This is a genomic window from Vibrio agarivorans, from assembly GCF_030409635.1.
In the GTDB taxonomy this organism is placed as follows: Bacteria; Pseudomonadota; Gammaproteobacteria; order Enterobacterales; family Vibrionaceae; genus Vibrio; species Vibrio agarivorans.
In genome coordinates this window covers 2,301,264-2,358,934 of record NZ_JAUFQF010000004.1, presented here as the reverse complement: position 1 = coordinate 2,358,934, position 57,671 = coordinate 2,301,264, and the positions used below count along the sequence as shown (strand labels likewise).

The following is a 57,671-nucleotide window of genomic DNA, read 5'->3' as shown; positions in this document are numbered from 1 at the left end:
CGCGATAAGGGTAGGAACATAGATTAACGTCAAAATTATCGGCATATACAACACCTCTACGAGCAGCGAAAAGACCGCACTCGAAGCTACAAACGTATGCAGGTACTCTGAAAGAAAGTAGCCCAGAGCGATACTCATAGAGGTCGCGACTGGATTAAGTGTAGCCTGCGCTAACGGTCTTTCGCCAAAGCACAGCATGATAAGCAATACCGTGCCTGAAAGTGCTGTTACCTGTAATAAAGAAGTGGCATACCACGTCCATGCAAATACGGCCGCCAACAACGTAAGCATTAACCATGCGGCCTTTGTCTGAGTTATCTTAGCCAGTTGTGTTTCTTGGGATACCGCCAATTTAAAGAAATGACGAGCGACAAAATAACCTAATACAACACCAAAGAGGATATCTGTTACAAACACCTGATACTGTAAGAACATGCCTAAACACGCTAAGAGTAACAGCACAAAACCACTGAGTAGTATCACTAATGGAATGTAGACTAGGCGAATGACAAACGTACAAGTGGCTGCTAACAGTGCTGCCCTGACGGATGGAAAGCTCAGCGCTATATTCTGCTCGGAAAGCAAACCTAGAAACTGCCCTGGGGCTGGCAGTGCAAAGCCAAACTTGGCAACAACCGCCATCAATACGGTAAGAAGTTGAATAAATAGAAGCTTTTGTGCGACTACAACACCACCTTTCCAAGCGGCGACAACAAGACTTAAACCTAAAAACACTGGCGAAAGTATCAGGTTACTAACCAATACACATAGCTCAATAAGCGACTTAAAGAGAGTTTGCCCCTCCGCCAGTTGATAGAGATTGCTCAATAGCCTCAGCTCAAACCTTTGCCACGCATTGCCGTTACTGACTAAATCTTCCACATACTGGATTGGATAGGAGGTCACTTCACTTACCCATTGGGTGATTGCTGGCCACTGCTCTGGATAACGATAGTCGCTTGCATCGACAAGGAGTGGCTCAATCGCCAGAACATCTTTCACTTCAATACCAAAATGGGGTGCAAACCACGCGGGTAACGCTTTACCTTTTAATCCCTGTCGATGTGAGAAGGCGACCACTTTTGACTGCGGAACACACTCGTAAACCACAGCGGTGTCGGTATATCCCAACTTTCGCACTGGGTTGACTACCAGCCCAGCCTCTTCCCATGTCTCTCGCTGCGCGGTGAGCTTAGGATCTTCCCCTTTTGAGATTGTACCGCCCGGTAGTGACAATTTACGGCTAAAGGTCTCTTTTACCATCACGACTTTATGATCGGCATGGACAATACACAAAGAGCCTCTCACACCATTGGGGACAGAAAAATCCTCGGCTTGCAGTAGTGAGCTAAACAAAAAAAGCAGTAATGCTATCCATAGCGGCTGTTTCAAAATGGACCTCGAAATTTAGATTAAAGGTTTTAGGTTAATGGTTTAGCTAAACAGTGTATGTGATTCACAAAACCAAGACGGCGATAAAACTCAACACCGGCAGTGTTGCTATCCCACACCTCTACGAACAAGTATTTCGCACCATAATGGGTAAAATCGCGCTGCATACGTTCCAATAATTGCGCTCCAACACCAAACCTTCTATAAGCGCTCAACACATACAGCTCATCGATGCTCCCCATCAACACAGGTTGACTGACGGGGGATTGATACTGACCAAAATACCCTGATACAAAAGCAATCACTTGTTGTTGATGCTCGGCAACCAATACAAGGCACTCTGGGTGATCAATATAGTGGGCGATAGATTTTTCTATCTGGTCCGCTGGTTTAAATAGCTCTGCATACATCTGATGGTGCTCGTCGTGCAGACAATACATCATCTCATTCAGCGCCTCTAAGTCCGTCGTGGTTGCAGCTCGAATCACCAGATCTACCTGGGATAAACTATTTTTATTCATTGGCATAACTCGTTACTTGTATGGATTTTTGCCACTGCTTTGGAATCGCTCGCCACTTACGCCTCATCACCGCGATCGTCTTAGCGGGTACATCGTGAACAGACTCATACTCGCCGTTCACCTCGATTATTTCTACACGTTTATCCAATGACCTTGCCATCTTTAAATAAGGTTCTATTTCCCAAAGCTGCACAAACGTATTTGAAACCACTACGTTGAGTCCACAGTTGAGCGCTTGTAAGCTCGCAGTTTGGCACCAATCATGTGCTTGGGAAAGCTGCATAGGGTCAAACACATAATCGCCTTGTTCATTGACGAAATACATATCGGCTTCAAAATGTTCAGCCGCATAATCCGCGGCCAGCTGTTTAGCCAGTGTTGATTTCCCTGAACCCGGTAGACCACGAATAAGTGTGAGAGCTGCGCTTGTTGCTGGAGCCATGTTCTGCCTGTAAATGCACAATAAGATATTGATTCAATAATATGTGATTTAGCTATCGACATAAATCACCGTTTACGTTAAGTTTGGATGTATAGACGTCCAGAAAGCTTAGGGAGTAAAGCTGTGCCAATCAAGATACCTGATCAATTACCTGCCTCCGATGTCCTTCGTAACGAAAATATCTTCGTTATGCCAGAGACTCGCGCTTCTACGCAGGAAATTCGTCCTCTCAAAGTTCTGATCTTAAACTTGATGCCAAAAAAGATTGAAACGGAAACGCAATTTTTACGACTGTTATCAAATAGCCCGCTTCAAGTCGATGTAGAGCTACTGCGCATTGATAATCGACCGAGTAAGAACACTCCTGTCGAACACCTCGACACTTTTTATCGCCAGTTTGAGATGGTGAAAGACAGAAACTTTGACGGATTGATTATTACAGGCGCGCCACTTGGTCTTGTTCAGTTTGAAGATGTGATCTATTGGGATCACCTTAAAACCATTATGAACTGGGCCAAAGAACATGTCACATCAACCTTGTATGTCTGCTGGGCTGCACAAGCTGGCTTGAAGCTACTGTATGACTTGCCCAAGCGCACACGCAAAGAAAAACTGTCGGGCGTATACCACCATGAAATCCATCATCCCTACCACCCTATCCTACGTGGCTTTGATGATACCTTCTTAGCACCTCATTCGCGGTTTGCTGATTTCTCATCGCAGTTTCTCGAAGAGCATACTGACCTCGACATTCTCGCAACTTCCGATATGGCTGGTGTGTATTTGGCGGCAACCAAAGATAAGCGTAACGTGTTTGTCACAGGCCATCCTGAGTACGATGCCCTAACACTGCACAATGAATACACACGTGATCTTGGCGAAGGGATGGAGCCGGCGATCCCTGTGAATTACTATCCTAACAACTGCCCAGACAACAAGCCCAATGCCAGTTGGCGCAGTCACGGTCACTTGTTGTTCGCAAACTGGCTAAATTACTGTGTTTACCAACAAACGCCTTACGATCTTGATCACTTCAGTGAAGCTAACTTTACTAAGGATGATTAGTCGAAGTTCATAGGTGTTCAACACCGACATACAGAGACAAAAAAGGCATGCTTGAGAGCATGCCTTTCATTTTTACATTATCGAGAGAAGATTCTATCGGTACTCTTTCTCTGTGTTCATACCCATCAACAGGCTGACACACATCGCCAATAGCACGAAAGTGAATGGCAGTGCAGTAGAGATAGCGCCCGCTTGCAGTGCTTCTACCGCTTGCGTGCCACCAACCCATAGTAGAGCGGCTGCGATAGCACCTTCCATAAATGCCCAGAAACAACGTTGCAGAACAGGTGCGTCTACTTTACCGCCAGCGGTGATGCTATCAATAACCAGTGAGCCTGAATCTGAAGAGGTGATGAAGAACACCATAACCAGAATTACAGCAATAATCGAAAGCAGAGTGCTCATTGGCATCACGTCGAACATTTCAAACATCGCTAGTGATACATCGGTAAGGCCTTTCGCACCAAGCTGACCAACATTGTTGACTACCTGATCAATCGCTAGACCGCCGAACACTGACATCCAAATAAGCGTCACAGTGGTTGGAACGATAAGAACCGCTGTCATGAACTCACGTACAGTACGACCGCGAGAGACTCGTGCGATAAACATACCAACGAATGGCGACCATGAAATCCACCAAGCCCAGTAGAATACTGTCCAGCCATGCATCCAAAGCTCATCTTCACGGCCATGTGGATTACTAAGAGGAATAAAGCTTTCAACATATCCCATCAAAGTCGTTGGTAGTGAGCCCATTGCTACCGCAAAGCCAAGCGCTGCCACCAAGAACAATAGAAGGAAAGCCACAATCATGTTGATGTTACTGATGACTTTTACACCGCCATCAATACCACGTAATACAGAAGCGACAGCTAGAAGCGTTACCACTGCAATCACGATGATTTGAAGTGTTAAACCTGCTTCAAAACCAAACACATGTTGAATACCGCTTGCCGCTTGCTTAGCACCAAGGCCAAGCGATGTCGCCAGACCAAATAGCGTCGCTAGCACGGCGAGAATATCCACGACGTGACCAGGCCAACCCCACGCTCTATCACCTAAAATCGGGTAAAAAATAGAGCGAATAGAGAGTGGTAAGCCTTTATTGTAGGTAAAGAACGCTAAAGACAATGCCACTACACCGTAGATAGCCCAAGGATGAAGGCCCCAGTGGTACATAGTAGCGCCAAGCGCCGCTTTCGCCGCTTCTGGTGTGTTTGGCTCTACCGCAAGTGGTGTCTCATACCAGCCTGTGAAGTAAGCAACGGGTTCTGCCACACTCCAGAACATTAAGCCGATACCCATACCGGCTGCGAAAAGCATCGCTAACCACGAGAAAAATGAGTAATCTGCCGTGGCATCTTGACCACCTAAACGGATTTTGCCGTAAGGCGTTACAATTAGAGCTAAACAGAAGACAACGAAGATGTTACCTGACCAAATAAACAGCCAGTCAAACGAGCCAATAATCTGCCATTTGATACCATCTAACGCCGCTTTTGCATCACCTGCGTCCATCACCATTGCGGCAATGAGAAACAGTATGATGAAACCTGCACTTACGCCAAACACAGGGTTATGGACATCAAACCCCCACTTCTGAACGTTATCTTGACCGACAGTATAATCTGTACTGTCGATACTGTATTTATCTATACCTTTAGTCATTTGACCCTCTACTAATTCCGTGTGAGACGTGAGTCCTTGAGTTGCATTGTTGCTCCCCACTTTCTCAAATCACTTTGAGTACAAATCATCAGAAAATAAATTTGTACGCAAAGTCACTTATCTCGTTTTGGATGTCCTCTTTCATCAACTGATTGATAAAAATAGAAATCCGCGCCTATTGTACAAAAGTAGCAGTTCCTTGCCAGTAAATGGTGAAAATGGCACCACTTTTTCAATAAATCGACTTTCAAGCGCTGTTTTATCCGTCAAGCAAACACAAAAAAGCCGGGCTATTTAGCCCGGCTATATCAACTAAAAATAGTGATTACTCTTCGCTATCTGCTGCAGGAGCATCATCATTTGTTGCTTCTGGTTGTGTTGCTTCAACACCACCTTCCGCTTCAGTACCTTCTTCTAGCAGTTCAACATCTTCAATCTCTTCGATGCGTTGAAGGCCTACAACAGATTCATCTTCTGCTGTTCTGATCAGTGTAACACCTTGTGTGTTACGACCTACTTGGCTGACTTCTGCTACACGTGTACGTACCAATGTGCCTGCATCGGTGATCATCATCATCTCGTCGCCTTCCTCAACTTGGATAGCACCGACAACAGGACCATTACGATCAGAGACTTTGATAGAAACGACACCTTGAGTTGCACGACCTTTGGTTGGGTACTCTGCAAGCTCAGTACGCTTACCGTAACCATTTTGTGTCACTGTCAGAATGTCGCCCTCGTTTGAAGGAACAATCAGTGATACAACTTGGTCATCATCAGCCAATTTCATACCACGAACACCTGCCGCTGTACGACCCATCGCACGAACTTTATCTTCGTTGAAACGAACCACTTTACCCGCTTTCGAGAACAGCATGATATCGCTAGAACCTGTGGTGATATCAACACCAATCAGCGAGTCATCATCACGTAAGTTAACCGCAATTAGGCCGTTAGCACGAACATTAGCGAATTGGTCAAGAGAGGTCTTCTTAACGGTACCGTCACCCGTTGCCATAAAGATATACTTATCAGCATCGAACTCGGAAACAGGCAGAATTGCTGTGATACGCTCGTTCTCTTCAAGAGGCAGAATGTTCACAATTGGCTTACCACGTGCTGTGCGGCTTGCTTGTGGCAATTGATACACTTTCAGACGGTAAGTCTTACCACGCGTAGAGAAACATAGAATGTTGTCATGCGTGTTCGCAACAAGTAGACGTTCGATGTAATCTTCATCTTTCATCTTGGTTGCACTCTTACCTTTACCGCCACGACGCTGTGCTTCGTAGTCGCTAAGGATTTGGTACTTCACATAGCCTTCATGTGACAGTGTCACAACAACATCTTCACGAGCAATCAGCTCTTCCATGTCGATATCGTGGCTTGCTGCTGTGATTTCAGTACGACGAACATCACCGTAACCTTCACGAACGGCTTCAAGCTCCTCACGGATAACTTCCATCAGACGCTCAGTGCTTGCAAGGATGTGCATCAGCTCTGCAATTTCTTCTAGCAGTGCTTTGTACTCGTCCAGAATCTTCTCGTGCTCTAGACCGGTTAGGCGGTGTAGACGAAGCTCTAGAATCGCTTGTGCTTGCGTTTCAGTTAGGTAGTACTGACCGTCACGGATACCGAACTCTGGCTCTAGCCACTCTGGGCGTGCAGCGTCAGTACCAGCACGCTCTAGCATTGAAGCTACGTTGCCTAAATCCCAACCACGTGAGACTAAGCCAACTTTCGCTTCTGCCGGTGTTGGCGCACTCTTGATAAGCTCAATCACTTCATCAATGTTTGCCAACGCAAGAGACAGTGCTTCTAGGATGTGAGCACGTTCACGCGCTTTGCGCAGTTCAAAGATGGTACGACGTGTCACTACTTCACGACGGTGATCAACGAAACACTTCAGCATCTCTTTAAGGTTAAACAACTTAGGCTGACCATTGTCTAGCGCAACCATGTTGATACCAAAGGTCGTTTGAAGCTGAGTTTGTGCGTAAAGGTTGTTAAGAACCACTTCACCGACAGCATCACGCTTACACTCAATAACAATACGCATGCCGTCTTTATCAGACTCGTCGCGTAGTGCACTGATACCTTCTACCTTCTTATCTTTAACCAACTCAGCAATCTTCTCGATCAGGCGAGCTTTGTTAACTTGATAAGGGATTTCAGTAACGATGATGGTTTCTTTGCCGTTCTTATCCGCTTCTATATCCGCTTTAGAGCGCATGTAGATTTTACCGCGACCCGTTTTGTACGCGTCGACGATGCCTTTACGGCCACTGATCAATGCCGCAGTCGGAAAATCTGGGCCTGGAATGTAATCCATCAGCTCATCAATCGTGATTGCTTCATTGTTAATGTATGCAAGACAGCCATCAATCACTTCACTTAGGTTGTGAGGTGGAATGTTGGTTGCCATACCTACTGCGATACCGGACGAACCGTTAACCAGTAGGTTAGGAATCTTAGTTGGAAGAACAGCTGGAATTTGTTCAGTACCGTCATAGTTAGGTACGTAGTCCACTGTCTCTTTATCTAGGTCTGCTAATAGTTCGTGGGCAATTTTCGCCATACGAACTTCGGTATAACGCATTGCCGCAGCGGAGTCACCATCGATTGAGCCAAAGTTACCTTGACCATCGACAAGCATGTAACGCAGTGAGAACGGCTGCGCCATACGTACGATAGTATCGTACACCGCGCTATCACCATGTGGGTGATATTTACCGATTACGTCGCCGACAACACGGGCAGATTTTTTATATGGTTTATTCCAATCGTTGCCTAGTACATTCATCGCGAATAAAACACGACGGTGTACTGGTTTTAGGCCATCACGCACATCTGGAAGAGCACGACCCACGATAACTGACATCGCGTAGTCTAGGTATGAACCTCTAAGCTCATCTTCAATGTTTACGGGCGTGATCTCTTTTGCTAGATCGCTCATAGAGCCATTGTCCCTCTATAGTTTGATCGTATTTACAATACGTATAAGGAGAAAAAATATAACACATAATAGTTGGTAACGGCATTACTTTCCCTGTCGTTTTCTTTGGTTGTGACCTGTATTACGCTCTAAGTGGTGAGTTTCCATACAATCGCGCTATAGATGACTGATAAGTGTCTATTTTTTATTCACTTACACTTAAATTGTTTGTCTCAATCATTTTGTGGTTTTCTCCAATAATCCTTAAAAAGTCACTAGACGCATCAAATTCATTCGCTAAGATGAGCCCATTCTCTTTTTTAATGAGCATGTAGCATGACAAACGGACAAAACGTCGACCCAAAGGAAATTCAAAAGTTTGCAGAGATGGCTTCTCGCTGGTGGGATTTGGAGGGAGAGTTCAAACCTCTTCATCAGATTAACCCCCTTCGTTTGAACTACGTGTTGGATAAAGCGCAAGGCCTGTTTGACAAGAAAACCCTCGATGTCGGCTGCGGTGGCGGAATCCTTGCAGAAAGCATGGCGAAACAAGGGGCGATCGTCACAGGTTTAGACATGGGCAAAGAGCCTCTAGAGGTGGCAAGACTACATAGCCTTGAGAGCGGAGTGAAAGTGGCTTACACGCAAAGTACGGTTGAGCAGCATGCAAGCGAACACCCAGAACAGTACGATGTTGTTACCTGCATGGAGATGCTAGAACACGTCCCTGATCCGCAATCAGTAATTCGTGCAGTCAGTCACCTGGTTAAACCGGGTGGCCATGTATTCTTCTCTACGTTGAACCGCAACATAAAGTCTTACCTGTTTGCTATTGTCGGCGCCGAGAAGTTACTGAAAATTGTGCCTGATGGTACTCACGATCACGACAAGTTCATTAAACCCTCAGAGATGATCAAAATGATTGATCATACCGTGCTGCAAGAACGTGGAATTACTGGTCTTCACTATAATCCACTAACAGATAGCTACCGCCTAGGGTCAAATGTCGATGTGAATTATATTGTTCACTGCGTCAAGCCCCTCTAAAGACAGAAATAATCACACGAGGAGCGTGATACCGATTCCGCTTCTCATCGTAAACCCAAACACTTCTCCAACAAACCTCTCCCCAACCCCTAACAATTTGTATCTGTACTAGATACAAAACAGACCAAAAGTTTGAGCTAGCTTGAAATAAAAAGATCAAGCAAAATATTTTTTTCTGCGACTAGGAAATAATCGTTTATCTAAGCTCTACTTTTTGCCGCTAAACCTGCCCTTTCTTCATCGGTAAGTAGCTACTAACAATTATTTTTGATTTTGACTCTTTCTTTGACGATCTTGTGGTCTGAGTTCTTGATAAATACAAGATATAGCTCTATCTTGTACACCACTAAGGGTGAAGACCCTATATGTAGTGTTTTCAACCACCGCCAAAGCGGATAATGATCACAAAGTTGAACCACATACATGCAAAAGTTACACAGAATCTCAGCTTTGATCAGTTTTCTTAGGGAAATAAAGAAGAATGAACCAACAACTTACCGTTACTAAGCGTAACGGTCGCAAAGAAAATATCGATTTAGAAAAAATCCACCGAGTGATTACTTGGGCAGCAGAAGGGCTCAACAACGTTTCTGTTTCTCAGGTTGAACTGAAAGCTCACATCCAGTTCTACGATGGCATTACTACATCTGATATTCACGAGACAATAATCAAGTCAGCGGCTGATCTCATTTCAGAAGAGACGCCAGACTACCAATATCTTGCTGCTCGCCTTGCCATCTTCCATTTGCGTAAAAAAGCTTACGGCCAATATGAGCCACCAAAGCTATACGAGCACGTTGCACGCCTTGTTGAAATGGGTAAGTACGATCAACACTTGCTACAAGACTACACCAAAGAAGAACTTGAGCTGTTAGACTGCTATATTGATCACAAGCGTGATTTAGATTTCTCGTACGCGGCGGTTAAACAGCTAGAAGGTAAATACTTCGTACAAAACCGCGTTTCAGGTGAAATCTACGAAAGTGCCCAGTTCCTTTACATGCTGGTTTCTGCGTGTCTGTTTGCAAACTACCCTAAGGACACTCGTCTAAGCTATATCAAGCGCTTTTACGATGCGACATCGACGTTTAAGATTTCACTACCGACACCGATTATGTCGGGTGTTCGTACTCCAACGCGTCAGTTTAGTTCATGTGTACTAATTGAGTGTGGCGATAGTCTCGACTCAATTAACGCAACAGCAAGCTCTATCGTACGTTACGTTTCTCAGCGTGCTGGCATTGGTATCAATGCGGGTCGCATTCGCGCACTAGGCTCAGAAATCCGCGGTGGGGAAGCTTTCCATACGGGCTGTATCCCGTTCTACAAATATTTCCAAACAGCGGTCAAATGCTGTTCTCAAGGTGGTGTTCGTGGCGGCGCGGCAACCGTGTTCTACCCATTATGGCACCGCGAATCACCGTCATTGATGGTATTGAAAAACAACCGTGGTGTTGAAGAGAACCGTGTTCGTCATATGGATTACGGCGTACAGCTCAATAAGCTAATGTATCAACGCCTGGTTGAAGGTGGCAACATTACGCTGTTCTCACCATCGGACGTACCGGGCCTTTACGACGCATTCTTCCAAGACCAAGCGGAGTTTGAGCGTCTCTACGTTCAGTATGAGAACGACCCTTCAATTAAGAAGGAAACGGTGAAGGCACTGGAGATGTTCTCGATCTTAATGCAAGAGCGTGCTTCAACAGGTCGTATCTACGTACAAAACGTAGACCACTGTAATACTCACAGCCCATTTGACGCTAAAGTCGCTCCGGTTCGTCAATCGAACCTATGTCTAGAGATTGCTCTGCCGACTAAGCCGCTATCAAACGTAGAAGACGAAGAAGGCGAAATTGCACTTTGTACGCTATCGGCGTTTAACCTTGGTGCGATTGAGTCTCTTGATGACTTTGAAGAGCTATCTGAGCTGGTGGTTCGTGCACTTGACGCGCTGCTAGATTACCAAGACTACCCTCTTCCTGCAGCTTACCGTTCAACAATGAACCGTCGTACACTTGGCGTGGGTGTGATTAACTTTGCATACTATCTAGCGAAGAACGGAACGAAATACTCTGATGGCAGCGCAAATGGCCTGACTCACCGTACCTTTGAAGCGATGCAATACTACTTGCTTAAAGCATCGGTAGAGCTAGCGAAAGAGCAAGGTGCTTGTCCTCTGTTTAATGAGACAAACTACGCAAAAGGCCTACTGCCAATCGATACCTACAAGAAAGACATCGACCTCGTTTGTGATGAGCCACTGCACTACGATTGGGATGCACTTCGTCAAGAGATCATGGAGCACGGCCTGCGTAACTCAACACTTACCGCACTGATGCCTTCAGAAACCTCTTCACAGATTTCAAATGCGACTAACGGTATTGAACCTCCTCGTGGCTATGTTTCTGTTAAGGCGTCTAAAGACGGTATCTTAAAGCAGGTTGTGCCTGAGTTTACGAAATACAAAGATAACTATGAGCTGCTGTGGGACATCGGTAGCAACGATGGTTACTTGCATATTGTTGGTATCATCCAGAAGTTTGTGGACCAAGCAATTTCTGCAAACACAAACTATGATCCAAGCCGCTACGAGACGGGTAAAGTACCGATGAAGAAGCTGCTACAAGATTTGTTGACAGCGTATAAGTTTGGTGTAAAAACCCTGTATTACCATAACACCCGTGATGGCGCGAAAGACGACCAAAAAGACGCGGTGCAAGCACAAGATGATGATTGTGCTGGCGGTGGCTGTAAGATTTAATCGTCTACATACAGCATTCAATAAGAAAGTAATCTCGTTGCCAGCACTTCGGTGCTGGTTACTAAAGGAAGAAAACTACCATGGCTTACAGTACTTTTAACCGCACTAAGAATGACCAACTAAAAGAGCCGATGTTCCTTGGTCAGTCGGTAAACGTTGCACGTTACGATCAACAAAAATTTGAAATCTTCGAGAAGCTAATCGAGAAGCAACTCTCGTTCTTCTGGCGCCCAGAAGAAGTCGACGTATCAAGCGACCGTATTGACTTCAACAAATTGCCAGAGCATGAGAAACACATTTTCATCTCAAACTTGAAGTATCAAACACTGCTCGATTCAATCCAAGGCCGTTCTCCAAACGTTGCCCTACTTCCATTGGTGTCACTACCAGAAGTGGAAACATGGATTGAAACATGGTCGTTCTCAGAGACTATCCACTCACGTTCTTACACGCACATTATCCGTAACATCGTTAACGACCCAGCAGTGGTGTTCGATGATATCGTTGAGAATGAGCACATCCTAAAGCGTGCTGAAGATATCTCTCACTACTACGACAAACTAATCGAGATGAGCAATGATTACCATCGCTATGGCGAAGGTGAACACCAGATCAACGGCGAAACTGTCAAGGTCTCGCTTTATGAACTGAAAAAGCAATTGTACATCTGTCTGATGTCGGTAAATGCTCTTGAAGCGATCCGTTTTTACGTCAGTTTTGCTTGCTCTTTTGCATTCGCCGAGCGTGAATTGATGGAAGGTAACGCAAAAATCATCAAGCTGATCGCCCGCGATGAAGCCCTTCACCTAACGGGTACGCAACACATGATCAATCTGCTTCGTAATGGTCAAGACGACTTTACCTTCATGCAGATCGCAGAAGAAGCGAAACAAGAGTGTTTCGACCTGTTCAAAGCGGCTGCAGAACAAGAGAAAGAGTGGGCTGAATACCTATTCAAAGATGGCTCAATGATCGGCTTGAACAAGGATATCTTGTGTCAATATGTTGAGTATATTACCAACACCCGTATGCAAGCGGTTGGTTTAGGCTCTGCTTACCCAGAAGCAACGAGCAACCCGATCCCTTGGATCAATGCGTGGTTGTCTTCGGATAATGTTCAGGTGGCACCGCAAGAAGCTGAAATCAGCTCATACCTTGTTGGCCAGATTGACAATGAAGTCGCAACCGATGACTTTGAGGGCTTTGAGCTTTAATGGCTACGATCAAAATTAACCGACTCACATCCATTGAAGCTTCAGCTCAAGACACCTTGTTAGAAGCGATGGAAAAAGCAGGCCTTGAACCCGAGTATCACTGTCGTGATGGTCATTGTGGTGCCTGTCGCTGTACGCTGTCTGAAGGGCAAGTAGAGTCGGTTGGTTTTGCTATGGCGTACACGAATCCCGGGGAAGTCCTCGCTTGTATCAGTAAAGCGAAGGGAGACATTGTGCTCGATAACGTACGTTATCAACACAAAAAAGTACCCGCCTAAAGCGTGTCGCCATTGAACACAGCCGAGCATCTATGCATATCACGTAATGCAGAGATGCTCGGCTTTTTTATTGATTGATTTCCCCGACAACTTGCCAACGATGCATGTTCATCAATGTTTTGAGTTGTGCGACTTCATTATCTGTTTCCGCTTTTAGCCAGTCACTTAGCTCCTTGAGTATCGGGCTAAAATGCTTTACGTGACAATAATATCGCCAGTCACTATGCGTCATTTTCATTCCTACTGGCGCTGTCAGATACCCTTGCTCCAACTCCGGTAAAATTAACATTAAATCAGTGACCGTCACTCCCTGCCCCGCCAAACATGCACTCAGAGCTAGCTCAAGCGTAAAAAACGTTGTATGGCGCACTCGCTGAATATCAGGATATTGAGTCACTTTTATCCAATGATGCCAATCAAAGTGATCTTGAGTTGCATGGATGCGAGGCTGACTGAAAACATAATCTAATTCAACGTCCTGTGAAGTGCTAGGTATTGCACAGACCGGTGCCATGTATTCATCACGAAGATAAAACACGTTATCACCCTCTGGACGCAATCGAGTGCAGGAGATCAATAAGTCACAATCATTGGTTGAGAAGTCATTGCTGTCTTCAAGTATTGGCACGACAACCACTTCATGATCGGGGAATTTTTCATTAAGGTATTGGATCTTAGGGATGAGGAATCGTGTTGCAAAGCTTAACGAGGCTTTGATAATGATACGATTATTCATCTCAGATTTCCAAGACGCAATCAGTTGATCGAGGTTAGTGTATTGAGTGGCTAAGAGCTTAGAAAGCGATTTGCCTCTCTCTGTTAACTCAATGCTTCGATGCTTGCGCCCTACCAACTCTGTGCCCAAAAACTCTTCTAGCTGCTTAACCTGACGACTCACAGCGCTTTGTGTCACATAAAGTTCTTGTGCAGCGTGTGTGAAACTCATGTGTCTTGCCACGCATTCGAACACTCTAAATGCTTTATGCGAATGAGGAAGGAAACGATACATATCACTTTCTCGCATGATTTGAACTCATACCAGAGTGCCATAAAAGTCGATTGAACGCGAACGCTCATCAGCGTATCTTGTCGCACGTCTACACAGAGGTATTTATGCGACTCATTCTCTCTTTAGCTTTTCCATTGATTATTTCCCAATTAATTGCTCTGACATTGGTGCTGACAGATATTTGGTTTATGTCGCGTATGTCAGTAAGTGCACTTGCGGCTGGCGGCTTGGGCGCGTCAGTCTATAATTTCGTCTTTATTATGGTCTCCAGTGTCGTTGGCTGTGTTGCTAATCTCATTGCTATTTCTTTTGGTCGCCTTGTCGTACAACGCGAGGCTGCCGAATCGCAAATCAATCACACCGTAAAAGGAGGAATCATTGTCTCGGTGCTTGTCAGTTTTGGTTGTCTATTTCTCTTTAATTTGGCGCCGAACTTTCTTGTCAAGGCAGGACAACCTTACGAAGTGATCGATGATGCGATGCTTTATCTCGATGCTGTTAAATGGGCGATGTTACCTTCACTTTTTATTCTTGTGCTTCGTGGGCTAGCCAGTGCAACTGGTAACGTTCGTTCCGTCATGTACATGTCGATTGCTACCGTATTGATCAATATCCCTTTAAGCTATCTATTAGCTTTTCCAATGAACTTAGGGCTGGCGGGTTTAGGCTACGGTACTGCATTGTCAGCATTTATCGTTATGGCAGGATATGGTTATTGGCTGTTTCGCCATCCAAGCTATACAAACTATGTGCCTTGGAAAAACCTCAGCCAATATCGAATCAATGCCACCTTGCCAATTATTGGTTTAGGCTTGCCTATTATGCTCGCTGCCTTGATGGAAAATGGTTTGATATATGGTGGAACATTACTCGCTGGCACTATCAGTGTGACAGCACTTGCCATCCATCAAGTACTTTTGCAGTGTTTAAGCTTCACATGGAATGTTAATTTTGGCTTTTCCCAAGCCGCTGCCATTTTAGTGGGAAGACAATTTGGATCTAACGATTTCGATGCGATTAAAGCCACTTCGCTAAAAAGCTTTATCTTGATGACCGTATTGAGCGTTGTATTCTGTGCACTATTTATCGCGTTTCCAGAGGTGATCATTAACATGTTCAATCTTAATGACTCTGGGGAAGGCGCTGCTCTACTCTTCAAAACTGTATTGTGGGTTGTGGCGATCTCGTTTGTGGTCGATGCATGGCAGTTACTCGCTATCAACCTGTTACGTGGTATGAAAATCGTTAAAGGTCCAACAGTCGTGACAGCAATTGGCTATTGGGGCTTTGGCATTCCAAGTGCTTGGTATCTGACACAGCATTATGGGCTGACAGGTATTTGGGGAGGCATCGGGATTGGCCTTGCGGTCACAGGAGTCATTTTGGTAATCATGCTGCAACAAAGACTGTCTAAAGCCACGTTATAACGGCAAAAAGCCCTTTCCATCAGCGGTAATTACTCCTGATGGAAAGGGCTAAGTCAACAAATCAAGGTTGTATTTGAATTATTCGGTCAGCATTGAAGCCGGAATAAATAGCTCTTTAGAGCGTGTCACGGCAGCATAATTGGCGAACACATTGGTTGCAGATAACACGCGTCGTAGCATGTCCATCGCGATCGTTGCAATCACGACTCGTGCATCTTCATCACTGTATTGGCGGTTAAAGCTCAACACTTGCCCCCACTCACCTTGTTCCGTGGCAATCGCAATACTGAACGTTTTACCATCCAGTTCACCTGTCACTACTGAAATATCACTTTGACATCGCTCTTTACTCGCGGCGGCGAGCGCTAAAGCAGCTGCCATTGGGTCATTGTCTTTGATTAAGCAAGGGCTGTCGCTGCCCAATACCCATGCTGAGCCAATTTTGCTTTGAGCCTGCTTGTCAGAGTTTGCCCAGTAGCTTAAATAGCCGTAGGTTGACTCCTCTGCTAGTGATACCGTCAGGCCCTTTTCTACCAGCAAATGACCAATATGTGCCATCATTTTTTCATCGATACTGACGACAAAATCAGCGATTAATTGATAGAGCATTTGAACCAGTTTTACACGTACTTCGACATTGTCCGTTGGCCCCATCAACTTCACTTCGATAAATGGCAACGCAGAACGGTAGCCAATGCTGTAGCCCGGGGGTAAATCAAACTTGGCTAAAATATCGGATAATTGAGATTCTGTGCTACCGAAGGTATAGAAACGACTGAATCGTAATGGTTCAAGCTTTTGCACGCTGGCTTTCATGCGCGGGCAAACTTCATTTTGAATCATCTGCTTGAATTCGCGCGGTACACCCGGTGTAAAGTAGAGATCGCAGTCGTTAAGCTTGACCTTAAAACCACAAGCGGTACCAATCGGGTTATCGATAAGCTCAGAGCCTACAGGGAGCATGGCTTGTTTAATATTACTCTCTGGCATCACTTTGCCACGAGACGCAAAAAACGTCTCCATATGAGTGACCCAAGGTTCGTGTAGTTCTAACTCGACTTCTGCCGCCGCGGCAATCGCTTCAGCACTCATATCATCGCTCGTTGGACCAAGGCCACCATTGATGATGACAATATCGTTGTTAAAGCTCAACATCACGAGCTCTTCAATCAATGTAGAAAGTTGATCCCCTACAGTAGAGCGTTTGGTAAGGGCTAAACCCTGTTCGAAAAGATATTCAGAAAGCCAAGCAGCATTGGTATCAACAATATCACCATGAAGTACTTCTTCCCCAGTACTGAGCATTGCTATTTTTGTCATGAAGACCGTAAATCCTTGTATATTTTTATAAGTATAGTGTTGTGTAGACCGTTAGATTGCAGCTCATAAAAGATTGAGCCCCACCGCAAACGTATCTCACAGGTTGTTCTTGCCAACAATAACAGTTTACCTAAATGAAACACTCAACCAATAATTTTCACTAATGTTTACCGCACTTTATATGCAATTGGTGACGTGAGTCTTACATTGGACAGTAAATAACAAGTAAAACAGATTGAACCACTCATTCGCCTACTATGATAGTCATGCGCTAAGGGTTTACCCAATCTTGACATTGATATGAAAGTAACTGACAGGTTTCTCGTTATGTGATTGAAATCAAAAATTGATTCCAATCTTTACTACTTTCATAGATAATCTCGTTTCTAAAGAATAACGAATCAATAACCTGGAGTTTTCGTGTTAAGGACTAGCCTATCTGCTGTGCTGCTTGCTGCTTCTTCTACTGCTGTTGCAAGCTCATTCAATGAGCATCAACATATCGAATTCTCTTACACGGTAGATTGTCAGGGTTCTTGCTGGAACCAAACCGAACCATACCGTTACCAACCAACGCTCGACCCATATTCAATGAGCCTTTCTGAGCCAGAGTTGAAAAAAGAGGAAGCGCCCCTTCCTAAGTACCTCATGGTTCAAGACGAAAAAGACTGGGACTACTTAATGGGCCAAACCTACACCATTCTTGGTTTAAGTGTGGCCACAGCTGGTTTAATGACCTTATTACCAGAGTCCATTACTAAGTGGGACGATGATCAACGAAGCATGAGTGATCTCGGTAAAAAGTGGAAAGACAATGTTAAAGAAGGCCCTGTTTGGGATCGCGATGAGCACTTCCTCAACTATGTAATGCATCCCTACTTTGGTGGTGTGTACTACACGACTGCACGTCATGCTGGCTTTAATGAGTTTGAGTCCTTCTTGTATTCAGCCTCTATGTCGACGTTCTTCTGGGAATTCGGTGTGGAAGCATTTGCAGAAGTTCCCTCTTGGCAAGACCTTTTCATCACACCGTTCTTTGGTGCAGTTGTTGGTGAAATGATGTTTGAAGCGGAACAAGATATTGTCGCTTCAGGTGGTGAAGTCATGGGCTCAAAAGGTATGGGCGATTTCACTCTGTTCTTCTTAAACCCTGTGGGCCACATTCACGGTTGGGTTTCAAATGCATGGGGTGGAAGTGCTGATTTTCAATTCAATCACTCACCATGGTTTGGTAATGAGCAAGCCGCAAAATTCGCTATGGATTCAGGAGCGTCTTACGACTCTCAGTTTTACGGCGTAGAGCTAAAGGTTTACTTCAAGTAAGTTAATCTTCTTAGATTCAATTAATTATCTTATCAAAGCGGCTTGTTAAGCCGCTTTTTTGTGTCTCAAATTGTGCACATGTTAATATTTTTTTACATCTATTTTTGTCTGACTTTAAATTCTTGACCTTTATCATACATTTATCTGTTCAGCTCTCTACACTAGAAACATACCCGTACGAGTCCTTGTAACGCGATTTTCAAACGTTTGGTTTTCGCTTAAGGCACGAAGTATCTATGTCCAGGAGGCCAATATGAACAGTACATTTATTGTTAACTTTGTCGGCACTGCAAAACCTTCTACTATCAAACAACTTGCAGCAGTCACTCATGAAAACGATGGCAAATGGTTGATCAGTAAAGTGAACTTTATTGAAGATAACGTCGCTGCAGTTATCAAAGTTGAAGTACCCAAAGCCAATGAATCAACAGTGAAAGAGGCATTCCAAGGTCACCCTGGCCTGTTAGTGCAAATACAAGATACTGATGCACATATTGGTAAAGCAGACACTATCCATCAAGTGCGACTCGACTCGAACGACCGCGCTGGTATCGTCAATGAAATTACTCACGTGCTTGATGCAAAGGGTATTTCGATACTCGACATGGATTGTCATCGCGTATTTGTTGCCGGGGGCGGAGGTGTCAGTTCAAGTCTGTTTAGTGCCAATATGGCATTGAAACTCTCCCCTGAACTTGATATTGAAGATGTAACTAAAGACTTAGAGATGTTGAGTGACGATACTCGTGTGATTTTAGAGTCATAGTCACAATTTAATTGAGTTGAAAATAAAACGGCATGCTTGAAGGCATGCCGTTTTCGATTATTTTATTTCACAGACCACTGTGATAACGAACGCTTGAAGTCGTTATAATCAAACTCGTTCAGTTTTTGAATATCACCATTACTACGTTCGCAGTATACCGACGGCATACGCAAGCCATTGAACCAGTTCAGTTTCACCATGGTATAGCCCGCACTATCCATGATGTGTAGACGCTGACCGATCTCTAGTGGTTTATCAAAGCCCGCTTCACAGAACTGATCGCCTGCTAGACATGAGCATGAACCGATAACGTATTCATGTTCACCACCCTCTACCGACTCAAGAATCGAAGCTGGCTCATCGTAAATCAGTGTATCAAGACGGTGAGCTTCCGTTGCAGAATCTACAATCGCTGTTTTCTTCACGTTTTCTACAATATCAACCACGGTCACGACTAAGTCAGTTGTCTTAGTAATGATGGCTTCACCCGGTTCTAGGTAAAGTTGAACACCATGCTTGTCAGAAAACGCTTTTAGAGCAGCGCCTAACTTCTCTATATCGTACCCCGGCCATGTAAAGAATACGCCGCCACCAAGACTAACCCAATCTAGTTTATCGAGGTGATCACCAAACTGCTCTGAGATTGAATCCAAAAGGCCAATAAACGCATCAACATCTTTGTTCTCACAGTTCATGTGGAACATCACACCATTGATAGAGTCGAAAACCTCGGGTTGGATGTGGTTCGCTTGAACGCCAAGGCGTGAAAACTGGCGTGCAGGATTGGCTAGATCTTGACCTGCATAGCTCACACCCGGGTTTAAACGCAAACCAAGTGACGCTTTACCCTCAACAATATGGCGATATGCAGCAAGTTGAGACTGCGAGTTAAAGATCATTTTGTCGCAAATATCTGCCACTTCACGCACGTCATCTTCACTGTAGCCAACACTGTAGGCGTGAGTTTCACCACCAAAGGTTTCATGGCCCAGCTTTACTTCAAATGGACCAGAGCTTGTGGTGCCATCAAGATAGGGTTTGATGATGTCAAAGACACCCCAAGTAGAGAAACATTTCAATGCAAGAACAAGCTTTACGCCTGAAATCTCTTTCAGGTGTTTAGCTTTCTCGAGGTTCGCAATCAACTTATCTTCGTTGATCATGAAATACGGCGTTTTAAGGTTTTGTTTGTTCATAATTAACCATCAACTGTAGCTCTTATAGCTGCTAACCCCCTCTAGCTCCCCCTTGAAAAGGTGGAGGACAATTCTTTCGCTCTTTGCCCCTCCCCTTTTCAAGGGGAGGCTGGGAGGGGTTAAATGGTCTTCCTCGAATGAAAACCATTCATCTGTATATCAGCCCAAAATACAACAAAAGCAGCCACGGGAAACCATGACTGCTCAATCTATTGATCCAAGTTTAGACTAAAAAATTACTTGTTTAACTCGTGAATCAATGGAAGACCTTGGCCTGCTTCAAGCTCTTGTACATGCCAATCTAGACCAATTTCCGGCATAGTTTCTAAGAACGGATCTGGGTCAAGCTGTTCCATGTTGAACACGCCTTTATCAGCCCACTTGCCACGGAAGAATTGTAGAGCTGCAGTTATCGCTGGTACACCTGTAGTGTAAGAGATTGCTTGGTGCTCAACATCTTCATATGCCACTTCATGGTCAGCGTTGTTGTAAATGAATACGCTACGCTCTTTACCATCCTTCTTACCTTGTACCCAAGTACCGATACACGTTAGGCCTGTGTAGCCCGGCGCCAGTGACGTTGGATCTGGTAGCAACGCTTTAAGCACGTGTAGAGGCTGAACGACTGTGCCATCGTGCAGTGTTAGCGGATCTGGGCTCAATAGACCAATATCACGCATACAGTTGAAGTAGTTTAGGTACTTATCACCAAAACCCATCCAGAATTCGATACGTTTTGCTGGAATGAACTCCTGCATTGAACGAACTTCATCGTGCGCCATTGAGTAAACTTTATGAGTACCACAGTTAGGGAAATCAAACTCAAGCATACGCGAGTGACAAGGCACTTGCTTCCACTCTTGGTTTTCCCAGTAGAAAGAGTCACCTTGGATCTCTAACATGTTTGTTTCTGGGTCAAAGTTAGTCGCAAACTTCTTGCCGTGGTCGCCAGCGTTCACATCCATAACATCGATAGTATCGATCTCATCGAACAAGTGTTTCACGGCATAAGCCGCAAATACTGAAACCACACCTGGATCGAAGCCAGCACCAAGAATACCAGTGATGCCCGCTTCTGCGAACTTCTCACGGTAACCCCACTGCCAATCGTAAGCTTGTGGCACCTGTTGACCTTCAGAACATAGGTCAACCGCAACTGAAGTATCTAGGTAGTTTACCTTCGCTTGGTAACACGCTTCCATGATGGTCATGTTTACCCAAGGAGGACCCGCATTGATCACAAGATCAGGCTGGACTTCTTTAATTAGCGCGACGAGTGCATCCACGTCATCAGCATTTACAGCGCGTGCTTCTAGTTTCTTAGTGGTGTCTTTCAGGTTGTTTTTCTTCTGAATAGACTCGATGATCTTCTCACACTTACCGATAGTGCGTGAAGCAATTGTGATATCACCAAGTACGTCGTTGTTTTGAGCTGCCTTATGCGCGACTACCCAGCCAACGCCACCTGCACCAATCTGTAGAATTGCCATAGTTTCGTCTACCTTATTTTTCAGTCTGGTTGCTAAGAAGTTCAACCGCGAGTTGGTTGATTTCTTGGAGTAATTTTTCAAAGTCTGATAGAGACAATGTTGGGTTTAGAATCGTAAATTTCAGTGCTGATTTACCACCAATCACTGTTTCACCTAATACTGCAATGCCGCGTACCAGTGCCTCGATTCTCACTTTTTGGTTGAGCTTGTCCATGCCAGCGTCTGTGCCCAGTGTTGTACGGAACAACACGGTTGACAGTGACGGACGAGCCAATAATTCAAAGCTGCTGTGTGCGTCTACCATATCGGCGACTTGCTGTGTTTGCTCTAGCAAGTGATCGTACATCTCACCTAGAGCTTGAGGCCCCACACTTTGCATCGTCATAAACACTTTCAGCGCGTCAAATCGCTTAGTCGTTGCAATCGACTTATCCACCAAATTTGGCAGTTCATCGTGCTCGCGATTTAAGTAGTCAGCATGGTGAAGCAGAAACTTAAAGTTCGCTTTGTCATTCACCAATAGCGCACCACAGCTGATGGTTTGGAAGAACAGTTTGTGGAAATCAACACTCACTGAACTTGCACGCTCAATACCCGCTAAACGAGCTTTAGAGCCACTTAGAATAAGTGCGCCACCGTATGCGCTATCAACATGCATCCACAGCTCATGTTGCGCTGCCACATCAGCAATAACATTTAGGTTATCAATCGCACCGTGGTCAGTTGTACCTGCAGTGCCTACAATCGCAAAAGGAATCAATCCTTGTGCTTTTGCGTCTGCAACGGTTTGCTCAATTAACTCTGCCTTCATCGTGCCGTCAATGTTTGCTGGTACGGACAGAACCGCTTTTTCACCCAGTCCCATCCACGATGCTGACTTCTGTACAGTGAAGTGAGCATTTTCAGAACACACAATACGTAGCTTGTCAGCGTAATCTGGTAGGCCCAGCTTTTGAATCGAATGACCACTTAATTTGTCAGCAATCCAGTCGCGCGCCAACATCAAGCCCATTTGGTTGCTTTGCGTGCCACCACTGGTCATGATGCCATCTGAGTGTGTACCTAGCTCGTACTTGTCACATAGCCAGTTCACCACTTTTTGTTCAACATAAGTAGCTGAAGACGCTTGATCCCAAGAGTCCATCGACTGGTTCAACGCACCGATCATCGCTTCTGCCGCGACAGATGGCATGAGTGGTGGTGTATGTAAGTGCGCAATGCAGTTCGGGTGCTGAGTAAAGATGGCATTTTTAGCGACCAGATCACTGGTACTATCAATCACGTCTTTAAGGCTTTTGTCCGAAACATCAAGGTTTACCGCATTGATTTGTGCTTCAAGCGCTTTAGGGTCCATACCTGAGTATGGCTTCTCAACTTGCTCGAAAATCTCTTTCATCGCGCTTGTGGTGTGATTCATTACAGAAGCAAACTCATCCGCGCCAGCAGCGCCAGTATGAATAAAGTGCTTCTTCCACTTAGCATTATCTGCCGGTTCTTCAACCAATTCAGCTCCAGAAGCAAGCATTGCTGTTTCTAGCGTGCGCAATGCAAAATCAATCTGCTCAAAAGAGATGATGAGTGGCGGTAAGAAGCGAATAACAGAGCCATCACGGCCACCCTTCTCTACCATCAAACCACGCTCAAGTGCCGCGCGTTGGATCTTCAGCGTCAAATCACCATCAGATGCAGGCTCACCAAATTTGTTCAGCTCACCATTTGGCTTTTTGATCTCTACACCTAGCATCAGGCCTTTACCACGAACTTCTGCAATGCAGTTTACGCGTTTCTGAATGTTCTCTAGACCTAAGCGCAGGTATTGACCTGCAATATTGGCATGCTCTACAAGGTTGTCACGCTCGATGATTTCAAGCGCTTTTGCACCCGAAACCATAGCAAGTTGGTTACCACGGAACGTACCCGTGTGCTCGCCTGGGCGCCAAGTATCGACTTTCTTATTGAAAACAAGAATCGACATTGGCATACCACCACCAATGGCCTTTGAAAGACACAAAATATCTGGGCTAATTCCCGCTTCTTCAAAAGCAAAACGGTAGCCAGTTTTACCCACACCACACTGGATTTCATCCAGAATAAGCAGGATTTCGTGCTCGTCACAGATACGACGTAGCTCACGTAACCATTGTGCCGGCGCTGGGATAACGCCACCTTCACCTTGTACAGGTTCAACAATGATGGCAGCAGGCTTCATGATGCCAGCTTCATCGTCGTTCAGTAGACGTTCAATATAGCGAATATTGGCTTTTGCACCTTCTTCACCACCGAGACCGAACGGACAACGTAGGCTGTATGGGAACGGCATAAAGTGTACATCTGACATCAGGCCAGTACGACGTGCTTTCGTGCCTAGGTTACCCATCATACCCATAGTACCGTTCGTCATGCCGTGGTAAGCACCACGGAAGGCAAACATAGTATTACGGCCTGTGGTTTGCTTAGCCAGTTTAATCGCAGCTTCAACAGCGTCGGCACCCGATGGGCCACAGAACTGGATAGCAGAATCTTTCGCAAAGTCTTCTGGAAGGAAAGCTTTAACACGGCGGATAAAATTAGCTTTGGCTTCGGTCGTAATATCGAGTGTTTGATATGGTAAACCTGAATCTAACTGATCTTTTAATGCTTGATTGATTTCTGGGTGGTTATAACCCATTGCTAGCGTACCTGCGCCAGCAAGACAATCTAGGAAGATCTGACCACGCGTATCTTCGACCAATGCACCGTACGCTTTTTTAATCGCGATTGGTAGTCGACGTGGGTAAGAACGAACTTCAGACTCGTGCTCTTGCTGCTCAAGCAACACTGAATCTAGAGTTAAATCATAAGTGCCTTCAACGACAGGCACTTGAGAAGAAAAATTGCTTGCGATACTGGTATCGACTTCAAAGGCTGTGCTCATTAATTTTACCTTGAATCGAGAAAATCCAACATAAGCCGGTCTTAATCCCTAGACGGCTAAAACTAGACAACGCCCTTGCTGTAAAAACAACAAAGCGCATGACCCACTAAAACGTGGCTGACTTAAATTGAGCTCAAGGTTCCGTGATATTGCCGGTTTGCAATACTGGACATTGAAAAGGAATGGAGCTGATTAATGTGTCGTTAGTTTGTGAATTCAATGTTGGGTTTCCCATTAACATGTTGCCTTCTAGCAACACTAGTATCCCGTCTATCGGTAACCGCTTTACCGATACCTACCCTACGCAGCGTCACAATCAGCTTGAATGGTCACTACGCGTATCCCCCAGAATTGACATTTGTCTCAACAGTCCGAGATTGGGCGCGAAAATACCATAAAAATGCGCCACTTGGCAACTAAAATTGCATGACAAAACTGCCTTTTTAAGTGGTACATGTCATGGTTTTCATATAAAAAACGGCAGACTCTATAGCCTGCCATTTTATCGTTGATACTTAACACCGATTATATGAACAACGATGTTTACTGTGGAGTTGATTGATCTTTAGTGCAATTCTTACTCGACAGCTGGTGTGTATCCATATCGTATTGCTCTTTAATCGCGTCTTTCACTGTGCCTTCCCAGACCTCTACACCAACAAAATAGCTGGTACGAGCCAGAACGTGCGCAGCGATAGGTGCCGTGACCATGATAAACACAACCACTGCGCCAGCACGCACGATGATCGAGGTATCCTCCCAGAACACAATCGCGAAGGCGATCACGAGCAAGCCAACACCCAAAGCACCTGCTTTAGTAGTTGCGTGCATGCGTGTCAATAAGTCAGGCATACGGTTCAGACCGATACTCGCAAGCAACATGAGAAAAGAGCCCGTCAACGCAAATACCGCTACAAAGAAATCAATCATCATCACGCATACCTCGTTTTTCTAGGAAAGCAGAGAAACCCACCGCCGCTAAGAATGATGTCAGTGCGAGCACAATCGCCACATCGATAAACTTAGGCTCGTCATAAGCCACACTGTACAGCACAACCAAACCAACCGTTAGTGATGCCATCAGCTCTAGCGCAACAACGCGGTCAGGCAAAGATGGCCCTTTCAATAGACGAATTGACGATAGCAAGAGCGCTAAAATCAACATCATAAAACAGACTGTATATACCGTTTCAATCATTACTCTTACTCCAAGATTTCCATAACCATTGCTTCAAGACGCTTCAATTCCGCGACATGAATCTGCTCGTCTTCGAAATACATCAAATGGACAAACAGTACTTTCTTGTCGGTTGATACATCTAGTGCAAGCGAGCCTGGCGTTACTGTGATCAAGTTAGAGAATACCGTAATGCCTGCGTCACTCTTTATATCAAGCGGGACGGCAATCACTGCTGGTTTCATCAAGTGCGTCGGGGTTAGCACGTCATAAGCGACACGAGCGTTTGATTTGATAAGGTCCCAGATGAAGAACAATACGAACTTCACCATTTTAGGGAACTTACCGAAATACAGTTCAAACGCTGGGCGGTCACGTAGCACATACGCCAATACACAGTAGCTAAGTAACATACCGCCAAACAGGTTCGAAAACGTATAGGAGCCTGATAGCACTACCCATGCGAGTGCTAGCATCATATTCCAGCCAAATGCTTTCATCTTATTGACCTCCTAACACAGCTTGGATGTACTGTTGCGGATCAAGGATTTGATCAGCCGTCATACTTGCTAGATTAACAAACCACTCTGCATTAATACCAATAGTCACGGTGATCGCCGCCATCAAAATGATTGGTAAATACAGGCAGAAACGCTCTGAATCAGATAGAGGTGCAAGCGTTTCTGCTTGTTCTGGCAATTTCTTCCAAAATGCTTCAGCCCAGATTTTGATCATTGAGTACATCGTTAGTAGACCAACCGCCAAAGAGGCGACAACGCCAATCCAAGCTTCAGCTTCGATACCTGCTTTAATCTTAGCGAAGAAGCCTGACAGTGGTGGAATACCGGCGAGAGACATCGCTGGCACCGCAAACAAGATCGCTAAGAATGGCTTTGACTTATACAAGCCACCAAGACGAGACAAATCATAGGTGCCATGCAGGCGGTGCATCACACCACCAATTAAGAACAGGTTAGTTTTCACTACAATATGGTGGAATAGATAGAACACACCGCCAAGAATCGCTAATGGAGTGAACAAAGCTAGACCTAAGATCATGTAACCGATCTGACTCACAATGTGGAACGATAAGATACGACGTACTTCAAACTGAGCTGCGGCACCTAAAACGCCTGTCACCATAGTGAAAATACCCATCCACATCAGCAAGTTGCTGTGCGTAAAGGCAATGTCACCAATGAAGATAACACTAAATACACGGTAAAGCGCGTAGACACCGACTTTCGTCAATAGACCCGCGAATACGGCAGAAATCGCCACTGGTGGTGTGTGGTAAGATGCTGGTAGCCAGAAGAACAACGGGAACGCTGCCGCTTTGATACCAAACGCAATCAAGAACAACAGTGAAATAACCGTAACCACTTCTGGGTTGTCTGACATCGCAAGCTTCTGGCCTAAATCAGCCATGTTCAGAGTGCCTGCGTAAGCATAGAGCAAACCGATCGCACTCAAGAACAGTGCTGATGACAGTAGGTTTAGAGTTACGTACTTCAATGCCCCTTCCATCTGGCTACGCTCACCACCAAGGATAAGCAAACCAAAAGAAGCGACCAACATGATTTCAAACCAAACATACAGGTTGAAAATATCACCTGTCAGAAACGAGCCGATAACACCAGCAAGCATAAGATGAAGCAGCGGATAGAAGCCGAACTTCTCATGCTCTTTAGTCATCGTCGCTAGCGCGTATATTGAGATACAAAACGCTACCACTGCTGACACAGTCACCATAATGACCGCCAACAAATCGGCAACGAGAGAAATACCGTATGGCGCTTCCCAATCACCCAATGTCACGACTTGAATACCATCGTTATAAACTGTCGTGAACAGAGTCACAGCAGCAATAAGCAACGCAAAGTTAGAGAACACACTGATCCAGCGTTGCAACGTTTGATGTTTCCACAGCGTCATAGATAACGCAGCGGCCAACATCGGGATCAGTACTGGCATTAATAACATCATAGTTGTGAATCTGTACTCTTCATTTCGTTCATATCGTCAGCGCCAATGACTTTGTAAGCGCGTTTAATCAGTACAACTGCAAACGCCAAAACACCAAAACTGATTACAATGGCAGTAAGAATCAATGCCTGCGGTAGTGGGTCAGCTATCTGACCAACCGGAGCATAGAGTCCCTCTGGAATCAGTGGTGGCGCTCCGCGTACAAGGCCACCGCCCGTGAAGATCAACAAGTTGGTCGCGTTGGACAGAATCATCAAACCGATCACGAGTTTTACCACACTGCGACGAAGCATCATGTATAACGCTGCTGCGTAAAGCGCACCAATAACAAAGGCAAATAGAGTGGTCATATTACTCTTCCTCCAACTGCGCAAGAGAGAATAGAAGTGTCGTTACCATGCCGACTACTACAAGGTAAACACCGATATCAAAAATCAGTGGTGTACTGAGTTTGAGCTCACCTAAACCGGGAACGTGCACATACCACCACACTGCACTTAAGAAGGTGCTGCCTGATTTGATAACGCCGACAAAACCACTCAAGGTCGCGATAATCAGACCGCCGCCCATTAGGTAAGAGCTATCGATACCAATCAGCTTACGTGTCTGAGTGGCATCAAAAGCAAACAAGTGCAGAGCAAATGCTGCTGAAGCCACAAGTCCGGCAATGAAACCACCACCCGGCTCGTCGTGTCCACGTAGAAGTAAGAACACAGAAAACAGCAGTAACATCGGTAGCAAGAAGCGCGCGATCACCTGCAGAATAAGAGAAGTACCTGTATTGTTCATGACTAATCCTTCTTCGTTCTTAGCATTGCGGTAACACCAATCGCAGCAAGCGATAGCACGAAGATTTCACCCAAGGTATCCAGTGCACGGTAATCCACAAGAATTACGTTCACAATGTTACGACCTTTGGCTATTGGGTAACTGTTTTCGATTAGGTATTCGCTAATACCACCTGGCATTGCGAAATGAACTACCGTCATCAATAGCGTTGCCATCATTGCACCAAATAGAATCGCGACTGCGCAATCTCGCCAGCGAACATCGGAACTGGATAGCTTTTGGAATTTAGGCAGCTTGAACAGTACTAATACCAGCATGATGACCGTTAGGGTTTCGATCAGAACCTGAGTAATCGCCAAATCTGGTGCACTAAAGAACACGTAGATCAGTGCCATAGCAAAGCCTAACGCGCCAATGGCCGCAACAGAGCTCAATCGTACTGATGTAGTACACGCAAATGTAATCACAGAGATAATAAGGATTGACACTCCGACTTCTTTCAATGTCACGTCAGAGAAGTCTAGATCCCAATGGAAACCGACTTTGGTGTACATGGTGTACCCCACAAGAGCGATTGTGGTTAAGAAAATAGTCAGAATGTAGTTCGACATATAGCCGTTTTGCAGCTTAGCCGTACTCCATTTAGCGAACTTAACCATGTTATCCATGAAGATGAAATAGCCACTTTCTGGACCGTACTTAAGCATTGGCTTCGCTTTTGATGCTTTAGGACCAAGTCTATCCCAGTTCTTGAACAGCAAGTAACCAAGACCAAGAGCCAATAGGCTCATCATCAATGGGATATTAAAACCATGCCACAACGCCAAGTCGATATCCGATACTTCGTAGCCAGATACCGCGTTAGCTGCAGAGGTTAGCAGTGGCGATACTAGACTTGGCAACAGACCAAAGATCAAACCAACAACGGATAGAATTGTGAAGCCTAAACGCATGCCCATTGGCGCTTCGTGAGCCGCTTTCGGCGTCGATTTTTTCTCACCCCAGAACGGCTTAATCACTAACAAACACGCACATGCGACAATGAAGATTGACGTGAGTAATGCCATGAATGCAAGAACAGCAGCCCAAGGACTTGATAATACGCCCTCTAGCATCATCTCTTTACCAATGAAGCCAAATAGAGGTGGGACACCAGCAAGAGCTAGCGCAGCTAATGACATGAATGCCGCAGTATAAGGCATAGCTTTACGTAAACCGCCAAGTTCGCGTACATCTTTTGTACCTGTCTCGTGGTCTATCGTACCGGCCGCCATGAACAGCGCACCTTTATACAAGGCGTGACCTAGTAAGAACACCATTGCCGCAACAAGAGCCGCTTCAGTGCCGATACCGATCAACATAGTCAACGTACCCAGTGCCATAATGGTGGAGTATGCAAGAATCTTTTTGAGATCGGTACTCGTCACCGCCATTGCAGCGCCTAGCAACATCGTAATGGCACCGATACCAGAGAGTAGCATGGTCCATGTGTCGTGGCCTGCCATCGTTGGCTGAAGACGCGCCATCAAATACACACCGGCTTTCACCATGGTTGCAGAGTGAAGGTATGAACTCACTGGCGTTGGTGCTGCCATTGCGTTCGGTAGCCAAAAATGGAATGGGAATTGTGCCGACTTGGTGAACGTGCCACCAAGGACTGCCAACATCATCACTGTAAACAGTGCATGCGACTGAAGGCTCGTACCTTGTGAGAGGATTTCACTGATCTCATACGTGCCAGCCATCATGCCTAGCATGATGATGCCCGCAAGTAACGCTAGACCTCCACCAACCGTAACGAAAAGGCCTTGAAGTGCAGACTTTCGCGACGACTCTTTTTCGTGATAGTAACCGATTAGCATGTAAGAAGTGATACTGGTGAGCTCCCAGAACACGAACATCGCAATCAGGTTGTTGGATAGCACAATCCCTAGCATAGCGCCCATGAAAGCCATCAGGTAAGTGAGTAGTTTACGCTGATCAGGTTTATTTGCGAGGTAACTACCCGCATAAATGATGACAAAAAAGCCAATACCTGAAATCAACAACGCGAACATCAGACTCAGACCATCTAGCCAAAAATCCAAACTGATACCGAGAGAAGGTACCCATTCGTAGCTGATGAGAAGTGGTCCCTGCCCTGTTACAACAGGAAGGTAATTTGCAAAATAGACAAAAAGTGTCGCTGGCAGTATTGCGAGCAACTTACTGGTTCGTTCTCCAAAATGCTTAAAAAGCCAAGGTACGAACCCCGCCAGAATAAATCCTGACAGAACTGCAAACAGCATTAATGAAAGCCTCCGTTTACCCTCTCGCCTTGCGAAAAGGGTGATTCCCAAAAATAGATAAGAAAACCAATCCTCGGTTTCCTGTTACCTTATTGATAATTGTTGCTGTAGTTAACACAACTTTATTGTTATTTGTCATACCTATAGCGATAGGTTGACGTAGGTCAAATTCTAGTGCTGAAGTGTCTAGAAAGATATTCGCTTGTTGTGAGCCCAAACATCGGAAAAACCTACATATAATCACTAAAACAACGCAATTAGTTTAAGCCAAGACATTTCCGTTACATTTCTCAGCCCAACTTAATAAGTAGTATAAATAAAAAAACAAAAGCCATAACAATAACGTTATGGCTTTGAGTGATATTGCCGCATTTTTTGCTAACTTGTTACTGGGAAATGACCTAATCTTGCAAAACAGTTTGCTGATTGGGACGCAACGCCCACCATAAAATGGTGAACCCTGTAATCGCTGAAAGGCTAGACCCCATCAAGATGCCAAGTCGTGCGTACGTTTCAAAAATCAAGGTTTCTCCGGTAAACGCTAACGAAGAGATGAAAATTGACATCGTAAATCCAATACCACACAGCATGGATACCGCCACTACCTGACCAAAATTAGTCCCAGCAGGCAGTTTCGCCAACCCTAACCGAATCGAAAGCCAGCAAAATAGCGTGATGCCTATCGGTTTACCAACCATCAAACCCATCGCGATGCCCATAGGCACCATCGACGTTAACCCTTCAACTGAGACATCGGTTAACGTGATACCTGCATTGGTCAGCGCGAATAGAGGTAAAATAATGAACACCACATAAGGGTTGAGCTTATGCTCCAGCACCTCAAGTGGCGCTAACGGCTTAGTGTAATCCTCTTTTTTCAGACGCAGAGGGATGGCAAAGCCAACTAATACACCTGCAATTGTGGCATGGATACCTGATGCCATGACTGCGCCCCATAAGATCAACCCAACCACTAGATACGCGACTATCGAGTGTACCTTCTTTATGTTCATATAAAACAATAAACACGTAGACGCCACACTCGCTAATAATGCAACCGTTGAAAGATCGCTGGTATAGAAAAGTGCGATGATCACAATGGCGCCAAGATCGTCAATGATAGCGAGCGCCAGCAAGAAAACCTTAAGGTTCACTGGCACCTTATCACCCAGCAATGCCATCACGCCAAGCGCGAATGCGATGTCTGTTGCTGCCGGAATTGCCCAACCAGCAAGTGCTTCGGGGTTTTGGTAGTTAAAAAGGACGTAAACAAGAGCGGGAACTACCATGCCACCTAATGCAGCAATAGCGGGAAACAGAGCCATTTCTCGGGTTTTAAGTGCCCCTTTTAATAGCTCACGCTTTACTTCCAAACCAATCAACAAGAAGAAAATGGCCATTAAGCCATCGTTAATCCAGTGACTGATCGGCATACCGAGAAAATAACTGTGGAGAAAGGCGTGATAAACATCACTAAAAGAACTGTTTGCCAACGTCATAGCAGCAATGGTCGCAATAATTAGCAACACACCACCGGATGACTCGGACTTCACAAAATTACGTAAGACTTTTACCATAATCTTTGCTTTCCTTATCAATAAAACGCCCTTTCACCGAAGTGAAATAAGCTAACGAAATACCCCTAAACTGGTGTAAAACACCAGCCTAAAGTGTAGCTCGCAATGAAAAGCAAAGTTACAAATGTTGCCGCACAGTTACAATTGATTACAATTTTATAGTGGTATCTGAAACTTAGAGTGACTCTCGCAGTGACTGCATCGGTGTTAGGCGTAGCAATCTCGCCACCGGTAGTATCCCTGCGATCACGAGAGCAACCAGCGCCAGTACAACGGTATTGAGGTAAATTGCAGGTTCAAAGTAGAGCTGCAGCGTCCAACCAAAAGACTGCCTAATGATGATATCAACAACAAGCTGTGCCAACGTTAAGCCTAGTGGTACCGCAATCAGTATCGAAATGAAACCAAACACCAACAGTTGTAAACCACCAACGAATACCAGTTCTTTGCCCGAGATACCGAAACAGCGAAGCAAAGAGAACTGTTTCTGGCGCGAGGACTCTCCCGCTAAGGTAGCAAAAAAGATCCCGACAATCGCGATGATTAGGGTGATGTTACCCAGCGTGTCTGCAATCACAAACGTTCTGTCAAATGCGGTCAAAGCTTGGGTATGAATCGTCTTGTTATTGACAATACGGTCTGCGCCTAAATCGAAGTTCTGCATCAATCGACGTTTTAACTCACGTTTATCGATATTATCCGCTAAATTCACGCCTAAAGTAATATTGCCCTGCCCTTCATAGGCTGCTAACCAGTTACGGTGCGACATCACCACTTGATTAAACGGGTTACCGTAATCGTAATAAACCCCGGTAACCAACCAACCATCACCAAAATCCGCGCCGAGATTGATATAATCGCCTGGTCGGATATCAAGTTTCAGTGACATAGATTCACTCACCATCACACCACGCGAATAATGCAGGTTTTGCCAATATTTTGGGATACCAAGCTTCACGGCTAGCGCATCATGTTCACCTTGCGATGTACCGCTACTGACCACCTGAGCCTGCCCTAAATCAGTCGCAACATCGCGTTCCCAGCGCCACCACACTTCTTCAACTTCTGGTTGAGCTTTTAGCCAACGGCTCAACGTCGGAGCGGTTTTAGCATAGGGGTAAACATATACATCAGATGCAAGCTTTTGCGTTAACCACTCATCGGTTGTATGACGGAAGCTTCCTACCAGAGTTTCAACCCCAATATTGGCAGCCATCGAAAGCATAAAGGCCATCGTTGCAACGCCGCGATAACTCATACTAGCCGCCGCATCAGCAAAGAACCAACGTACTTTGACCCAGCGTAAACTGAATGAAAAACTCTGGAAAAGATGCCACAGCAAAAAAGGCGTGAACATCGCCACACTAAGCAGCATTAAGGCAATAATCGCAAAACCCGATTCGTTAGACTCAGGAGCTTGAAATATAGCGATGGCCGCGACCGTAAACACGCAAGACAATGCCGCCTGTAAGGTAAATTCTCTACCTGCAAAACGCACCAATGACAGTTTTGATGTCAGGCGAATAGGCTGAGACCTTAACAGTCGAACCAGCGGCCATGCGCACGCAAGCCCAGCACCAATCGCAGTCAACATTAAGCTATACAAGCCAGTGTCCCATGACCAGCTGACATTAAGACTCATACTCGCGCCGTAAAGATAGCCAAGGCCGGAAGAGACAGAAGGCATTAGCTGATTGGCCAAAATAAGACCAAACGCATTACCCACCACCCAACATACTGTAACGAGCACAAGTAGCTCAATGAGCATTGACTGAATCAGCTGTAGATTAGACACGCCCAATTGACGTAATGAGCCCACAAGCGTCTGTCTTTGAATCATCGACAATGAAATTGCTTGATAGAAAATAAATAAGCCTACGAGGAATGAGAGCATTCCTAGCGCTTTTAAATTCATATGGAAGGCTTGAGTAATCGACTCTAGCTCTGCTCTAGAATTTCGTGTCAGCATTACGCCATCAGGCAGGCGAGTTTTTAAAATCGTCAACTTATCGACTGACATCTCACCACAGCCGATAAATGTAAGGTCGCTTTTGCGCTGCAGGCCACGCAGTAAGTTGCTATCGGCAACGATTTGTGAACTATTGAGGAAATCCTCATTGTCGATAATCACCGGCCCAATAAAAGAGCCATCATCAAGGCGAATGAGATTTCCGGCACCCCAGTTCATCAATTGGGCAAAATCATCGGTAACCAAAATTGGGAATGGATGGGTGGCTTTAGGAAGATGTGGTGCTTCGGCAATTTCAAATCGCTGATTAAAACGCGTCATAAACAGCGGATCAACGCCAACGATATTGATATCTTCACCTTCAGCGCTGCGAAGGCTGACAAAATCAAATGGGGTGCATTGTTCGAATGCTTCATCGCGAAGCTCAGAATAGAGAGACTTTGGTAGAACGCCGTTCGGTTCAGTAGTACGAATAAGGTAAGGAATTGGACTCGAAAACAGTTGGTCCCCATTTTCGTAGCTATCTCGTGCGTGGTTATTGATCGCCGTAACACCAACCAATAGAGAAACACCAAGAATCAGCCCTAACGCGACGAGAATAACTTGGAATGGGTGGCGATGATAGTGACCGAGTAGCGCTTTAACTACGGGCCATGACATGTAGCTGCCCTCCTTGCAAACGCACGCGCCCTGACAAGTGATTGGCGACTTTCTCACTGTGTGTGACCAGCAGCAATGTGCACTCTAAATCTCGCGTCAAATTCGTCAGCAGTCGCATCACCGCTTCAGCATTTCGCTCATCCAAACTCCCTGTCGGCTCATCGGCCAATAGCAGTTTGGGTTCTAGGTAGAGCGCTCGTGCTATCGCTGCTCTTTGCTGCTGACCACCTGAAATTTCTTCTGGGTAACGACCTAGCAAAGGCATGAGGTCCAAGACGGAAAGGATTTGTCGCCAAAGTGCTTGGTCTTCAGGCAGTCCCTTTAATTGACGACAAAAACGGATGTTATCGGCAATATTGAGTGTAGGAAGAAGATTAAACTGCTGGAAGATTAGACCGATATTATTTCGACGATAAGCGGTTCTTTGGTGCTCTTGCACATCGTGCATCGCAAATTTTGGAAACTGGATTTGACCGTCATCGACCGTATCAAGGCCTGCGATTAGGTTAAGCAGCGTACTCTTACCGGAGCCACTCTCACCCATCAATGCCATCTGCTCACCTTGAGCCAACGTCAATTCTGCACCTTGCAGTACAGGGTAAAACTCTCCCCCGTCGACATATCCTTTGCTTAAGTTGGTCAGTTGTAACATTAAACCGCTCGTGTGATGACTTTTCTCCGGGGTGAGAATCTACACTAAAATCCACCGACTAGGAAGCATTTTGCACACTAGATCACAAAATGCTCAACCTTAAATGTCAAAGCACGTAGTTAGCCGCAAATGATTGATTTGCTGTGTAGATTGTTCACCTCTCAATGATGTCAAAAAATCACTTTATGCTAGTTGATGTGACTCAAAGTATGTTCCTAATCCATTTTTTGCTTTTAATTCGGGGAATCGACCCTATCCACTTAACGACCTCTTCAAGTAAGAACAAGGCATAAACCCACTCAGGTGGCCAAACCAGCAATGCAGCCGCCAATGCTGCACAAGGAATACCGATTAGCCACTGCGCGACCAAATCTTGATACAAACAAAACTTCACGTCTCCGCCAGCCCGCAAGATGCCATTGATTGCCATCATCGGCACTGAGCGGACAAAAATACCAATACACAAGATCACCATGAACTTATCTGAGAGTGCTCTTGTCTCTGGAGTGAGCGCACTGAAGGCGTCAAGAATTGGGGCTCTTAGCAGATACACCACGAGTGCGACAAGAATCGAGGTCGCAATGTTAATCGCGGTAATACCGAGCGCTTGATAATAAACCTCATCATGCTTATTGGCGCCTAATTGATTTCCTACTAGCACTGCACCTGACGAAGAAAGCCCAATCATTAGCGCTAATGACATAGACTCGATTGGGGTCATCACTGCCAATGCAGCCAACCCTTGAACTCCGGTCTGACCCATAATGGCTTGATAAGCGAACAAGCCGCCTGACCAAGCTAAGAAATTGAACGTGGTTGGCATTGAGAGTGACAGGAATTTTCGCACCTTCTCTTTTTTGAGTACTGCAACAATGTCAACCTTGCCAAACGCCAGCAGATGCTTCTTGCCGTAGAGATAGCCATATAAGCAGGCAATCTCAATGAAGCCACTGATAACTGTAGCGATAGCGGCCCCGACTATGCCTAACTTTGGAAAGCCCAAATGACCAAAAATCAGCACCCAATTAAGGAAAATATTGGCGACGATCCCCACACCACTAAATAAGGTGCTTAAGCCCGGTTTGTGCACCGCGCGTAAGCCAACGGCCATACTTGCGCCGCAAGCCACCACAAACATAGTCACCGATGTAATAATCAGGTACTGAGCTCCCAACTCTATCACTTGTTGCGAATCAGTGGTTACACCCATGATTTGATGTGGGAACAGTAAAAATATTAATACCGTGATTGCAGCAAACGCCATTGAGACTAACCAAGTGAGTGCGGTACTTTGCCTCACTCCTTCTCTATTACCACTTCCCCAATACTGAGCAGTGAGCAGTGCGCCACCGGTTGTCACTCCCACCAGCATGATTGTCGAAACAAAAGTGGCTCGCGCTGCTATGCCGACCGCTGCAATTTCATATTCTCCGAGTTGCCCTAACATCATCACATCGACTAAGCTTCGACTAGAAAACATGATATTTTGCAATGTGATAGGTAACGCTATGGCGATTAACTTGCGCAGAAAATCTTTGTCTAAATGGCGTAACACTAATGCGTATGTCGACACACACTACCTCGTTTAAATTACATGTTGATGGGTAAATGGCTTTTAAGCCAGCTGAATCTTGGTACTAATATGAATTCGAGAGCTAACGAAGTAAGCAATTCAGGTTCTTTTGATTCATTAACGAAGTATACGCCTCAAATCGTGGTGCTGTGAGTAAATTTATTGCGATAACTGATTGATCGAATAACGTAATTTTACAATTGATAGGCTTCTCTAAATTTTGGTCTAAGGAGTGACCGTAAATGAAAAAAGTTTTAGTGCTTGGGGCATCTGGTTACATAGGTTCACAACTTTTGCCATTGCTGGTTCATCGCGGATATCAAGTGACGGGCGCAGCGAGGCAACTAGAATACTTAAAGGCACGCGTTGAACCCGCGCCTAATTTGTCACTCGTCTACCTCGATCTAGCTGATGCAGAAGCAACACAAAATCTTGTCGCGCAACATGATTTGGTGTTTTTCCTCGTTCACGGCATGGCCCATGGTTATGATTTTGTCGAATATGAGCTCTCTCTGGCAGTCAACGTGAAAAATGCGCTCAATCACAGCCACGTCGAACACGTTATCTACCTTAGTGCGATTCAACCACAAACCGCAAATTCCGAACACCTAAAAGCGCGACGTGAAACGGGGGCTATCCTGCGTCAATCGAAGGTTCCTATCACAGAGCTTCGTGCTGGAGTGATTATCGGACCAGGCTCTGCAGCTTATGAGATAATGCGCGACTTTGTGATGAACCTACCTATTCTAGTAACACCCACTTCTGTCGACTCTAAAGCCAACCCGATCGCACTCGACAATCTTAATCACTACCTAATCTCAATTGCTAATGAACAGCCTAGAGATAACATTATCTATGAAGTCGGAGGCCCCGATGCCATGACGTATAGAGAACAGTTTGAAATCATCTGTAGAGCTAATGGTCGACCCTTTCGAATCTTCACAACGCCCCTACTCAGCCCTAAGATGGCTTCTCACTGGCTGAGCATCATCACCTCTGTGCCTGCTGCGGTTGGTAGAGCATTGCTTGCAGGTTTAGATCACGACTTTATTGCAAACGACCAAGAAATTCGCGCCAAATACCCACAAACATTAATCCCATTTAAACAGGCGGTTGAGCACTCCATTAATCAAGATGGCGAGTTTCTTCGTTCTAATGTTTGGGGTTACGATCCTACGGCTTTAAAGCGCTGGCAACCCGGTTACGGTTACTACCCAAAACAGGCAGGGGCAAGTTTTACCACACCGGCCTCTATCAGTGCCTTATGGCAGGTTGCCAAGAAGCTTGGCAGTCAAAAAGAGGGCTATTTCTTTGCCAACCCTCTATGGCGTCTAAGAGAATGGCTGGATATTTTCTTTGGTAGTGGACGCCCTGTGCGTCATCAACCCAAAGGAGATGAACTTCGGGTCGGCGATCATATTGATTCGTGGAAAGTGATCCGCATTGATGAGCCTAAGTTTCTGTCACTGCTGTTTGGTATGAGAGGGCCAGGTTTAGGTCGCTTAGAAGTTCAGTTGGAAGATTTAGGTAATCAGCGACGTTTGTCTGTGACAGCTTGGTGGCACCCTAAAGGGTTTCTCGGGCTTTTATACTGGTTCGCGATGATGCCCGCTCACCTGTTCATCTTTCGAGGAATGGTAAGAGCGATCGCAAAAAAGGCCATCGCTCTTGATAAGAAACGCTAAAGTTATGCAATTATTCCGCGCTGAAGTTTAGCGGTATTTCTGCCAGTTGGTTGCCTTGGTTATTAGGGAAGACAAGATACTCACCGTGGTATTTCACATTCGACTTATAGTCCGTCACTTTGTGAACCATAAACCCTGCCTTCATTGCCATCTCTACAAATTGTGCGTGATTACCACGCACAAACCAACTCATTGGTTTCACCAGCAGCTCACCATCAAAGCAGTCATCACATTGGTTAGCACACAACGCCAGTGAATTTAAGCCTTCACTGAAGAATTGTACTTTACCGGCATTCACTAAAGGCTCGGATGTCGACACATCCCAATTCTCGGCAATCATTTGATCAAGAAAAGTCTCGATCATCGCATCTGTCACTGGAGCGCCTTGTGGATCTTGCGCAAAAAATTGTGCGTAATAAGCAGAGATACGCTTGAACAATCTCTCTAACGCAGCATCATTCCCTTTCGAGCGACCTGCCTTTTGCCAACGCGTCAAATCTTGGCTAACGACTCGGCCAAAGCGCTGCTGTTTCAGTGCTTTAGTTACCCATCGAACTAAAAATAGGTTGTTCGCCACAGGGGCATTAACCGCTTTTCCTTGACGATGCAGTTCAGCTAACTCATCTAACGCACTGTTCACCACGTTTTGAATGTCTTGAGTATATAGAGTCATAAATTAAGCCTTTCTAGAAAGTACAAGGTAGAAGGTTGCAGACAACACAGCACACACCGTCATCATAAGAAGCATTGGCCACACTTCGTCTCCAGGCAGGCTAGCCACAATCACACCGATAATAGAGCCTAAACCAAAACGCAGTGTACCTGCTAATGAAGCCGCGGTTCCTGCCATATTAGGGTAACCACTTAGCAGCAAGCCCATTGTGTTACTACCAATCGTAGATAAGGTGCCGATAAACATCACAACAAACGGCACAATACCCCAAAGGCCAAGGTCAAATAACCATGCCATGAACAAACCACAGCCAGCGAACAGCTGTACACTCAGAGCGAAGCGCAGCATATTGTGCGAGCCGACACGCTTAACGAAGCGGCCGTTGAGACTGGTCATAATGATCATCGCTACAATATTCAGGCCAAAGAGATAACCAAACTCTTGTGTTTCTACACCAAAAATATCGATATAGACAAATGAGCCCGCGGTCAAAAACGCAAACATGCCAGAGAATGAAAACGCGCCACAGAACATTAGGCCAATCGCGACCGGGTTACTGAGGAGTCGGAAGTAGTTACGTAGCGTAGTACCAAATCTCAGCGGACTGCGGTTTTCTACTGCCAGTGTTTCAGGGATACGCCACATAACCAGAGCGATCACCAACATAGAAAAGGCGGCTAACACCCAAAAGATACCACGCCATCCAACCCACACGGCAATATAGCCACCAATCATCGGAGCGATCAATGGCGCAATAGTAATCACCAACGTGACAAACGACATGGCACGTGCAAAGTCTTCACGCTCAAACATATCGCGCACAACCGCCTGGATGATCACCGCTGCCGCTGCACCCGCGAACCCTTGCGCTGCACGCACATAAGTCAATGAGTCAATATCAGATACCGATGCACTGATGATCGCCGCGAGCATGAAAAATAGCGTGCCACCAATCAATACAGGTCGTCGGCCATAGCTATCAGAAATGGGGCCGTGAATCAGCTGGCCAAGTGCAAAGCCTGCTGTGTACATGGTCAACGTGATCTGCACCTCGCCCGGAGTCACATTCAGATCTCGAGCAATATCCGGCATCGCAGGTAAGTACATGTCGATAGCCAGAGGTGTGAGTGCGCCGATGGCACCGAGTACCATAAACAAAACAAAGTTGAGAGACGCGTTAGCGGTAGAAGTCGTGTTTTGAGTTGACGTTGTCATTAGCAGTTATTTATTCCAAATAGAGTCAATTTCTTGCTGTGTTAAGAAGCGGTAATCGCCAGGCTCTAGGCTCTCGTCTAAGGTGATTTGACCAATCTTTTCTCGATGCAGTTGTTCAACCTTGTTGCCCAATGCCGCAAACATGCGTTTTACCTGATGGTACTTCCCTTCCGAGATAGTCAACAAAAGCTCGTTTTCTGCATAGTTAACCACTTCCATCTTGGCTGGAGCTGTTGGGTCTTTTTCATTGCGTAGCTCGATACCTTGCGCCACCTTTTCGGCATAATCATCACCGATCGCATCCGCAAGCCATACACGATACACTTTTTCACATTTGTGCTTCGGTGAGGTAATACGATGAGACCACTGGCCATCATCCGTAATCAGCACCAAGCCGGTGGTATCGACATCTAAGCGCCCAGCGAAATGAAGGCTTTCCATTTTAGGCTCATCGAGTAGCACAAATGCCGTATGATTGAAGCCATCTTCATGCGAACACACAAAGCCATCTGGCTTATACAGCATGATGTAGCGTGGGCCAGGTTTTGCGATAACTCTCTCTTGCCAAGCAACTTCTGCACCATCGGAAACTTTGAACGCTCCACTTTTCTGCACAGCACCGTCTACGGTGACTTCACCACTTTTAATGATTTTTGTTGCTTCTTTACGTGTTGCACCTAAAGCATCACAGAGAAATTTGTCTAAACGCATTGTGACCTCACTAACATTTCTATGCAGCGCAGTATACAGACAATTCACTATACTGCGAGGTAAAACCCATGAAATGACTTGAATTGACCTAATTTGACAAGGATTGAATAACGATTGAACGAAGCCACTGGTTCGCTTGGTTATTTTCTAGCTTTTTCGGCCAGTTAACCCAAACGTCAATCTTGCTGATCTCAAACGGCACCTGCATCAAACGAATAGGCAGAGTCGACTGAAATTCTTTGGCTAATCGAGTCGGGCTGATCCCAAGAGCCTCACTATGCGCAACCGTATAAATCATCGAATAGAGTGAATTGTGCTCACTGTGCGTTTTACGCTCTGGCAGTGGCACTTTTGCCAATGTTTCAGCCGCTCTGGTATCAAAACGGCGCAGGTTCAGCTTGGCGTGAGACTCCGCAAAATAACCAGAGTAATCCACTTGCTTACCTACCCTCGGGTGGTCTTTTCTTACTACACAACAAATATCTTCTTGTGCTGTCAGAACTGACGTCACACTAGACACCCTGGGATCCACATAGTCCACCACCAAATCAACGTCACCACTCATTAGGGCATCGTAAATCTGTTCATCATCCGGAGGAAGCGCCACACAAATTATGTCGGCACTGGTTTGGTTAATCTTTTGCAGTCTCGGTATCATGTCAGAGATAAACACATCCGGCACAAACACTTTGAATGAGCGAGTACTATTTTCCGGCGAAAATTTTTCATAGCCCAAAATGCTCTGCTCAATGGTATTAAACGCTGGTGAGACTTGTTTAAATAGATCATGGGCAACAAAGGTCGCCTCCACTCCGACGTTTTTGCGCTGAAATAGTGTTTCACCAAGCTGAGTATTGAGCCTTTTAATCGCATGTGACACTGCTGAAGGCGTAAGATCCAATGCTTCTGCGGTCATAGAGTAAGAGCCTGTTTTGTAAACGCTTAAAAAGACCCGTAACAGGTTTAAATCGAAGTGATTGCTTTTCGGCATGTGGTGTCACCTATCAAAACATATAACTCAATAAAACAAAAAAAGCCCTTGCAAAGCAAGGGCAAAGACAAGTTTTACAACTTAACTAGCGAAAAGGGATATCGACTAACGGTTGATTGGAGACTGACCTGTCGCCGATTTACCGTAGCTGTAACCACTGTGGTCTTGCGGCAGCGCCATCTTGAACCAGAAATCAAAGTCATCAAGGTACGATGTCAGTGCGCTCATTTTTGAGATATCGCCATCAACAGTCGCTTTACCTGACTTCAATAGCTCTTGAAGCGTGGTTTGTTGCAGCAGCATCAACGTGATATCTGAACGGTTTACCGTCAGTGTGAAGTCAGCGTTTGGCACATCGAAGCCCTCGATGTTACTCATACGGCCATTGTTTGCTTCGATAGCGTATTTTGCATCTTCATCAGGGATGACAAGATTCGCATTCATGTTGAATCCGTCCATCGCCGCTTTCGGGCCATTGAAACGAACACCCATGAAGTTCAAGAAGTCACGCGTTGGCATCGCTTGAATCAAATCTGGAGTAACGGCTTTGGTTGATTGAACCTCAACGACACCATTACGTAATTCTGATGCACCTGCTAGGAATACATTACGCTCACCTGACGACTCAGACTGATAACCTAACTGCTCAAAACAGTCAGCTTGCAAGTAGCGCGCTTGCATGTTCCCAGGATTTGCAAATACCACGTTGTTTACGACTGTCGCACACCAGCGATATTCACCGTTTTCAAACGCTTTCTTACCCTCAGCAAGAATCGCATCTTCACCCATCATTTCTGTGTATTTCGTTGCTTGGTCAACCGAGTTAAGGTGGAGTAGCGTCGCTGGGTTCATATCGAAGTAACCGATGTACTTATTCGCCACCGCTTTTGCATTACGGTGATATGAGCCGTGGTAGCCACGTGTGTACCATTGATCAGCAAGCGGCTTTGGTACAAAGAACTCATCTTGAATGTCAGTGATGCTTACACCGTGGTTGATTAGGCGCAGTGTCTCATCGTGTAAGTAACCGTACATGTCACGTTGACCACGTAAGTAGTCTTGAATATTGTCATTGCCCCAGCGTGGCCAGCCGTGAGAAGCAAATAGCAGTTCTGCTTCTCCACCGAATAGGTAAAGCGCTTCGTTGATAGAGTCAGCCCACTGAAGTGTGTCACGAACAAATGCGCCACGTAGCGTATAAACGTTATGTAAACCCGCAACCGTTGTCTCTGCACCCCAGTATGCTTTATAAGCTGGGATGTAAGTATTCATTTCAGATGGCGCTTCTGTATCAGGTGCGTTCTGGAACACCATCTCAAGTCCATCAACCTTCAATGTTTCGATATCGTCTTCAACTTGGTGAGTTGGCAATATCAGGGATAAACCACCGTTTGCTACCCCCTTACCAATAGCCGCATCTACTTGGCCTTTCGGACTTTTTGCCAATGTGTTGCCGTACTGGAACACTACTCGGCGTGCCATCACGTTACCGGCAAGCACGTTTTCTGAAATTGCAAAATCTGAGAATGCGCGAGGGGCAAGAATTTCTACGTCACCGTTGTCAACTTGCTCTTGCGAGACGATACCCTTCACACCACCAAAGTGGTCACCATGAGAGTGTGAATACACCACACCTTTAATCGGTAGGTCGCCATCTTTAGCATGTTGCTTAAACAAGTCATAAGCAGCGGCTGCCGTTTCAGGGATCGTCAACGGATCAAATACCACCCAACCATTGTCTGAACGGACAAAGCTCACCTGAGCCAAGTCATAACCGCGAACTTGATATACCTTCCCTGGTAAGATCTCATAGAGACCGTGTTCCATATTGAGTTCAGCCTGACGTTGCATGGAAGGATGAATCGAATCGTAATCTTTACCCTGAAGCAAATAGTCGTAACTACCCAGTTCCCAAACCACGTTGCCGTTTGCGTCTTTGATTTCCAGGTCATCTACGCGTGCAATGAAGCCTTTACGCGCCAAATCCCAATCCTCTTTATCTGCAAAAGGTAGGCTTTCACGTAGTTCATTCTGGAACGCAACGGTGTGAGAGCTTGCCGCTTTTTCGTCAGGCGTAAAGGTCGGTAGCGATGCCGCTGCTGCCACCGTACCTGAAAGTGTTGCTGTTACAACGACGCCTAGGGTAGAAAGTTTCATAAGAACCTCAAAGTTTATGCTTATTAGAAATTAAATGAACGAAGCGGCCATAAGGGCTTCAAAATCTCGTGACACGGCACTATTAGTAATGACACCTAACGACTTTGCTTGACTAAACGACAGTTGTCCTCGCACCATTGCGACAAGTACATCAATATCCGTTACGACCACGCCTTGATACTTATCTTTTGGAATTTGATGCGCCTGAATCTTGATGGATTGACCATCTGCGATCAGTCGATAAAAATGCTGGCCTTCACCATCAAATAGGGTGATATCAAAATGTTCCCCGGCGAAACGAGCTTCGAGCTTTTGCAACAAGAGGTATTGCACGGTTGCCCAGTTAGCACGAACTGAACGGCTGATAAGGCCCTGCTGCTCTGCCTGATGAAAAGCAACTGCGACTTCAAACGTCCCCTGTGGGGTTGCAAAGATGGCTCCATCCACCCCTCCATCCGCTAAACATGCGTTGGCGTTGCTGCTGAGCATCACACTTGCAAGGGTCACGGCGAGCAGTTGTCGTTTCATTAATGCCTCATGACTTCGTTTTGGTGATGTTATGTTAGCGAGCCACACGCTGAATAAAAACCAAGCTAGATGACATTGTGGTATGAATACTATTCATCTCACTTTTCATCAAATTGGCGTGTATAATCCCTTTCTGTTTTAGATTCCTTGCGAGCCCAATGTACACTCTTCGTCCCTATCAAGCAGACTCCGTAAAAGCGGTTATTCACTATTTTCGGAAACATCAAACACCTGCTGTCATCGTGCTTCCGACCGGGGCTGGGAAAAGTTTGGTGATTGCCGAACTTGCTCGTTTAGCGCGCGGTAAGGTTTTAGTGCTTGCTCACGTTAAGGAGTTGGTAGAGCAGAACCATGCGAAATATGAGGGGTATGATCTAAAAGGGGCCATCTACTCGGCGGGACTTGGACGCAAAGAGACAGAAGAGCAAGTTGTGTTTGCCTCTGTTCAGTCTATGGTTCGTAACCTCGATGATTTCAAAGACGCTTTTTCGCTAATGGTCATTGATGAATGTCACCGAGTGCCCGATAACAAAGACAGTAGTTATCAGAAAGTGATCGCCCATCTAAGATCAATCAATCCAAGCATTAAAGTGCTTGGGCTTACTGCCACACCTTATCGTCTTGGTATGGGCTGGATTTACCAATACCACACGCGTGGTTTAGTACGAACTGAAGAAAGCCGCTTTTTCCGCGACTGTATTTTTGAGCTCCCTATCCGTTACCTATTAGATGAAGGCTTCTTGACGCCAGCGCAAATGATCGACGCGCCAGTACTCAGTTACGACTTCTCTCAACTGAAACCGGCAACCACAGGTCGCTATAAGGAATCGGAACTCGATCTTGTCATCGAACGCTCAAAAAGAGCCACTCCGCAAATCGTGCAGCAGGTGATTGAACAAGCTAAAGAACGTCACGGCGTGATGATTTTTGCCGCGACGGTGCGTCACGCTCAAGAGATCTATTCTCTACTACCTGATCACCAAGCCGCGATTGTGATTGGCGATACACCGACTCTAGAGCGCGATGATATTATTCAGCGATTCAAAAATCGTGAAATCAAATTTCTAGTCAATGTGTCGGTACTCACGACGGGATTTGACGCACCACATGTTGATCTCATCGCCATTCTTCGTCCAACAGAATCCGTTAGCCTCTATCAGCAGATCGTGGGACGGGGCCTGAGATTGTCCGACGGTAAAACCGAATGTTTAGTGTTGGATTACGCAGGCAACAGCTATGACTTATATCAACCTGAAGTGGGCGATCCAAAGCCTGACGCTGACAGTGAAATTATCACTATTCCCTGCCCTGCCTGCGGCTTTAACAACAACTTTTGGGGTAAGTTAGACAGCAACGGATTTTTACTCGAACATTTTGGCCGACGCTGCCAAGGTTATTTTACCGATGAAGAAACAGGTGAACGTGAACATTGTGGGTATCGCTTCCGCGCCAAATATTGTAACGAATGCGGTGCAGACAACGATATTGCCGCGCGTATCTGCCACGAATGTGATGCTACCTTGGTTGATCCAGACAAAAAACTTAAAGAAGCGCTAGACCTAAAAGACGCATTGGTATTCGAGTGTCTATCTATGAGCCTGTCTGTTCACAAGGACAATGGCGGAAAATCGAGCTTAAAGGTCACGTACCAGGGTGAAAATCAAGCACAAGTGCACGAGTTTTGGTCTTTAAATACCCAGAAGCAAAAACAGGCGTTTGCTAAGCAGTTTGTTCGTCCCCATTTAGCAGATAAACATAACCCCTACAATGCGTTAACAGCCAAACAAGCATCTGATAATCAACACCGATTTCGACCACCTCAGTTTGTGATTGCAAGAAAATCGGGGCGTTTTTGGTCATTACGAGATAAAGTCTTTGCTGATGAGCTAAATTAGCGGATTTATTGCTATTTCTTATTGCTCGTTACGATATTCAATGATAGTATCCGCGCTCGCTTTCACAGTAATGTCTTATTGAGAGAGCTATACTACGCCAACAAGGTCGCATTGTTGACGTGAAACTTATTTTACTAATTTGAGAGTAAATACTATGAAATTTGAAGCAGTAGTACGTACTGAACTAGGTAAAGGTGCGAGCCGCCGCCTACGTCACGCTGGCCAATTCCCAGCAATCGTTTACGGTGGTGAAGCAGCACCTGTTTCTATCGTTCTAAACCACGATGACGTGATCAACCAAATGGACAAGCCAGAATTCTACGAAGCAATCACTCTAGTGATCGGCGGCGAAGAAGTTAAGGTTAAGCCACAAGACGTTCAACGTCACGCGTTCAAGCCAAAAGTTGAGCACATGGACTTCATCCGCATCTAATTCCCTACCAAGGAATTATTCGGATTTAATCCAACTTTTTGCATAGAAAGATTATCGGACTTACCAACCGAGATATCTAAAAAATTCGAAACCCCAGAGACTTACCACCTCTGGGGTTTCACCGTTTTAAGGCCTCCCAATACTCACACCCTAACAGGATGTTTCCCAAATTCGCTCGGCTTATATTCCACTAACAACCTCTCCCTGCTTACATAAGCGTGACTTATCCCTTTTACTTCACACTTTACTAACCTTATTTTTCTCATCCCGATAAGCATGAAATTAGTCACAATATTAGTGCGGTTATTAATGCAGACTAACTTTTAGCCACCACTCAATACTGAGGGCCTATGCCATTCTCTTTGTGCTCCACCTTAAGGCGACCATTGAGAAGTACCTTGCCGAACAGGTTTCGAAAAATGACTTGGAAGACGACCAAGCGGCTCTTCGCCGCCTGACTTCTTCTGTGTCTCATTCAAACCTGCAAGGAGGCAAATATGCCTACAAATTTGATAAGAAACATCGCTGTTGTTGGTCAATCTGGTACAGGCAAAACGACTTTAGTCGAAAAACTACTGCACTATAGCGGTACAACTAATCACTTGGGTAAGGTTGAAAAGGGTGACACTGTCACTGACTTTGATAACCAGTCCATTCATTATCATCACAGTATTGAAGCTACCCCCATAGCACTTGCGTGGAAAAAACACCGGTTAAACTTAATCGACACTCCCGGACAAAATGAGCTCATTGGCCGTTCACTAAGTATTTTCCCTGCAGTTGAAACCACTGCCCTAGTTCTCGACCCGCAAACCCCAATTACACAGATTTCACAACAACTGTTTGAGTTCGCCAAAACGCAACGTAAGTGTCAAATGGTGATTATCAATAAGATCGATATAGCCCCAAACCAATGCCAACAACTGCTGGACGAAATTAACCAGCTATTCGGTGGGCGCTGTCTACCGATTAACTTGCCGAATGCGCAAGGGACGAGTGTGGTGGATTGCTACTTTGAGCCGCAGTTCGATGAGTCGACGTTAGTTCAGTCGGTTACTGACACCCACGAGCAACTCATCGATCAAGTTGTTGAAGAAGATGAAGCCTTAATGGAAATCTATTTAGAGCAAGGCTCTGAACTGACTCCAAACCAACTTCATGACCCATTCGAGCAAGCGCTACGACTTGGACACCTGATTCCTGTTTGCTTTACCTCTTGTGAAAATAATGCCGGGCTGTCGCTATTACTCGATGCTTTTACACAACTGATGCCCATGCCTTCCGAAGGAAACCCACCGTTACTCGAGAAACAGGGTAAAGCCGTATCTATTGATTGCAACTCTCTTGAGCATACCGTGGCACATGTGTTTAAGGTAAGTAACGATCCCTATTTAGGCAAACTTGCTTATCTTAGAGTCTATCAAGGTGAGATTCACTCTGGGTCTCAGCTCTATGTTGGGGATACCAACAAGGCCTTTAAGGTGAATCATCTTTATCAACTGCAAGGTAGCCTTCGCTCTGAAATCCACAAGGCTTTACCTGGCGACTACTGCGTATTGGCCAAGGTTGATGAGTTAGACTTTGACAGTATTGTCCATGACTCGCATGACGAAGATGATGTTTCATTACATGCCCTTTCACTACCAACGCCCATGCACGGAGTACGTGTTCAACCTACCAAGCGAGGAGACGAACAAAAACTCTCTGATGTGTTAAACAAAATAGTCAGTGAAGATCCTTCACTGCGTGTCGAGCTTCGTTCTCGAACCAATGAAACTATTCTATCTGGCCTCGGTGAATTCCACTTACAAATTGCATTAGAGAAAATGCGCGATATCTACAAGCTCGATGTACAAACCTCACAGCCGAGTATCGAGTATTTTGAAACGATTACGCGACCGGCAGAAGGACACTACCGTCATAAAAAGCAAAGTGGTGGTGCAGGTCAATTCGGTGAAGTGCAGCTTAAAGTGCGCCCTCTTGAACGTGGTGCTGGTGTGCAGTTCATCAATAAAGTGGTCGGTGGTGCAATTCCCACTTCGTTAATACCCGCGGTCGAGAAAGGGATTCATCAAGCCGTTGCTGAAGGTGCCATTTCAGGTAATCCTATTCATGATATCGAAGTCACCGTTTATGATGGCAAATATCACTCTGTTGATTCTAAAGAAATCGCCTTTGTCATTGCAGGTAAGAAGGCACTTTTGAACGCGATCGAAAACGCAGGCCCTATCGTTCTAGAGCCGATTGCTCAGCTTCAAGTGAACATTCCAATCGAGTATGTGGGTGATGTCACTGGCGATCTCTCAAGCCATAGAGGGCTAATTGAGGGTAGCCACACATCAAATATGGGGTACTCGTTTATTTCTGCAAAAGCACCGATGACCGAGCTTCAGGATTATGCGGCAAGGCTTCGCGCAATGACTGGTGGACAAGGTACATTTAGCTTAACACCGAGTCACTATGAGCCTGCGCCTCCTAAGCTACAAAAAGAGGTGTGTGCTGAAGATGCGTAATACGGCTTAATAACTCATCGCACTTAGTATGGGCCAAGCATTTATGTTTGGCTCTTTCTAATAATCGATGAGTGTCATTCCACCCCAAACGTATTCCATTTGGTGCGCTGTTTTATTCGCTAACTCCTCGCCTGCCATTTCGGCAACCAAGGCCAACGACATATCGATGCCAGCCGAAATCCCCCCAGAAGTGACGTATTTTCCGTCTACGATAAATCGCTTACGTTCAGTCACGGTCAAATCTGGATATGTACATTGTAAATCTGCTTGGTCTTCCCAGTGTGTTGTGACTTTACGCCCAACCAGTAATCCCGCATTAGCGAGAAAAAATACGCCAGTACAAACAGAACAGGTTCTATCCGTAAACTGATCTTGTTGTTTAAGCCAGTGTGCAACACGTGGATTTCGATACTGTTTACTATGAACACCACCCACAACAATTAATAAATCGAGCTTTGGATGGTCATCAAGCGAGTAATGGCTTTGAACAGGAAAATTACCTCTTGCTTGTACAAGACCGCCTTGTTCAGAAATTAAGTGAATTTTCCAATTCAGAGAGCCTATGCGATTAGCCGTACTGAAAACTTCGAATGGCCCTGCAAAATCGAGCACTTCCGCTTCAGGGTAGATAAATATTCCAATGTGATAAAGCATCGTCGCTCCAAGACTGTTTGGTGCAGACTAGATTGGCACGGATAACTCGATGAAGAAAGAATGAAAACTGAGAATAGGATAAATGACTGAAGGGGAGAGGAATGCCTTGTGAAAGGCGATCCCCCAATAACGAATCACTAGATGAACATAAAGGTACTAAAGATAGCCACTAGTGAAAATAGACATGTGCGGCTGATAACTCCTAGGTTTGAATGTTGGATCATTTCTTGGTGTTGCATAGGCATCTCCTCAGATATTGTTATTGTTACGCTTCAATTACACTATGATGAATTTTGCGTAAGTTCTCAATACATAAGAAGATTAAATTTTTATGACACCAAGTGTCATAATTAAAATTAAAACGAGACAGCTCACACTATTTGGCATATTCGTTAACTAGATCACCCTTTTACGCGCGAGATGCGGTTGATAGCAATGCACCTGCACCGATAAATATGCCCCCTGTAAGGCGATTGAACAGTTTCGCCCTACCCTGAGCAAAAATCCAATGAGACGATTTCGCTCCCATATAGGCATAGATCATCAACCAAGACAGCTCCATCACCATAAAAGTTAACGTGAAAATTACGTACTGACTCAATAATGAATGCTGTGTTTCAATAAATTGAGGAAAGAGTGCTGTAAAAAACAGAATCGCTTTGGGGTTGCTCGCACCCACAATAAATCCGCTCATATAGTGTTTCAAATAAGGCTGTTTTGGCTCTTGCAGCGTCGGCTCTTGCTGCACAAAAGTCTCTTGCTTGCTAAGTAGCGACTTAAATCCCAGATACACCAGATAAGCAGCGCCCATCCATTTAATTACGTTGAATATCCATTCAGAAGAAGCAATCACCAATCCAAGCCCGGTGAACGAAAGCGTTAAGATGCAAGTGATCGCCGTTAAGCTACCTAGCGCGGTGGCTAGGCCAATCCGCATTCCCCCTGTTACACCGCGGGTCATACATAATAGAGAGCTTGGCCCTGGTGAAGCCGTCAGAATCAAAACTGCCAATAGATACAGTAACCATGTTTCAATATTCATACTCACTCCTTGAGTTGATTGGATATGCAAACTATCGCACTAGACATTAGCCAAGTTCAATACCGCGTAAGTACTAATCTTTCTCCCAACCATGATTAAATCTATAAAAAAAGCGAGCATCTCTGCTCGCCTGTATATAGTTAATTGATTATATGAGGGTTAATCACGTTCAAGGAGATTCAACGTTACTGTTGGAATCACCTGTGGTTCTAATATATCTTTCTCAGTATCAAAGTACTCAATAACCGCTAGTGCGTCGGTATTACAGGTCAAAGTAGACTCATCACTACAATCTGGTGCCATGCCATTCGCGTAAATTGCTGTAATACTGTCACCCGACTTTTCTACTCGCTCTACTTCAAAAGCTTTAACGCTATCACCATCAACAACAACGTCAAAGCGTGTCACACCACCTTCTTGAGCATCAAATAGTGCATCCCAACTATCGTTACCATTTGCGTTATAATTTGTGGTTGTAACAACATAGGTAGAATTATCTTTAATATCAATCCATTCAATATCGCCATCTAGGCCTTCCATCTGAACTTGGAAAACACTTAGCTCACCCGATGTTTGAGCTACAGTTTCATCAAATGTATAACGCATACCTGCAACATATGGGAATTTACCCATGTGCTCAGTATCCTTCAAGCTCGTAGTCACCGTTTCTTCGATTAATTGGCGTATCTGAGCTCCGGTGAGCTCTAAGACAGACAAATAGTTAGAAAATGGGAGCAGCTCTAGAGAGATATGCCCTTCACGTAAATCACCTTGTTCTAATGAGTTACGAACACCACCAGCACCAACCAGCGCAATATCAACCGTTTCAAAGCCGGTTGCGGCAAGTACTTCTTGCTGATTTGCCCAGTATAACCAACCCTCGCCAACCATTGGTGCGACTTGTGAACCATGTTCATCTGTAACACCATCATTAGGGCGACGCTCGTGCACAAGTTCCTCTGGTACATAAGTGATGACATCACCATACGCTTCCTCAAGTTCTGGTTTGTATACCTTATCAATGTGGCTGCGCAATTCGGCTTCTTCAACAGTAATTTCAATGAAGTCATGCTCAGCAACAAAACCTTTAACCGCGTATTCGTCGCCTTGCTCTAGCCCTTCTTCACGAAGGTTGTCACTATAGAATTTGTCAGAGCTAAGTAGCGTATTTCCACCATCACAAGAAGCGATGTTTCCACTCTCGTCAAACTGAACATTTGCATGTCCAATCGCTTGTGCTTTTTCTCCAGCCTGAACAATACAGGTTATTCCACCGTCTGGGTTGTTAACCAACTGGGCATAGTCCGCTTCTTTTTCCCAGCCTAGCTCAGTAAAGTCACCCATTAAGGTATGAGAATGTCCACCTACAATAACATCGACGCCATTAACATTTTCAGCAATATTAATATCACGAGCCAATCCTAGGTGCGTGAGTAGTACAATTTTGTTAATGCCCTTAGCTTTTAGATCATCAACTATTTTCTGAGTCGTAGCGACTTCTTCTAAGAAAGTAACATCACCGACTTCTGGAGAAATAGAAGGCATATCTTCAAGAACAACACCAATTACAGCAACAACATGTTTATTTGATGGAAGGTTATTAATTGATACACGTTCTTTATTATTGCCATCAAATGAAAATAGTACGTATGGGTGTAAGTTGTTCGCACTATTTAAATGCTCGTCAGAACTTACATCCATATTAGCACCAAGCACTGGGAAATTGATTGTATTTAGAAAACTCGCTAACGTCTCATTGTCTAAATCAAATTCATGGTTACCCATTGCCATCGCATCCAAGCCCATACGGCTTAAAATATCGGCATTCATTTGGCCTTTATTTAGTTTGAAGTACGCGCTACCCTGCCACGCATCCCCGCCATGAAGAAACAACATGCTTACATCTTCACGCTCTGCTTGCTCACGATATTGATTCGCAGCAGACAGCAATCTTGGGTGGCCACCAAATGACGTATATACAGGCTTACCTTGAAGCAGGTAATCGTTTGTAAAACTTGATTTTACTTCATCAAATGATGAATGAGTGTCATTTATGTGAGCTATCGAGATATCAAAAGTCTCATTCGGAGCAATATATACTGGATCCGAACTACTATTACATCCAGCTAAACCAAGTGCTACTGCCGTAACTAAAAGCGATTTTTTCATATTATACCTGTTATAAGTGGTCTGTATTGATTTGACTAGAAAGCTTAAGCCTAATTCCGTTACACTTTTGTTAACTGAAAAATAAATTATTATTAAACATTCAATGCCATAACTCTCTGATGCTGATTTTAAATTGGTATCAGTCGTAACTTCAATAGTGTAACAAACACCTTCATAAACTTTTCCCGATGTAATCCATTACAATTACTATCTATTTCTTATTTTAAGATCCTGCTTCATAAATAGCTAAGTGTTCACCATATTTTCGTCACATAAAACATGATACTTATTGTTTAATTAACACACAAATTAACTACAAAACAATCAATAGGGATATCATGATTAAGCAAACCATAATGACCGCAGCTGGCATATTTATTATGTCTAGCTATGCCCATTCCGATATCATCATTTCCGAGGTCGTAGAAGGCACCGGCTATCACAAAGCCATCGAAATCGGTAATGTTGGTGACTCTGCCGTTACGCTGAATGGCTATCAACTGCAACTAAACGTTAATTTCAGTGGAAACTGGACCGGTGATTACTCGCTGGACGGCATCACTCTCGCACCGTATGAAACATACGTCGTTGGCAACGGTAACACCAATAACGACAGTGACTTTTTAAGCCGCTTAGATGACATCAACAACACCATCGCTAACTTCAACGGTGATGACCCAATCCGTCTCACATACAACGGCAACACCATCGATATGGTTGGGCCAGACCCAGAGTTTAATGATCGAGAGAACTTCAACAAAGACATCACTCTCGTTCGTCGCAACTACACCCCGAATACAAGTTGGGATATCAATCAATGGGAAGTGAGAAGCACCAATGATTGGAGCGACTTAGGTTATCTAGACCAAGAAGGCACAACGCCTCCACCTGTTGAAGGTATTCCTGCCACCATAATGGAGCTACAAGGCGAAGGGGCTTGGTCGCCATACACAGATCCAAGCAACGGCATCTACGAATCAGAAGACTATTTTGCAGTGACCGGCATAGTTACTCATGTCCAAGAGCAAAAGCTCGGAAACGACCTGCTAGTCGGCTTCTTCATGCAAGATCAGTTCGGTGATGGTAATCCGAAAACCTCTGACGGCATCTTTGTTAATGCTCAGCCTGCTGGTTTAGAAACCGGTGATGAAGTCACGGTTGTCGGTAAAGTCTATGAGCACTATTACTGGACACAACTGAACGCTGTAAGTGTTAAAGCGACGGATGTCAAAGGCGTTACCATTACCCCAACAACAATAGAAACCATTCCTAGCGACTTAAACTTTGAGCAAACTCTTGAGCGTTACGAAGGTATGCTTGTGCGTGTTAATGATCAAACCGACATGCGAGTGACACGCACATTTGGTTTCGACTACAGCGCTTATCGCAACAACATGGTGCTAAGCTACCAAACCGTTAACTACCACCCGAATCAATTTAATGCACCACTGTCTGAAGGCGCAATCGAGCAAGATGAACTCAATCAAGGTCGTCGTCTATTCGTAGAATCCCCAGTCAAAGCATCTGATGGCGTTGTTCCTTGGTATGAGAACTTTGCTCAAGACAATGGTACTGGCACAACTGATGACTATATTCGCGTTGGCGCAAGTCTGTCTTCTCAAGGTCTTACTGGGGTTATTGGCTATTCATACAACGAGTATCGTCTCTATGTTCTTGAGCCTGATGGAGCGCAAGCATTTGACCATTCTCAATCACTTCGCCCTACTCAACCTGATGTCGTATCGGGAGACTTGAGCGTTGCCAGTTTCAATGTAGAGAATTTCTTCACTTCACCATTTGGTGGTCGTGACAACCCTCTCAATCAAAATCGCGGCGCTGAAACGTATGAAGAGTACCAAAGACAGTTAGATAAAATCGTTTCTGCTTTAGTCGCTCTAGATGCCGACATTGTTGGCCTGATTGAGATTGAAAATAACGGTTTTGATGAGCAATCAGCGATCGATACGCTGGTCAACGCACTCAATTCTCAACTGCCGAAGAAAAAACAGTACCGCATTGCAAAGCCGAAGAAGATCGATGGCGAAGGCTATGTCGGCACGGACGCCATCACGAATAAGATCATCTATCGTAAAAAGGCCGCGAAAGTTAAAGCTATTGATGTGATTGAGATGCCGCAACAGCATGTATTGTTGGAAGATGGCAGCTACAAACGCTCTTATCAACGCGATGCTTTCACTGCCACATTTAAAATTAAAGGTGCCAAGAAACCATTGATTGTCTCCACCAACCACTTTAAGTCGAAAGGCTCAACATGTTGGGAAGATGAACAAGGAAACCAACCAAGCGACCCGGATCTACAAGGAAGCTGTGAACGATTCAGAGTCTCCGCCGCTTATCACCTCGCTGAGACACTAGGCGATATGAAAGGCTACAAAATCGTCATGGGGGATTTGAATAGCTATGGGCTTGAAGACCCGATGCTAGTGCTCACCGACCGTAAGTCTGCACCAAAAGGCTACGAAACCTTTGCCGCTCGCAATACCTATATCGGTGGCGATGAAACAACAGGTCAGCCGCTTCACGGAGACGACGGCGCTCTAATCAAAAAGTCGTACGGTTACATCGATATTGTAGAATCGCTCAAGCCACACTCCTATAGCTACTCTTATAACGATACAGTTGGCACTCTTGATTACGTGCTAGTAGACAAACAGTTGGAGAAGTTCGTTATTGACGCTCAAGTGTGGCCAATCAACGCAGTAGAGTCGACGCTGTTTGAATATTCCAGCAAATACAGTGGCGACTTGCCGAAGTATGGGGATGCTTACCGTTCTTCGGATCACGATCCTGCTATCGTGACATTTAAGTTCAGTAAGAAATAGATATTTCATCCATCATCAAATAAGCGAGCATTGAGCTCGCTTATTTATTCGCTTTCCTCAAATATGACCGTTAGCTTGGGCCATTTCTCCAACCACCCTTTCGAATCAACCCGTGTTTGAAAAATTTCAATACTACGCTTGGGGTTGTGAGAAAGGTACCCAGCCAGCAACGAACCAATATCAAATGCTGCAATACACTCATATTGCCCTTCACATACTTTCCTAATCCCAACGGCAGTCTCTTTTTCAGGCCAATGACTCATTGCCTCCAGAGAACTCTTATAGGGTAAGTCACCATTTCGTAGGTGCATGCGTGCTTGATTTCTTACTTGCCAATGTACATGCGGCATTGCAGTCTTTAACTGCTTTTCATACGTCATATAGGCTTGTGAATCGACTTCATTACTATCGAAATAGATCACATCAATATCGTTCATAGGGGTCGGTTTAGTGTAGTCGTGAAGTGCATCCCAAATTCGATTTCTCACAAAGCCCGCAGCAAGATAACAATCAGGTAGATGGAGCAAATACACATGATGGAGCGCTTCAGCTCTCAATTTATCGGTTTTTATCAGATTGATAATGGTTTCAGACTGTTCACTTGTCATAGCGGGCTTTAAGACACGAAGAAGTAAAAAAATGAGCAGCCGATGGCTGCTCATGTGAAGGTTGACTAATTTACACCAATCTCTTTCGCTATTGCCTCGATCTCTTCCA

At 45.2% G+C, this 57,671-nt stretch carries 46 protein-coding genes (2 of these 46 cut by a window edge); 13 read left to right on the top strand and 33 right to left on the bottom strand.

Annotation, left to right across the window (positions count from 1 at the left end; translation table 11 throughout):
• The 3 genes in view from QWZ05_RS19355 to QWZ05_RS19345 are tightly spaced (at most 29 nt apart) and all read right to left on the bottom strand, a layout consistent with a single transcriptional unit that may run on beyond the window.
• On the bottom strand, nt 1-1,392 hold the 5' portion of the coding sequence (locus tag QWZ05_RS19355) for an NUDIX hydrolase (RefSeq protein WP_290300132.1). 27 nt of this gene lie to the left of the window's left edge; the window shows 1,392 of its 1,419 coding nt (coding positions 1-1,392); the start codon lies at nt 1,390-1,392; its stop codon lies beyond the left edge, outside the window.
• A 29-nt stretch (nt 1,393-1,421) separates the two neighbouring features.
• On the bottom strand, nt 1,422-1,913 hold the full coding sequence (locus tag QWZ05_RS19350; protein WP_290300131.1) for a GNAT family N-acetyltransferase: 492 nt from the start codon (nt 1,911-1,913) through the stop codon (nt 1,422-1,424).
• On the bottom strand, nt 1,906-2,355 hold the full coding sequence (locus QWZ05_RS19345) for an ATP-binding protein (RefSeq protein ID WP_264877386.1): 450 nt from the start codon (nt 2,353-2,355) through the stop codon (nt 1,906-1,908). The genes QWZ05_RS19350 and QWZ05_RS19345 overlap by 8 nt, the downstream gene beginning before the upstream one ends.
• Nucleotides 2,356-2,478: 123 nt before the next feature.
• On the opposite strand from QWZ05_RS19345, the gene metA reads away from it, so the two are divergent.
• Entirely contained in the window at nt 2,479-3,420 is a 942-nt protein-coding gene (gene metA, locus QWZ05_RS19340) for a homoserine O-acetyltransferase MetA (protein WP_290300128.1), read from the top strand.
• Nucleotides 3,421-3,513: 93 nt separating this feature from the next.
• On the opposite strand, the gene QWZ05_RS19335 is transcribed toward metA, so the two are convergent.
• Both QWZ05_RS19335 and gyrA read right to left on the bottom strand, forming a co-directional pair.
• The gene (locus QWZ05_RS19335; protein ID WP_264877384.1) at nt 3,514-5,091 is read right to left on the bottom strand and encodes a BCCT family transporter; all 1,578 of its coding nucleotides are present in this window, start codon (nt 5,089-5,091) and stop codon (nt 3,514-3,516) included.
• A gap of 325 nt (nt 5,092-5,416) precedes the next feature.
• Nucleotides 5,417-8,047, bottom strand: a complete 2,631-nt coding sequence (gene gyrA, locus QWZ05_RS19330) for a DNA topoisomerase (ATP-hydrolyzing) subunit A (protein ID WP_264877383.1) — start codon at nt 8,045-8,047, stop codon at nt 5,417-5,419.
• A 315-nt stretch (nt 8,048-8,362) separates the two neighbouring features.
• Between gyrA and ubiG the strand changes: the two genes are divergently transcribed.
• The 4 genes from ubiG (at nt 8,363) to QWZ05_RS19310 (ending at nt 13,329) form a co-directional block, all read left to right on the top strand.
• Nucleotides 8,363-9,073 (top strand): bifunctional 2-polyprenyl-6-hydroxyphenol methylase/3-demethylubiquinol 3-O-methyltransferase UbiG, encoded by a 711-nt coding sequence (gene ubiG / locus QWZ05_RS19325; RefSeq protein ID WP_264877382.1) that lies wholly within the window; start codon nt 8,363-8,365, stop codon nt 9,071-9,073.
• A gap of 481 nt (nt 9,074-9,554) precedes the next feature.
• On the top strand, nt 9,555-11,837 hold the full coding sequence (nrdA, locus tag QWZ05_RS19320; protein WP_290300124.1) for a class 1a ribonucleoside-diphosphate reductase subunit alpha: 2,283 nt from the start codon (nt 9,555-9,557) through the stop codon (nt 11,835-11,837).
• 80 nt (nt 11,838-11,917) lie between these two features.
• Nucleotides 11,918-13,051, top strand: coding sequence for a class Ia ribonucleoside-diphosphate reductase subunit beta (gene nrdB, locus QWZ05_RS19315; RefSeq protein WP_264877380.1), 1,134 nt, complete (start codon nt 11,918-11,920; stop codon nt 13,049-13,051).
• On the top strand, nt 13,051-13,329 hold the full coding sequence (locus tag QWZ05_RS19310) for a 2Fe-2S iron-sulfur cluster-binding protein (RefSeq protein ID WP_290300121.1): 279 nt from the start codon (nt 13,051-13,053) through the stop codon (nt 13,327-13,329). Before nrdB ends, QWZ05_RS19310 begins: the two co-directional genes overlap by 1 nt.
• Before the next feature lie 67 nt (nt 13,330-13,396).
• Here the strand turns inward: QWZ05_RS19310 and QWZ05_RS19305 are convergent, their stop codons facing one another.
• Nucleotides 13,397-14,338 (bottom strand): LysR family transcriptional regulator, encoded by a 942-nt coding sequence (locus QWZ05_RS19305; RefSeq protein WP_290300837.1) that lies wholly within the window; start codon nt 14,336-14,338, stop codon nt 13,397-13,399.
• Between the two features lie 104 nt (nt 14,339-14,442).
• Here QWZ05_RS19305 and QWZ05_RS19300 point away from each other — a divergent pair, with 104 nt between their 5' ends.
• Nucleotides 14,443-15,765, top strand: a complete 1,323-nt coding sequence (locus tag QWZ05_RS19300) for an MATE family efflux transporter (RefSeq protein ID WP_290300119.1) — start codon at nt 14,443-14,445, stop codon at nt 15,763-15,765.
• Nucleotides 15,766-15,843: 78 nt separating this feature from the next.
• Here QWZ05_RS19300 and QWZ05_RS19295 read toward each other — a convergent pair whose 3' ends face one another.
• Nucleotides 15,844-17,085 carry a CinA family nicotinamide mononucleotide deamidase-related protein gene (locus QWZ05_RS19295; protein ID WP_290300117.1) on the bottom strand — a complete coding sequence of 414 codons (1,242 nt, stop codon included), beginning with the start codon at nt 17,083-17,085 and terminating at the stop codon, nt 15,844-15,846.
• A gap of 444 nt (nt 17,086-17,529) precedes the next feature.
• Here QWZ05_RS19295 and QWZ05_RS19290 point away from each other — a divergent pair, with 444 nt between their 5' ends.
• Nucleotides 17,530-18,408: a DUF3943 domain-containing protein gene (locus QWZ05_RS19290; RefSeq protein ID WP_390216483.1), complete on the top strand. Its 879-nt coding sequence runs from the start codon at nt 17,530-17,532 to the stop codon at nt 18,406-18,408.
• Between the two features lie 253 nt (nt 18,409-18,661).
• Nucleotides 18,662-19,174 carry a glycine cleavage system transcriptional repressor gene (locus QWZ05_RS19285; RefSeq protein ID WP_264877371.1) on the top strand — a complete coding sequence of 171 codons (513 nt, stop codon included), beginning with the start codon at nt 18,662-18,664 and terminating at the stop codon, nt 19,172-19,174.
• 62 nt (nt 19,175-19,236) lie between these two features.
• Here QWZ05_RS19285 and nspC read toward each other — a convergent pair whose 3' ends face one another.
• The 14 genes from nspC to QWZ05_RS19215 all read right to left on the bottom strand — a co-directional run bounded on the left by nspC (nt 19,237) and on the right by QWZ05_RS19215 (nt 37,445).
• On the bottom strand, nt 19,237-20,370 hold the full coding sequence (gene nspC / locus QWZ05_RS19280; RefSeq protein WP_264877370.1) for a carboxynorspermidine decarboxylase: 1,134 nt from the start codon (nt 20,368-20,370) through the stop codon (nt 19,237-19,239).
• 236 nt (nt 20,371-20,606) lie between these two features.
• Nucleotides 20,607-21,860, bottom strand: a complete 1,254-nt coding sequence (locus tag QWZ05_RS19275) for a carboxynorspermidine synthase (RefSeq protein WP_264877369.1) — start codon at nt 21,858-21,860, stop codon at nt 20,607-20,609.
• Between the two features lie 13 nt (nt 21,861-21,873).
• The gene (locus QWZ05_RS19270) at nt 21,874-24,774 is read right to left on the bottom strand and encodes a pyridoxal phosphate-dependent class III aminotransferase (protein ID WP_264877368.1); all 2,901 of its coding nucleotides are present in this window, start codon (nt 24,772-24,774) and stop codon (nt 21,874-21,876) included.
• Between the two features lie 543 nt (nt 24,775-25,317).
• Nucleotides 25,318-25,707: a monovalent cation/H(+) antiporter subunit G gene (gene mnhG / locus QWZ05_RS19265; RefSeq protein ID WP_264877366.1), complete on the bottom strand. Its 390-nt coding sequence runs from the start codon at nt 25,705-25,707 to the stop codon at nt 25,318-25,320.
• Complete coding sequence (locus QWZ05_RS19260) at nt 25,697-25,972, bottom strand: cation:proton antiporter (RefSeq protein WP_264877365.1); 276 nt, start codon at nt 25,970-25,972, stop codon at nt 25,697-25,699. Before QWZ05_RS19260 ends, mnhG begins: the two co-directional genes overlap by 11 nt.
• Nucleotides 25,973-25,977: 5 nt before the next feature.
• Nucleotides 25,978-26,451: a Na+/H+ antiporter subunit E gene (locus QWZ05_RS19255; protein WP_264877364.1), complete on the bottom strand. Its 474-nt coding sequence runs from the start codon at nt 26,449-26,451 to the stop codon at nt 25,978-25,980.
• 1 nt (nt 26,452) lies between these two features.
• Complete coding sequence (locus tag QWZ05_RS19250) at nt 26,453-27,937, bottom strand: Na+/H+ antiporter subunit D (RefSeq protein WP_290300111.1); 1,485 nt, start codon at nt 27,935-27,937, stop codon at nt 26,453-26,455.
• A complete protein-coding gene (locus tag QWZ05_RS19245) occupies nt 27,934-28,287 on the bottom strand; it encodes a Na+/H+ antiporter subunit C (RefSeq protein ID WP_264877361.1) in 354 nt (117 codons plus the stop codon). Before QWZ05_RS19245 ends, QWZ05_RS19250 begins: the two co-directional genes overlap by 4 nt.
• A gap of 1 nt (nt 28,288) precedes the next feature.
• The gene (locus QWZ05_RS19240; RefSeq protein WP_264877360.1) at nt 28,289-28,726 is read right to left on the bottom strand and encodes a Na+/H+ antiporter subunit B; all 438 of its coding nucleotides are present in this window, start codon (nt 28,724-28,726) and stop codon (nt 28,289-28,291) included.
• A gap of 2 nt (nt 28,727-28,728) precedes the next feature.
• Nucleotides 28,729-31,014, bottom strand: a complete 2,286-nt coding sequence (locus QWZ05_RS19235) for a putative monovalent cation/H+ antiporter subunit A (RefSeq protein WP_290300109.1) — start codon at nt 31,012-31,014, stop codon at nt 28,729-28,731.
• A 401-nt stretch (nt 31,015-31,415) separates the two neighbouring features.
• Entirely contained in the window at nt 31,416-32,591 is a 1,176-nt protein-coding gene (nhaA, locus tag QWZ05_RS19230; RefSeq protein ID WP_264877358.1) for a Na+/H+ antiporter NhaA, read from the bottom strand.
• 175 nt (nt 32,592-32,766) lie between these two features.
• Nucleotides 32,767-35,220: an ABC transporter permease gene (locus QWZ05_RS19225; protein ID WP_290300107.1), complete on the bottom strand. Its 2,454-nt coding sequence runs from the start codon at nt 35,218-35,220 to the stop codon at nt 32,767-32,769.
• Nucleotides 35,201-35,872: an ABC transporter ATP-binding protein gene (locus tag QWZ05_RS19220; protein WP_264877356.1), complete on the bottom strand. Its 672-nt coding sequence runs from the start codon at nt 35,870-35,872 to the stop codon at nt 35,201-35,203. The genes QWZ05_RS19225 and QWZ05_RS19220 overlap by 20 nt, the downstream gene beginning before the upstream one ends.
• Before the next feature lie 202 nt (nt 35,873-36,074).
• Nucleotides 36,075-37,445: an MATE family efflux transporter gene (locus tag QWZ05_RS19215; RefSeq protein WP_264877355.1), complete on the bottom strand. Its 1,371-nt coding sequence runs from the start codon at nt 37,443-37,445 to the stop codon at nt 36,075-36,077.
• A 242-nt stretch (nt 37,446-37,687) separates the two neighbouring features.
• Between QWZ05_RS19215 and QWZ05_RS19210 the strand changes: the two genes are divergently transcribed.
• On the top strand, nt 37,688-39,130 hold the full coding sequence (locus QWZ05_RS19210; protein WP_290300103.1) for a DUF2867 domain-containing protein: 1,443 nt from the start codon (nt 37,688-37,690) through the stop codon (nt 39,128-39,130).
• A 10-nt stretch (nt 39,131-39,140) separates the two neighbouring features.
• Here the strand turns inward: QWZ05_RS19210 and QWZ05_RS19205 are convergent, their stop codons facing one another.
• The 6 genes from QWZ05_RS19205 to QWZ05_RS19180 all read right to left on the bottom strand — a co-directional run bounded on the left by QWZ05_RS19205 (nt 39,141) and on the right by QWZ05_RS19180 (nt 45,405).
• A complete protein-coding gene (locus tag QWZ05_RS19205) occupies nt 39,141-39,803 on the bottom strand; it encodes a DUF2913 family protein (RefSeq protein WP_290300101.1) in 663 nt (220 codons plus the stop codon).
• 3 nt (nt 39,804-39,806) lie between these two features.
• Nucleotides 39,807-41,018, bottom strand: coding sequence for a Bcr/CflA family multidrug efflux MFS transporter (locus QWZ05_RS19200; RefSeq protein ID WP_264877352.1), 1,212 nt, complete (start codon nt 41,016-41,018; stop codon nt 39,807-39,809).
• A 6-nt stretch (nt 41,019-41,024) separates the two neighbouring features.
• Complete coding sequence (rsuA, locus tag QWZ05_RS19195; RefSeq protein ID WP_264877351.1) at nt 41,025-41,729, bottom strand: 16S rRNA pseudouridine(516) synthase RsuA; 705 nt, start codon at nt 41,727-41,729, stop codon at nt 41,025-41,027.
• A gap of 88 nt (nt 41,730-41,817) precedes the next feature.
• On the bottom strand, nt 41,818-42,720 hold the full coding sequence (locus QWZ05_RS19190; RefSeq protein ID WP_264877350.1) for a LysR family transcriptional regulator: 903 nt from the start codon (nt 42,718-42,720) through the stop codon (nt 41,818-41,820).
• A 105-nt stretch (nt 42,721-42,825) separates the two neighbouring features.
• On the bottom strand, nt 42,826-44,877 hold the full coding sequence (locus tag QWZ05_RS19185; protein WP_264877349.1) for an alkyl/aryl-sulfatase: 2,052 nt from the start codon (nt 44,875-44,877) through the stop codon (nt 42,826-42,828).
• Between the two features lie 30 nt (nt 44,878-44,907).
• Nucleotides 44,908-45,405 carry a hypothetical protein gene (locus QWZ05_RS19180; RefSeq protein WP_264877348.1) on the bottom strand — a complete coding sequence of 166 codons (498 nt, stop codon included), beginning with the start codon at nt 45,403-45,405 and terminating at the stop codon, nt 44,908-44,910.
• A gap of 158 nt (nt 45,406-45,563) precedes the next feature.
• Between QWZ05_RS19180 and radD the strand changes: the two genes are divergently transcribed.
• On the top strand, nt 45,564-47,300 hold the full coding sequence (radD, locus tag QWZ05_RS19175) for a DNA repair helicase RadD (protein WP_264877347.1): 1,737 nt from the start codon (nt 45,564-45,566) through the stop codon (nt 47,298-47,300).
• Between the two features lie 154 nt (nt 47,301-47,454).
• Nucleotides 47,455-47,733 carry a 50S ribosomal protein L25 gene (rplY, locus tag QWZ05_RS19170; protein WP_264877346.1) on the top strand — a complete coding sequence of 93 codons (279 nt, stop codon included), beginning with the start codon at nt 47,455-47,457 and terminating at the stop codon, nt 47,731-47,733.
• A 334-nt stretch (nt 47,734-48,067) separates the two neighbouring features.
• On the opposite strand, the gene QWZ05_RS19165 is transcribed toward rplY, so the two are convergent.
• The gene (locus tag QWZ05_RS19165; protein ID WP_290300096.1) at nt 48,068-48,208 is read right to left on the bottom strand and encodes a hypothetical protein; all 141 of its coding nucleotides are present in this window, start codon (nt 48,206-48,208) and stop codon (nt 48,068-48,070) included.
• Nucleotides 48,209-48,230: 22 nt separating this feature from the next.
• Between QWZ05_RS19165 and fusA the strand changes: the two genes are divergently transcribed.
• Nucleotides 48,231-50,246 carry an elongation factor G gene (fusA, locus tag QWZ05_RS19160; RefSeq protein ID WP_290300094.1) on the top strand — a complete coding sequence of 672 codons (2,016 nt, stop codon included), beginning with the start codon at nt 48,231-48,233 and terminating at the stop codon, nt 50,244-50,246.
• 57 nt (nt 50,247-50,303) lie between these two features.
• Here the strand turns inward: fusA and QWZ05_RS19155 are convergent, their stop codons facing one another.
• The 3 genes from QWZ05_RS19155 to QWZ05_RS19145 all read right to left on the bottom strand — a co-directional run bounded on the left by QWZ05_RS19155 (nt 50,304) and on the right by QWZ05_RS19145 (nt 54,111).
• Nucleotides 50,304-50,900, bottom strand: coding sequence for a DJ-1/PfpI family protein (locus QWZ05_RS19155; RefSeq protein ID WP_290300092.1), 597 nt, complete (start codon nt 50,898-50,900; stop codon nt 50,304-50,306).
• Nucleotides 50,901-51,309: 409 nt separating this feature from the next.
• Complete coding sequence (locus tag QWZ05_RS19150; RefSeq protein ID WP_264877342.1) at nt 51,310-51,942, bottom strand: LysE family translocator; 633 nt, start codon at nt 51,940-51,942, stop codon at nt 51,310-51,312.
• Nucleotides 51,943-52,101: 159 nt separating this feature from the next.
• Entirely contained in the window at nt 52,102-54,111 is a 2,010-nt protein-coding gene (locus tag QWZ05_RS19145) for a bifunctional metallophosphatase/5'-nucleotidase (RefSeq protein WP_264877341.1), read from the bottom strand.
• Between the two features lie 338 nt (nt 54,112-54,449).
• On the opposite strand from QWZ05_RS19145, the gene QWZ05_RS19140 reads away from it, so the two are divergent.
• A complete protein-coding gene (locus tag QWZ05_RS19140) occupies nt 54,450-56,954 on the top strand; it encodes an ExeM/NucH family extracellular endonuclease (protein ID WP_264877340.1) in 2,505 nt (834 codons plus the stop codon).
• A 44-nt stretch (nt 56,955-56,998) separates the two neighbouring features.
• Here QWZ05_RS19140 and QWZ05_RS19135 read toward each other — a convergent pair whose 3' ends face one another.
• Together QWZ05_RS19135 and QWZ05_RS19130 are read right to left on the bottom strand one after the other, a co-directional pair.
• Nucleotides 56,999-57,562, bottom strand: coding sequence for a nucleotidyltransferase family protein (locus tag QWZ05_RS19135; RefSeq protein ID WP_264877339.1), 564 nt, complete (start codon nt 57,560-57,562; stop codon nt 56,999-57,001).
• Between the two features lie 65 nt (nt 57,563-57,627).
• Nucleotides 57,628-57,671 carry the final stretch of a chromosome partitioning protein ParA gene (locus QWZ05_RS19130; protein WP_264877338.1) on the bottom strand. The gene runs 694 nt beyond the window's last position, so 44 of the gene's 738 nt are visible here — the last part of the coding sequence; its start codon lies off the right edge, out of view; the stop codon is at nt 57,628-57,630.

Bases quoted from the DNA above. Each gene is read 5' to 3' on its own strand.
- QWZ05_RS19350 (WP_290300131.1), bottom strand. From the start codon at position 1,913: ATGAATAAAAATAGTTTATCCCAGGTAGATCTGGTGATTCGAGCTGCA.
- QWZ05_RS19345 (WP_264877386.1), bottom strand. From the start codon at position 2,355: ATGGCTCCAGCAACAAGCGCAGCTCTCACACTTATTCGTGGTCTACCG.
- QWZ05_RS19335 (WP_264877384.1), bottom strand. From the start codon at position 5,091: ATGACTAAAGGTATAGATAAATACAGTATCGACAGTACAGATTATACT.
- gyrA (WP_264877383.1), bottom strand. From the start codon at position 8,047: ATGAGCGATCTAGCAAAAGAGATCACGCCCGTAAACATTGAAGATGAG.
- ubiG (WP_264877382.1), top strand. From the start codon at position 8,363: ATGACAAACGGACAAAACGTCGACCCAAAGGAAATTCAAAAGTTTGCA.
- nrdA (WP_290300124.1), top strand. From the start codon at position 9,555: ATGAACCAACAACTTACCGTTACTAAGCGTAACGGTCGCAAAGAAAAT.
- nrdB (WP_264877380.1), top strand. From the start codon at position 11,918: ATGGCTTACAGTACTTTTAACCGCACTAAGAATGACCAACTAAAAGAG.
- QWZ05_RS19310 (WP_290300121.1), top strand. From the start codon at position 13,051: ATGGCTACGATCAAAATTAACCGACTCACATCCATTGAAGCTTCAGCT.
- QWZ05_RS19305 (WP_290300837.1), bottom strand. From the start codon at position 14,338: ATGTATCGTTTCCTTCCTCATTCGCATAAAGCATTTAGAGTGTTCGAA.
- QWZ05_RS19300 (WP_290300119.1), top strand. From the start codon at position 14,443: ATGCGACTCATTCTCTCTTTAGCTTTTCCATTGATTATTTCCCAATTA.
- QWZ05_RS19295 (WP_290300117.1), bottom strand. From the start codon at position 17,085: ATGACAAAAATAGCAATGCTCAGTACTGGGGAAGAAGTACTTCATGGT.
- QWZ05_RS19285 (WP_264877371.1), top strand. From the start codon at position 18,662: ATGAACAGTACATTTATTGTTAACTTTGTCGGCACTGCAAAACCTTCT.
- nspC (WP_264877370.1), bottom strand. From the start codon at position 20,370: ATGAACAAACAAAACCTTAAAACGCCGTATTTCATGATCAACGAAGAT.
- QWZ05_RS19275 (WP_264877369.1), bottom strand. From the start codon at position 21,860: ATGGCAATTCTACAGATTGGTGCAGGTGGCGTTGGCTGGGTAGTCGCG.
- QWZ05_RS19270 (WP_264877368.1), bottom strand. From the start codon at position 24,774: ATGAGCACAGCCTTTGAAGTCGATACCAGTATCGCAAGCAATTTTTCT.
- mnhG (WP_264877366.1), bottom strand. From the start codon at position 25,707: ATGATGATTGATTTCTTTGTAGCGGTATTTGCGTTGACGGGCTCTTTT.
- QWZ05_RS19260 (WP_264877365.1), bottom strand. From the start codon at position 25,972: ATGATTGAAACGGTATATACAGTCTGTTTTATGATGTTGATTTTAGCG.
- QWZ05_RS19255 (WP_264877364.1), bottom strand. From the start codon at position 26,451: ATGAAAGCATTTGGCTGGAATATGATGCTAGCACTCGCATGGGTAGTG.
- QWZ05_RS19250 (WP_290300111.1), bottom strand. From the start codon at position 27,937: ATGATGTTATTAATGCCAGTACTGATCCCGATGTTGGCCGCTGCGTTA.
- QWZ05_RS19245 (WP_264877361.1), bottom strand. From the start codon at position 28,287: ATGACCACTCTATTTGCCTTTGTTATTGGTGCGCTTTACGCAGCAGCG.
- QWZ05_RS19240 (WP_264877360.1), bottom strand. From the start codon at position 28,726: ATGAACAATACAGGTACTTCTCTTATTCTGCAGGTGATCGCGCGCTTC.
- QWZ05_RS19235 (WP_290300109.1), bottom strand. From the start codon at position 31,014: ATGCTGTTTGCAGTTCTGTCAGGATTTATTCTGGCGGGGTTCGTACCT.
- nhaA (WP_264877358.1), bottom strand. From the start codon at position 32,591: ATGGTAAAAGTCTTACGTAATTTTGTGAAGTCCGAGTCATCCGGTGGT.
- QWZ05_RS19225 (WP_290300107.1), bottom strand. From the start codon at position 35,220: ATGTCATGGCCCGTAGTTAAAGCGCTACTCGGTCACTATCATCGCCAC.
- QWZ05_RS19220 (WP_264877356.1), bottom strand. From the start codon at position 35,872: ATGTTACAACTGACCAACTTAAGCAAAGGATATGTCGACGGGGGAGAG.
- QWZ05_RS19210 (WP_290300103.1), top strand. From the start codon at position 37,688: ATGAAAAAAGTTTTAGTGCTTGGGGCATCTGGTTACATAGGTTCACAA.
- QWZ05_RS19205 (WP_290300101.1), bottom strand. From the start codon at position 39,803: ATGACTCTATATACTCAAGACATTCAAAACGTGGTGAACAGTGCGTTA.
- QWZ05_RS19200 (WP_264877352.1), bottom strand. From the start codon at position 41,018: ATGACAACGTCAACTCAAAACACGACTTCTACCGCTAACGCGTCTCTC.
- rsuA (WP_264877351.1), bottom strand. From the start codon at position 41,729: ATGCGTTTAGACAAATTTCTCTGTGATGCTTTAGGTGCAACACGTAAA.
- QWZ05_RS19190 (WP_264877350.1), bottom strand. From the start codon at position 42,720: ATGCCGAAAAGCAATCACTTCGATTTAAACCTGTTACGGGTCTTTTTA.
- QWZ05_RS19185 (WP_264877349.1), bottom strand. From the start codon at position 44,877: ATGAAACTTTCTACCCTAGGCGTCGTTGTAACAGCAACACTTTCAGGT.
- QWZ05_RS19180 (WP_264877348.1), bottom strand. From the start codon at position 45,405: ATGAAACGACAACTGCTCGCCGTGACCCTTGCAAGTGTGATGCTCAGC.
- radD (WP_264877347.1), top strand. From the start codon at position 45,564: ATGTACACTCTTCGTCCCTATCAAGCAGACTCCGTAAAAGCGGTTATT.
- rplY (WP_264877346.1), top strand. From the start codon at position 47,455: ATGAAATTTGAAGCAGTAGTACGTACTGAACTAGGTAAAGGTGCGAGC.
- QWZ05_RS19165 (WP_290300096.1), bottom strand. From the start codon at position 48,208: ATGAGACACAGAAGAAGTCAGGCGGCGAAGAGCCGCTTGGTCGTCTTC.
- fusA (WP_290300094.1), top strand. From the start codon at position 48,231: ATGCCTACAAATTTGATAAGAAACATCGCTGTTGTTGGTCAATCTGGT.
- QWZ05_RS19155 (WP_290300092.1), bottom strand. From the start codon at position 50,900: ATGCTTTATCACATTGGAATATTTATCTACCCTGAAGCGGAAGTGCTC.
- QWZ05_RS19150 (WP_264877342.1), bottom strand. From the start codon at position 51,942: ATGAATATTGAAACATGGTTACTGTATCTATTGGCAGTTTTGATTCTG.
- QWZ05_RS19145 (WP_264877341.1), bottom strand. From the start codon at position 54,111: ATGAAAAAATCGCTTTTAGTTACGGCAGTAGCACTTGGTTTAGCTGGA.
- QWZ05_RS19140 (WP_264877340.1), top strand. From the start codon at position 54,450: ATGATTAAGCAAACCATAATGACCGCAGCTGGCATATTTATTATGTCT.
- QWZ05_RS19135 (WP_264877339.1), bottom strand. From the start codon at position 57,562: ATGACAAGTGAACAGTCTGAAACCATTATCAATCTGATAAAAACCGAT.